40 protein-coding genes and 1 pseudogene (1 of these 41 running past the window's edge) are annotated in these 57,671 nt (G+C 41.7%); 34 read left to right on the forward strand and 7 right to left on the reverse strand.

Going from position 1 to position 57,671, the window contains the following annotated elements; translation table 11 throughout:
- Nucleotides 1-177: 177 nt before the first annotated feature.
- The 3 genes and pseudogenes from DFP75_RS00005 to DFP75_RS00015 all read left to right on the forward strand — a co-directional run bounded on the left by DFP75_RS00005 (nt 178) and on the right by DFP75_RS00015 (nt 17,782).
- Nucleotides 178-16,182 (forward strand): endonuclease toxin domain-containing protein, encoded by a 16,005-nt coding sequence (locus DFP75_RS00005; protein WP_220032601.1) that lies wholly within the window; start codon nt 178-180, stop codon nt 16,180-16,182.
- Between the two features lies 1 nt (nt 16,183).
- Nucleotides 16,184-16,681 (forward strand): contact-dependent growth inhibition system immunity protein, encoded by a 498-nt coding sequence (locus DFP75_RS00010; protein ID WP_110571469.1) that lies wholly within the window; start codon nt 16,184-16,186, stop codon nt 16,679-16,681.
- 130 nt (nt 16,682-16,811) lie between these two features.
- Nucleotides 16,812-17,782: pseudogene (locus tag DFP75_RS00015) on the forward strand (transposase).
- 698 nt (nt 17,783-18,480) lie between these two features.
- On the opposite strand, the gene DFP75_RS00020 reads toward DFP75_RS00015, so the two are convergent.
- Complete coding sequence (locus DFP75_RS00020) at nt 18,481-19,545, reverse strand: LacI family DNA-binding transcriptional regulator (RefSeq protein ID WP_181416983.1); 1,065 nt, start codon at nt 19,543-19,545, stop codon at nt 18,481-18,483.
- 214 nt (nt 19,546-19,759) lie between these two features.
- On the opposite strand from DFP75_RS00020, the gene DFP75_RS00025 reads away from it, so the two are divergent.
- The 4 genes from DFP75_RS00025 (at nt 19,760) to DFP75_RS00040 (ending at nt 25,755) form a co-directional block, all read left to right on the forward strand.
- Complete coding sequence (locus DFP75_RS00025; protein WP_110571471.1) at nt 19,760-20,935, forward strand: glycoside hydrolase family protein; 1,176 nt, start codon at nt 19,760-19,762, stop codon at nt 20,933-20,935.
- Between the two features lie 112 nt (nt 20,936-21,047).
- Nucleotides 21,048-22,034 (forward strand): TRAP transporter substrate-binding protein DctP, encoded by a 987-nt coding sequence (gene dctP / locus DFP75_RS00030; protein WP_110571472.1) that lies wholly within the window; start codon nt 21,048-21,050, stop codon nt 22,032-22,034.
- 52 nt (nt 22,035-22,086) lie between these two features.
- The gene (locus DFP75_RS00035) at nt 22,087-23,997 is read left to right on the forward strand and encodes a TRAP transporter large permease (protein WP_110571473.1); all 1,911 of its coding nucleotides are present in this window, start codon (nt 22,087-22,089) and stop codon (nt 23,995-23,997) included.
- 12 nt (nt 23,998-24,009) lie between these two features.
- The gene (locus DFP75_RS00040) at nt 24,010-25,755 is read left to right on the forward strand and encodes a DUF2264 domain-containing protein (RefSeq protein WP_110571474.1); all 1,746 of its coding nucleotides are present in this window, start codon (nt 24,010-24,012) and stop codon (nt 25,753-25,755) included.
- Nucleotides 25,756-25,836: 81 nt separating this feature from the next.
- Here DFP75_RS00040 and DFP75_RS00045 read toward each other — a convergent pair whose 3' ends face one another.
- Nucleotides 25,837-27,525 carry a carboxylesterase family protein gene (locus tag DFP75_RS00045; protein WP_181416984.1) on the reverse strand — a complete coding sequence of 563 codons (1,689 nt, stop codon included), beginning with the start codon at nt 27,523-27,525 and terminating at the stop codon, nt 25,837-25,839.
- A 309-nt stretch (nt 27,526-27,834) separates the two neighbouring features.
- Here DFP75_RS00045 and DFP75_RS00050 point away from each other — a divergent pair, with 309 nt between their 5' ends.
- A complete protein-coding gene (locus DFP75_RS00050) occupies nt 27,835-29,508 on the forward strand; it encodes a sensor domain-containing diguanylate cyclase (RefSeq protein ID WP_110571476.1) in 1,674 nt (557 codons plus the stop codon).
- Between the two features lie 39 nt (nt 29,509-29,547).
- On the opposite strand, the gene zntR is transcribed toward DFP75_RS00050, so the two are convergent.
- Nucleotides 29,548-29,982 carry a Zn(2+)-responsive transcriptional regulator gene (gene zntR, locus DFP75_RS00055; RefSeq protein ID WP_110571477.1) on the reverse strand — a complete coding sequence of 145 codons (435 nt, stop codon included), beginning with the start codon at nt 29,980-29,982 and terminating at the stop codon, nt 29,548-29,550.
- A gap of 189 nt (nt 29,983-30,171) precedes the next feature.
- On the opposite strand from zntR, the gene DFP75_RS00060 reads away from it, so the two are divergent.
- The gene (locus tag DFP75_RS00060) at nt 30,172-31,266 is read left to right on the forward strand and encodes an amidohydrolase family protein (protein ID WP_110571478.1); all 1,095 of its coding nucleotides are present in this window, start codon (nt 30,172-30,174) and stop codon (nt 31,264-31,266) included.
- Between the two features lie 111 nt (nt 31,267-31,377).
- The gene (trhA, locus tag DFP75_RS00065; RefSeq protein ID WP_110571479.1) at nt 31,378-32,028 is read left to right on the forward strand and encodes a PAQR family membrane homeostasis protein TrhA; all 651 of its coding nucleotides are present in this window, start codon (nt 31,378-31,380) and stop codon (nt 32,026-32,028) included.
- Between the two features lie 27 nt (nt 32,029-32,055).
- Here the strand turns inward: trhA and DFP75_RS00070 are convergent, their stop codons facing one another.
- Nucleotides 32,056-32,454, reverse strand: a complete 399-nt coding sequence (locus tag DFP75_RS00070; RefSeq protein WP_110571480.1) for a helix-turn-helix domain-containing protein — start codon at nt 32,452-32,454, stop codon at nt 32,056-32,058.
- 418 nt (nt 32,455-32,872) lie between these two features.
- Here DFP75_RS00070 and DFP75_RS00075 point away from each other — a divergent pair, with 418 nt between their 5' ends.
- The 4 genes from DFP75_RS00075 to DFP75_RS00090 all read left to right on the forward strand — a co-directional run bounded on the left by DFP75_RS00075 (nt 32,873) and on the right by DFP75_RS00090 (nt 36,256).
- Nucleotides 32,873-33,766: an EAL domain-containing protein gene (locus DFP75_RS00075; protein ID WP_175404898.1), complete on the forward strand. Its 894-nt coding sequence runs from the start codon at nt 32,873-32,875 to the stop codon at nt 33,764-33,766.
- A gap of 61 nt (nt 33,767-33,827) precedes the next feature.
- On the forward strand, nt 33,828-35,447 hold the full coding sequence (locus DFP75_RS00080) for a methyl-accepting chemotaxis protein (protein WP_110571482.1): 1,620 nt from the start codon (nt 33,828-33,830) through the stop codon (nt 35,445-35,447).
- Nucleotides 35,448-35,603: 156 nt separating this feature from the next.
- The gene (locus DFP75_RS00085) at nt 35,604-35,894 is read left to right on the forward strand and encodes a YkgJ family cysteine cluster protein (protein WP_110571483.1); all 291 of its coding nucleotides are present in this window, start codon (nt 35,604-35,606) and stop codon (nt 35,892-35,894) included.
- A gap of 23 nt (nt 35,895-35,917) precedes the next feature.
- A complete protein-coding gene (locus tag DFP75_RS00090) occupies nt 35,918-36,256 on the forward strand; it encodes a thioredoxin family protein (protein WP_110571484.1) in 339 nt (112 codons plus the stop codon).
- A gap of 26 nt (nt 36,257-36,282) precedes the next feature.
- Here the strand turns inward: DFP75_RS00090 and DFP75_RS00095 are convergent, their stop codons facing one another.
- Complete coding sequence (locus DFP75_RS00095; protein WP_110571485.1) at nt 36,283-36,549, reverse strand: hypothetical protein; 267 nt, start codon at nt 36,547-36,549, stop codon at nt 36,283-36,285.
- Nucleotides 36,550-36,668: 119 nt separating this feature from the next.
- On the opposite strand from DFP75_RS00095, the gene DFP75_RS00100 reads away from it, so the two are divergent.
- Nucleotides 36,669-37,604: an N-acetylmuramoyl-L-alanine amidase-like domain-containing protein gene (locus DFP75_RS00100; protein ID WP_110572752.1), complete on the forward strand. Its 936-nt coding sequence runs from the start codon at nt 36,669-36,671 to the stop codon at nt 37,602-37,604.
- A gap of 8 nt (nt 37,605-37,612) precedes the next feature.
- Here the strand turns inward: DFP75_RS00100 and DFP75_RS00105 are convergent, their stop codons facing one another.
- Nucleotides 37,613-38,020: a DUF2721 domain-containing protein gene (locus DFP75_RS00105; RefSeq protein ID WP_110571486.1), complete on the reverse strand. Its 408-nt coding sequence runs from the start codon at nt 38,018-38,020 to the stop codon at nt 37,613-37,615.
- A 192-nt stretch (nt 38,021-38,212) separates the two neighbouring features.
- Between DFP75_RS00105 and paeA the strand changes: the two genes are divergently transcribed.
- From paeA to DFP75_RS00180, 16 genes are all read left to right on the forward strand, one after another.
- Nucleotides 38,213-39,490: a polyamine export protein PaeA gene (gene paeA, locus DFP75_RS00110; RefSeq protein WP_110571487.1), complete on the forward strand. Its 1,278-nt coding sequence runs from the start codon at nt 38,213-38,215 to the stop codon at nt 39,488-39,490.
- A gap of 189 nt (nt 39,491-39,679) precedes the next feature.
- Nucleotides 39,680-39,820, forward strand: coding sequence for a hypothetical protein (locus tag DFP75_RS18350; protein ID WP_181416985.1), 141 nt, complete (start codon nt 39,680-39,682; stop codon nt 39,818-39,820).
- A 461-nt stretch (nt 39,821-40,281) separates the two neighbouring features.
- Nucleotides 40,282-40,587, forward strand: a complete 306-nt coding sequence (locus DFP75_RS00115) for a DUF883 family protein (protein WP_110571488.1) — start codon at nt 40,282-40,284, stop codon at nt 40,585-40,587.
- Between the two features lie 17 nt (nt 40,588-40,604).
- A complete protein-coding gene (locus DFP75_RS00120; protein ID WP_110571489.1) occupies nt 40,605-40,988 on the forward strand; it encodes a hypothetical protein in 384 nt (127 codons plus the stop codon).
- Between the two features lie 3 nt (nt 40,989-40,991).
- Complete coding sequence (locus tag DFP75_RS00125) at nt 40,992-41,354, forward strand: hypothetical protein (RefSeq protein WP_110571490.1); 363 nt, start codon at nt 40,992-40,994, stop codon at nt 41,352-41,354.
- A gap of 229 nt (nt 41,355-41,583) precedes the next feature.
- Nucleotides 41,584-43,167: an ABC-F family ATPase gene (locus DFP75_RS00130; protein ID WP_110571491.1), complete on the forward strand. Its 1,584-nt coding sequence runs from the start codon at nt 41,584-41,586 to the stop codon at nt 43,165-43,167.
- A gap of 105 nt (nt 43,168-43,272) precedes the next feature.
- Nucleotides 43,273-43,686: an MmcQ/YjbR family DNA-binding protein gene (locus DFP75_RS00135; RefSeq protein ID WP_245926893.1), complete on the forward strand. Its 414-nt coding sequence runs from the start codon at nt 43,273-43,275 to the stop codon at nt 43,684-43,686.
- A gap of 277 nt (nt 43,687-43,963) precedes the next feature.
- Nucleotides 43,964-45,865 (forward strand): PhoX family protein, encoded by a 1,902-nt coding sequence (locus DFP75_RS00140; RefSeq protein WP_110571493.1) that lies wholly within the window; start codon nt 43,964-43,966, stop codon nt 45,863-45,865.
- 247 nt (nt 45,866-46,112) lie between these two features.
- A complete protein-coding gene (locus DFP75_RS00145) occupies nt 46,113-48,533 on the forward strand; it encodes a bifunctional diguanylate cyclase/phosphodiesterase (protein WP_110571494.1) in 2,421 nt (806 codons plus the stop codon).
- 45 nt (nt 48,534-48,578) lie between these two features.
- Entirely contained in the window at nt 48,579-50,141 is a 1,563-nt protein-coding gene (locus DFP75_RS00150; RefSeq protein WP_110571495.1) for an FMN-binding glutamate synthase family protein, read from the forward strand.
- Nucleotides 50,142-50,272: 131 nt separating this feature from the next.
- Nucleotides 50,273-50,686: a VOC family protein gene (locus tag DFP75_RS00155; RefSeq protein WP_110571496.1), complete on the forward strand. Its 414-nt coding sequence runs from the start codon at nt 50,273-50,275 to the stop codon at nt 50,684-50,686.
- Complete coding sequence (locus DFP75_RS00160) at nt 50,683-51,618, forward strand: 2-hydroxyacid dehydrogenase (protein WP_110571497.1); 936 nt, start codon at nt 50,683-50,685, stop codon at nt 51,616-51,618. The genes DFP75_RS00155 and DFP75_RS00160 overlap by 4 nt, the downstream gene beginning before the upstream one ends.
- 51 nt (nt 51,619-51,669) lie before the next feature.
- A complete protein-coding gene (locus tag DFP75_RS00165; RefSeq protein ID WP_110571498.1) occupies nt 51,670-52,020 on the forward strand; it encodes a 5-carboxymethyl-2-hydroxymuconate Delta-isomerase in 351 nt (116 codons plus the stop codon).
- A 34-nt stretch (nt 52,021-52,054) separates the two neighbouring features.
- Nucleotides 52,055-53,041, forward strand: a complete 987-nt coding sequence (locus DFP75_RS00170; RefSeq protein WP_110571499.1) for a phospholipase A — start codon at nt 52,055-52,057, stop codon at nt 53,039-53,041.
- A 160-nt stretch (nt 53,042-53,201) separates the two neighbouring features.
- Entirely contained in the window at nt 53,202-53,717 is a 516-nt protein-coding gene (locus DFP75_RS00175) for a phosphatase PAP2 family protein (RefSeq protein WP_110572755.1), read from the forward strand.
- Nucleotides 53,714-54,817: an MJ1255/VC2487 family glycosyltransferase gene (locus DFP75_RS00180; protein WP_110571500.1), complete on the forward strand. Its 1,104-nt coding sequence runs from the start codon at nt 53,714-53,716 to the stop codon at nt 54,815-54,817. Before DFP75_RS00175 ends, DFP75_RS00180 begins: the two co-directional genes overlap by 4 nt.
- Before the next feature lie 38 nt (nt 54,818-54,855).
- Here DFP75_RS00180 and DFP75_RS00185 read toward each other — a convergent pair whose 3' ends face one another.
- Nucleotides 54,856-55,779: a dienelactone hydrolase family protein gene (locus DFP75_RS00185; RefSeq protein WP_110571501.1), complete on the reverse strand. Its 924-nt coding sequence runs from the start codon at nt 55,777-55,779 to the stop codon at nt 54,856-54,858.
- A gap of 227 nt (nt 55,780-56,006) precedes the next feature.
- Here DFP75_RS00185 and folM point away from each other — a divergent pair, with 227 nt between their 5' ends.
- The 3 genes from folM to DFP75_RS00200 form a co-directional block, all read left to right on the forward strand.
- Complete coding sequence (gene folM / locus DFP75_RS00190; protein ID WP_110571502.1) at nt 56,007-56,729, forward strand: dihydromonapterin reductase; 723 nt, start codon at nt 56,007-56,009, stop codon at nt 56,727-56,729.
- Between the two features lie 74 nt (nt 56,730-56,803).
- Nucleotides 56,804-57,487 (forward strand): GTP cyclohydrolase I FolE, encoded by a 684-nt coding sequence (gene folE, locus DFP75_RS00195; RefSeq protein ID WP_110571503.1) that lies wholly within the window; start codon nt 56,804-56,806, stop codon nt 57,485-57,487.
- Between the two features lie 126 nt (nt 57,488-57,613).
- A protein-coding gene (locus DFP75_RS00200; RefSeq protein WP_110571504.1) for a hypothetical protein crosses the window boundary here: on the forward strand, nt 57,614-57,671 show its 5' end (the start). 218 nt of this gene lie beyond the right edge of the window; only the first 58 of its 276 coding nucleotides appear in the window; the start codon lies at nt 57,614-57,616; its stop codon lies off the right edge, out of view.

Here is a 57,671-nt window from a genome sequence, read left to right on the forward strand (position 1 = left end):
ACAGTCAAAAGTCAGAACCTAAGCAACTCAGGCACTATCCTAGCCCAAGACAGCAGTTTATTAATTGAGACAAATAAAATTGAGAACCAAGGCACGCTTTCTGGTAAGGGTGTTGTCATTAACGCAACAGCTCTCGATAACCGTACTGAAAATGGCAAGATACTCTCATCCGGAGCCTTGGGCTTAACCATTGAAGGTGATATCAGCAATTCCGATGGTGCACTAATCCATGCCGATAAAGCACTGGTAATAGATGCAAAAGGCGATCTTAGTAACTCAAACTCGATTATCGAGACCTTAACTAGCGCTTGGGTAAACGTTCAGAATCTCTTTAATACTGGAACGGTGTTGGCCCAAGACGAGAGTTTGTCTGTTGAGGCTGTAACGGTTGATAATCAAGGCACGTTGTCTGGTAATGGTGTTGCTATTAAGGCGGCCGAACTGGATAACACAACCAGCACTGCACAAATCTTTTCATCCGATAAGCTTGATTTAATCATCGACGGTGATGTTACTAACACTGATGGAGCGCTAGTTCACGCCGATACTGATTTGACTATCGATGCTAAAGGCAATGTAACCAACAGTGCTACTATCGAAGCCGTTGAATCGACAACAGTCAAAAGTCAGAACCTAAGCAACTCAGGCACTATCCTAGCCCAAGACAGCAGTTTATTAATTGAGACAAATAAAATTGAGAACCAAGGCACATTATCGGGTAATGGCCTTGTTGTTAATGCTGCAGCCCTCGACAACCGTACTGAAAACGGAAAAATACTTTCATCCGATACATTAGACTTAACCATGGAAGGGGACATCACCAACACCGATGGTGCATTAATCCATGCCGATAAAGCGCTGACAATAAATGCTAAAGGTGATCTTAATAACTCAAACTCGATTATCGAGACCTTAACCACAGCTTGGGTGAAAGTTCAGAATCTCTTTAATACTGGAACGGTGTTGGCCCAAGACGAAGATCTGACTATTGAGGCTGTTACGGTTGAAAACCAAGGCACACTATCGGGTAATGGCCTTGTTATTAAAGCTGGCGAGCTTGATAACACAACCAGCACAGCAAAAATTGTTTCGTCTGACAAAGTTGATTTAACTATTGACGGTGATTTCAATAATACCGATAGCGCCTTGGTTCACGCTGGAAGCGACGTGAAATTGGACGCGAAAGGCAACCTAATCAACAGCGGTACGATTGAGGCCGTTGAGTCTGCCACGGTTAAAAGCCTAAACCTTACTAACTCTGATACCGTCTTAGCGCAAAATGGCGCGTTTGCCATTGAGACTAATCAAGTTGACAACCAAGGCACTCTTGCTGGTAATGGCATCACCATCAATGCAGCGTCACTGAACAACACATCAAGCACAGCGCAAATCTTTTCTTCTGATAATGTGGATTTAAACGTTGAAGGCGACATCAGTAATGCCGACGGCGCTTTGGTTCACGCTGATAAAGACTTAACTCTCGATGCCAAAGACGACCTAACCAACAGCGGAACCATCGAAGCGGTTGAATCTGCCAAGGCTAAAAGCGCAAACCTCACTAACTCCGGTACCGTCTTAGCGCAAAACAGTGCTTTATCTATCGATACAAATAAAGTTGATAACCAAGGTGTATTGGCGGCTAACGGCATTATGATTAATGCCGCGTCACTGGATAACGACACAACCACGGCGCAAATTTTTTCCTCTGACAAGGTCGATTTAAATGTTGAAGAGGATATCAGTAACACCGACGGTGCCTTGGTACACGCTGAAAAAGGCATTACACTGGATGCGCAAGGCAACGTGACCAACAGTGGTACATTAGAAGCCATCACCTCACTGCGGACTAAAGCGAAGAACGTCTTTAATACGGGCACCGTTTTGTCTCAAGACGGTGAACTGACCATTGATACTGCCGTCGTAGATAACCAAGGCGTACTTGCGGGTAACGGCATCACCATCAATGCCGCCGAACTGGATAACACAACAAGCACTGCGCAAATCTTCTCATCCGATAAGCTTGATTTAATCATCGACGGTGATTTTAATAATACCGATAGTGCCTTGGTTCACGCTGGCACAGACGTGAACTTGGATGCTAAAGGTAATTTAACCAACAGTGGAACCATCGAAGCGGTTGAATCTGCTACGGTTAAAAGCCTAGACCTCATTAACTCAGGTACCGTATTGACCCAAAACAGTGCTTTATCTATCGACACAAACAAAGTTGATAACCAAGGTGTTCTTGCTGGTAACGGCATCACCATCAATGCCGCCGAACTGGATAACACAACAAGCACTGCGCAAATCTTCTCATCCGATAAGCTTGATTTAATCATCGACGGTGATTTTAATAATGCCGATAGTGCACTGGTTCATGCTGGAACCGATGTGAGGTTGGATACTAAAGGCAATCTAACCAACAGCGGATCGATTGAAGCAGTTACTTCGGTATGGGCTAACGTTAAAAACCTATTCAATACGGGAACGCTATTAGCCCAAAACAGTGCTTTATCTATCGACACAAACAAAGTTGATAACCAAGGCGTACTTGCGGGTAAAGGCATCACCATCAATGCCAATGGATTATCCAACAGCACCGCCAACGCCAAAATCTTCTCGTCTGACAAGGTTGAATTAACCATCGACGGTGATTTTAATAATGCCGATAGTGCCTTGGTTCATGCTGGTACTGATGTGAATTTGGATGCTAAAGGTAATCTAACCAACAGTGGAACCATCGAAGCCGTTGAATCTGCCACGGTTAAAAGTCAAAATCTTACTAACTCTGGCACTGTCTTAGCGCAAAATAATGTTTTGTCGATTGGCACTAACAAGGTTGATAACCAAGGTGTATTGGCTGGCAATGGTATTACCATTAATGCCAATGGATTATTTAATAGAACTGATAACGCAAAAATCTTTTCTTCTGACAAGGTCGATTTAATCATCGACGGTGACATCAATAATACCGATGGTGCCTTGGTTCACGCTGGCACCGATGTGAGGTTGGATGCTAAAGGTAACTTAACCAACAGCGGCACGATTGAAGCAGTTACTTCGGTATGGGCTAAAGTTAAAAATCTATTTAATACTGGGACAGTGTTAGCTCAAAACAGTGCTTTATCTATCGACACAAACAAAGTCCATAACCAAGGTGTGTTGGCCGGTAACGGCATCACTATAAATGCAGCTTCACTAGATAATAAAACAACCAATGCCAAAATTTTCTCTTCTGACAAGGTTGATTTAACCATCGATGGTGACGTCAATAATATAGATGGCGCGCTGGTTCATGCGGGCACTGATGTAAACTTGGACGCCAAAGGAAATCTAACTAACAGCGGCACGATTGAAGCCGTCACTTCAGTATGGGCTAACGTTAAAAATTTATTAAATACTGGGACAGTGTTAGCTCAAAACAGTGCTTTATCTATCGACACAAATAAGGTTGAAAACCAAGGCGTATTAGCAGGCAATGGTATCACCATAAACGCTGCTTCACTGGATAACGACACAAACACGGCGCAAATTTTCTCTTCTGACAAGGTTGATTTAACCATCGATGGTGACGTCAATAATACTGATGGCGCCTTGGTTCACGCTGGCTCCGACGTGAACTTGGATGTTAAAGGCAATCTAACCAACAGCGGCTCGGTTGAAGCGGTTACTTCGACATGGGCTAAAGTTAAAAATCTATTTAATACGGGAACGGTATTAGCGCAAAATAGCGGCCTGACTATTGATACGAATAAGGTTGAAAACCAAGGTGTATTAGCTGGCAATGGCATCAACATAAATGCTGCTTCACTAGATAACAAAACAGCCAATGCTAAAATCTTCTCTTCTGATAAGGTTGATTTAACCATCGATGGTGACATCAATAATACCGATAGTGCCTTGGTTCACGCTGGCACCGACGTGAACTTGGTTGCGAAAGGAAACCTAACCAACAGCGGCACGATTGAAGCAGTTACTTCAGTACTGGCTAAAGTTAAAAACCTATTTAATACTGGAACGCTATTAGCTCAAGATGATGGTCTATCTATTGAAGCTGAGACCATCGATAACCAAGGTGCTCTTGCGGGTAACGGCATCACCATCAATACCAATGCATTATCCAATAGCGCTGATACTGCTAAAATCTTCTCGTCTGATAAAGTAAATTTAACCGTTCAAGGAAATATCACTAACACGGATGGCGCTTTGCTTCACGCTGATACTGATTTGATTCTTGATACCAAAGGCGATGTAACCAACAGTGGAACCATCGAAGCGGTTGAGTCTGCCACGGTTAAAAGTGAAAACTTCACTAACTCAGGTACTGTCTTAGGGCAAAATAGCACCTTAAAAGTTGATACTAGTCAGCTTGATAATCAAGGTGTGCTCGCTGGTAATGGTATTACCATTAATGCCAATGGATTATTTAATAGAACTGATAACGCAAAAATCTTTTCTTCTGACAAGGTCGATTTAATCATCGACGGTGACATCAATAATACCGATGGAGCCTTGGTTCACGCTGGCACCGACGTGAACTTGGACGCCAAAGGCGATGTAACCAACAGCGGAACCATCGAAGCCGTCACTTCAGTATGGGCTAACGTTAAAAATCTATTTAATACTGGGACAGTGTTAGCTCAAAACAGTGCTTTATCTATCGACACAAAAAAAGTTGAAAACCAAGGCATGCTTGCTGGTAACGGCATTACGATTAATGCGGCGAAACTTGATAATACATCAAACACGGCGCAAATTTTTTCCTCTGACAAGGTCGATTTAAATGTTGAAGGAGATATTAGTAACACCGACGGCGCTTTGCTTCACGCTGATACTGATTTGATTCTTGATACCAAAGGCGATGTAACCAACAGTGGAACCATCGAAGCGGTTGAGTCTGCCACGGTTAAAAGTGAAAACTTCACTAACTCAGGTACTGTCTTAGGGCAAAATAGCACCTTAAAAGTTGATACTAATCAGCTTGATAATCAAGGTGTGCTCGCTGGTAATGGTATTACCATTAATGCCAATGGATTATTTAATAGAACTGATAACGCAAAAATCTTTTCTTCTGACAAGGTCGATTTAATCATCGACGGTGACATCAATAATACCGATGGTGCCTTGGTTCACGCTGGCACCGACGTGAACTTGGTTGCGAAAGGAAACCTAACCAACAGCGGCACGATTGAAGCAGTTACTTCAGTACTGGCTAAAGTTAAAAACCTATTTAATACTGGAACGCTATTAGCTCAAGATGATGGTCTATCTATCGAAGCTGAGGCCATCGATAACCAAGGTGCTCTTGCGGGTAACGGCATCACCATCAATACCAATGCATTATCCAATAGCAGTGATACTGCTAAAATCTTCTCGTCCAGCAAAGTAGATCTCACTATCGGCGGTGACCTTAATAATACCGATGGTGCCTTGGTTTACGCTGGCACCGACGTGAACTTGGTTGCGAAAGGAAACCTAACCAACAGCGGCACGATTGAAGCAGTTACTTCAGTACTGGCTAAAGTTAAAAACCTATTTAATACTGGAACGCTATTAGCTCAAGATGATGGTCTATCTATCGAAGCTGAGGCCATCGATAACCAAGGTGCTCTTGCGGGTAACGGCATCACCATCAATGCCAACGAACTATCCAATAGCACAGACAGCGGGAAAATCTTCTCATTGGATGCCGTGACCCTAAACACAACGGGGGATGTGAGTAACACAGACAGTGCCTTGATCCATGCGGGTACTGATGCCACCATCACCGCCGCCGCTGACCTGATCAACTCGGGCACAATCGAAGCCGTTGAAATTGCCACAGTCAAAAGCCAAAACCTCACGAACTCAGGTACTGTTTTAGCACAAAATAACGCGTTATCTATCAACACAATTCAGGTTGATAACCAAGGCGTACTGGCTGGTAATGGCATCGACATTACAGCCAGCGAACTGACGAACGAATCGAACAACGCGAAAATCTTCTCGTCTGATAAAGTGGATTTAACCATCGATGGTGACATCAATAATACCGATGGTGCCTTGGTTCACGCTGGCACCGATGTGAAGTTGGATGTTAAAGGTAACTTAACCAATAGCGGAACCATTGAGGCGGTTGAGTCGGCTACGATTAAAGGTCAAAACCTCACTAACACAAGCACCGTTATGGCGCAAAATAGTGAACTGACTATTGATACAAACAAAGTTGAAAACCAAGGTGTTCTTGCGGGTAACGGCATCACCATTAATACTAATGAGTTATCTAGCAGTACAGCCAACGCCAAAATCTTCTCCTCAGATAATGTTGATTTAACCATCCAAGGGAATATGACTAATACCGATGGGGCCTTGGTTCACGCTGGCACCGACGTGAACTTAGACGCTGAAGGCAATGTAATCAACAGCGGCACAATTGAAGCTGTTGAATCAGCCACGGTTAAAAGTGAAAACTTCACTAACTCTGGGACAGTTTTAGCGCAAAATAGTGAACTTACTATTGATACGAACAAGGTTGATAACCAAGGCGTATTGGTTGGTAACGGCATCACCATCAATGCCAATGGATTATCTAACAGTACTGCCAGCGCGAAAATCTTCTCCTCAGATAACGTTGATTTAACCGTTGAAGGAAATATCACTAACACGGATGGCGCTTTGGTTAACGCTGGTACAGATGTCATTCTGGATGCTAAAGGCAGCGTAACCAACAGTGGAAGCATCGAAGCCGTTGAGTCTGCCACGGTTAAAAGTGAAAACTTCACTAACTCTGGGACAGTCTTAGCGCAAAATAGTACCTTAAAAGTTGATACTAATCAGCTTGATAACCAAGGTGTGCTTGCTGGTAATGGCATCACCATCAATGCCGCGTCACTAGATAACGACACAAACACGGCGAAAATTTTCTCGTCCGATAAAGTAGATTTAACCGTTGAAGGAGATATTACCAATACAGACGGTGCCTTGGTTCACGCTGGAACGGATGTGAACTTGGACGCTAAAGGCGATGTAACCAACAGTGGAACCATCGAAGCAGTTACTTCGGTATGGGCTAAAGTTAAAAACCTATTTAATACTGGAACGCTATTAGCCCAAAACAGTGCTTTATCTATCGACACAAACAAAGTTGATAACCAAGGCGTGTTGGCTGGTAACGGCATCACCATCAATGCCAATGAATTATCTAACAGTACTGACAGCGCAAAAATCTTCTCCTCAGATAACGTTGATTTAACTGTTGAAGGAAATATTACCAACACGGATGGTGCCTTGGTTCATGCAGCAACGGACGTAACGTTGGATGCTAAAGACAATGTAACCAACAGCGGCACGATTGAAGCCGTTGAATCTGCCACGGTTAAAAGCCTAGACCTCACTAACTCTGGTACTGTCTTAGCGCAAAATAGCGCACTAACCATTGAAACAAACAAGGTTGACAACCAAGGCGCTCTTGCTGGTAACGGCATTACCATCAATGCCAATGAATTATCTAACAGCACTGCCAGCGCGAAAATCTTCTCTTCTGATAAGGTTGATTTAACCATCGACGGTGACATCAATAATACCGATGGTGCCTTGGTTCACGCTGGCACAGACGTGAATCTGGACGTTAAGGAAGACCTGACCAACAGCGGAATTATTGAAGCTATAGCCTCGGCAGATATCAAGACCAATAACATTATTAATAAAGGGAAGCTGTTTACACAAGAATCAGGATTAACGCTTGATACTACTTATCTAGATAACCAAGGTACGATTCAGGGTAATGGCCTAAGTATTTCCGCAGATATAGTTGACAATAGCACAGCCCAAGGCAAGGTTTATTCGACCAATGCCCTAGACCTTGTCGTCGATGGTACAGTAACGAATAAAGACAATGCTCTAATTCATGGGGATAAAACGGTTAGTATCACCAGCACTCGTGGAAATTTAGTTAATACCAATGCCACGATAGAATCGGCCACTAATGCCACTCTTAATAGCCAAAACCTTACTAACAGTGGCACTATTTTAGCCCAAGATGACACCCTCACCATTCGAGCTCAACAGCTTGATAACCAAGGGCTTTTAGGTGGGCGGAATATCGACATAGAAGCTCTATTATTAAATAACAGAGGCAACACTAGTCAAATTTATGCTAACAATAATGTAAATTTAAAGACCACGGAAGGTGCGATCACGAATAATAGTGGCGCACTTATCCATGCTGGTAATGATCTTGTTCTAAATGCTATGGGTGATTTGATTAACAGCAACGCCACCTTAGAGTCTGCGACTAATGCAACTTTTACCAGCCGCAACTTGAGTAATTTTGTTAACAGTACTCTATTGGCACAAAATGGCACTTTAACTATTAATACAGATACTTTGGATAATGATGGTACTTTAATAGGTGAAAATATTAATGCAACTGCGGCAGTTGTTAATAACATAGAAAGCACCAGTAACATTTTCGCCACAGGTGATCTTATCCTCAAAGCAACCCGAGGCAATATCAACAACATTAATGGCGCGAACATACGTGCAAATGGAACTCTTACACTCAATGCCGATGCCGATATTATTAATACTGGATCTAGTATTGAATCTATGAATGCTATTAATTTATTAAGCCATAATTTGACTAACTCAGGTAATGCTTTAATACGATCCAATGATAATATTATTACAAATTGGAACGGAGATTTTGTAAATTATGATTCTAAGTTTGAAGCAAAAAAAGACATTACTACATCACAAAAAAACGGTAATTTAAAAAATACCAGTTTAGGACTTATTACAGCCCAAAACGGTACTTTTGGTTTGACATTAGGTAGTTTAATAAATCAAGGTAACATTGGTGCAAATCGTGTTGAACTCAATACTGATGGTGTTTCTAATATTGGTGATAACGGGTTAATAATTGCTAATGAGCATTTTGACATACGATCTACAACTGACATTGATAACTTTGATGGTGGGGTATTATTAAGCTTAGGGAGTGGATATCTTCAGGTGAATAATACTATCACCAATAGTTCAGCTGAAATTGAAGCTAGAGGTGGTGATCTTATTATTGATGCTAGGTCAATAGTTAACAAGAGGTCATCTGTTGAAGTTGGATTTAGCTCTGTCACTGAGAAATATGTAGAAGAAGGTGAGGTTAAGATAATAGACAAAGGTCAGAATGAACGTAGACCATTGATAACAAGTCAAAAAATAAAGACTATAACTAAAACAGTATCCACCCCTTATGTATTAAAAAATAGCTCAGAAGGCAGAATAATAACAGGAGGTTTTCTTGAATTTAAAGGGTATGTTAATAATATATACTCCCTTATTAGCTCTGGAGGAGGATTGGCTTATAACGATGGGATTAATAATGAATCATTAATAGAAAAAGAAAAGACTTTATTCAATGGCGTTGAACGAACAATAAGGATTGAACATGCTTTTAGGTTTGAAAGTAAAAGTGGAAAAAGCAACTTTAGGCAAGAGAGGAGAAGAGAAAGCACTAGACCTTTCTATAATGAAAACTCAAGTTCTATTATCTTGATGTCTTCAGTTATAAATAGTAGTGGGGATATTACCGGTAAAGGAGGTCGACTCAATAATTTTAATGAAAGTTCTAAAGTTGATAGAGCTAGCTTGTACGAAATTGATTATAATTCATTGGGGGAAGCTGATGGGTTTATAGATAAATGGGAGGGTGCTAATGAAATAGAGTTAAACACTTCTGCAAGTGATGCTTATTATTTTAATTTGATTCCTGCCCCAGTAGTGAAAATAACTGATAATATTGGTGTAAAAGCATCTATAGATACTATAGCGACGAATGATTCCGATGGAGTGCAAGTAGCGGTAACCGAAACCACTGCCAACACCAGCGTATCGGGTCAAACATTTGTTAACAAAGCCACTGGCACGACAAATGTAAAAGCCACTGATGGTATCCAAGTAGCGATAACAGAAACTTCCGGCAATACCAGCGTATCGGGTCAAACATTTGTTAACAAAGCCACTGGCACGACAAATGTAAAAACCACTGATGGTATCCAAGTCGGTGTAAAAGAAACTTCCGCCAATACCAGAGTATCCGGTCAAACGGTTGTGAATACGGCCACTGGCACGGCAAATGTAAAAGCCACTGACGCTATACAAGTAGCGGTAACCGAAACTTCCGCCGATACCAGCGTATCCGGTCAAACAGTTGTGAATACGGCCACTGGCACGGCAAATGTAAAAGCCACTGACGGTATTCAAGTGGGTGTAAAAGAAACTTCCGCCAATACCAGTGTATCCGATCAAGTGTTTGTGAATACGGCCACTGGCACGACAAATGTAAAAGCCACTGACGGTATTCAAGTGGCGGTAAAAGAAACTTCCGCCAATAGCAGCGTATCCGGTCAAGCGGTTGCGAATATCGCCACTGGCACGACAAACGTAAAAGCCACTGACGGTATCCAAGTGGGTGTAAAAGAAACCTCAGCCAATACCAGCGTATCCGGTCAAACAGTTGCAAATACGGCCACTGGCAAAACAAACGTAAAAGCCTCTGGTGTTGATGGCGTACAAGTAGCCGAAAAAGGCAGCGCGACGACTGTTGTCGGAAGTGGAACAACAATAAGAGCAGGTTCTAGTACGTCGCCGACCGTAAAAAACGATGCCTCAGCACCAGGTGCCAATGTCATTGATCTAGCCGTGGTTGCTGCACGCCGTGATGAAATTTTTGGTGATAACCTAGCGAACGATCTGGTTTCCAGTGCCTTGTTTAAAGAGTCTGATTCTCCAGAACAAAACTACCTAATTGAAACCAACCCCTTACTTACCAACTACAAAAGCTTTATTTCTTCTGACTACATGTTGAACAAAATGATTGGCGACGAGTCTGGTCGTACTGGTAAAACGACCTCGCGTTTAGGTGATGGTTATTTAGAACAAAAACTGGTAAGAGATCAGATCCTGTCCTATACCGGTTTTCAAACCTTGCCAAATGATGTGGACATAGAAGCGACCTACGCCACCTTGATGAACAATGCTGTAGAAGAATATCAAGACCTTGGCTTAAGTACAGGTATTGAGCTTAGTGATGAACAAATAGCTCAGCTGAAAAAACCGATTGTCTGGATGGTCACTGAAACCGTGCAAACAGCCTCAGGCCCACAACAAGCTCTGGTTCCCAAAGTGTATTTCTCCAATACCTCTGATATGACGTTAAGACCCGATGGTGCTTTAATCGCCGCGACTAACATAAATATTGACGCGCAAGAGGGCATTAACAACTCAGGTACTATGCTTGCCAAGGTCGACTTGTCGTTAAAAGGAAATTCAATCGACAACGCTGGCACGATCAAAGCCGGTGGTAATGCAGGCTTAACCGCCACGACCGACATTACCAACAGCGGCACCATGCAGGCTGGCGGCACATTGGGCTTAGTGGCTGGCGGCAATATCACCAGCGAAACGTCAACCAATGTTTTGACATACAACCGTGGAAGCTACAGCGCGACACAAACCCTAGTGGGCGATACGGCTACCTTGCAAGGTGCAAATATCAGCTTAACTGCAGGCAATGATATTACCCTGATAGGCAGTGAGGTTAGCGCTAGTGACAAGGTTTTTGCTAATGCAGGGAAGGATTTTACCTTAGCAAGTTTGGCTGTTACCAACAGCACGAAAGATGGTGCTCATTACAATCAATCCAGCACGACGAACCAAGTCACTAGCCTTTCTGGCAACAACATCCAGCTTAGCGCTGGTAATACTTTAACCAGCCAAGGGGCACAAATTAATGCCTCTGGGGATTTGGGTCTATCGGCGAGCAATATTAATTTATTCGCAGTGACCGACAGCAAGGATCAATACAGTTTTGTCGGTGGTGGCGGTAACTCTACTAAAAAACGCAGCCATAACGAAAGCCTCACTGGCTCCACACTCAGTGCCGGTGGTAGTCTTACTCTTGTTAGTCAGCAAGACATTTTTTCACAAGGCTCTGCTCTGAGTAGTGGTGAAGGTATGACTTTGGCCGCTGGCGGCGATATAACGTTAGCGGCCGCCGAGGCTTATAACTCCAGCTTCAAAGAAGTGAAGAAGAAAAAATCAGGCATGTTTGGTTCGAAACGATCCACCAAAACAACCACCTCTGAAAGCCTTACCAACCTAGGTACCAGCTTAACCTCTGGTGGTGATATCCAAATGGTATCGGGATCAGACATTCTCTTGTCAGGCACTAAAGCCTCTGCTGCAGGCAACATTGGTCTGCAAGCCGTGGGTGGTATCCAGCTCTTGTCGGCGGTGGATCAAACGTCCTCTCAATACCAAGAGCAGAAAAAAGGTTCTTTTAAAGTCAAAGCCAAAGATCAAGGCTCGATCAAACAAACCGCCGTGACCAGTGAGCTTGCAGGCGCTAACATCAGCCTAACCTCTGGCAGCAGCATCGCATTACAAGGCGCAACTCTCTCAGCGAACAACACTTTGTCCATGGGCGCGGCCACAGGCACACTACAAGCTGTCACAAAAGATACTGATGGTAACTATATTAACGACAAGGGCGAACAAGTCGGTAACGTCACTGTCGGTACGCAAGCCCTGCAAAGCAGTGAGTGGAGCAAATCGTCTTCTGGCTTCCGCGGCATATTTAAAGATCTTGCCAAAGGCTTAGCTGTGGTTGCAGCAGTGGGCACAGGCGGCTTAGTGCATGGTGACATCAAGGTAGGGGAAGCGGATGCGACTCGTACCGATAAACTGACACAACAAACCTCAACGCTTGCTGCGAATAATCTCGCTATTGAGGCACAAAACAACCTCGCATTAATCGGTGCGAAGGTGTCGGTTGCGGATACTGCGAGCCTGAGCGCCAACGACATCACCATCGATGCGGCCCATGAACAAACCGTCGTCACCACTTCCCACACAGACGAAACTGTGTCGGGCAAAGGCGCGACCTTACAAAAAGATCAAATCAGCCTCGCGAGTATCACCGAGACCGACCAAACCGAACGCACCACGACCACTGCCAACACCTGGCAAGGTAGCAACATCAGCGCGGGTAGCTTAAACCTTAGCGCCAATAACAACCTCGCCATCCTCGCCAGTGATATCAACGTTGACAGCAACGCGAATATCAAAGGCGAAAACATCCTCGTCGGTGGCCGTGACGCCACCACAGACACCACCCACGACAGCATCACTAAAACCAAAACCCTAGATATTGGCATACGTAACTCCTATGTGGACGTCGCCCTTGCCACAGAGGGACTAAAAGACGCCAAAGATTCAGTCAAAGAAGCAGAGCGTAACTACAACGACGCCAAGCAAAAAGTCGCCGACGGCAAGATACCCAAAGAAGACTTGGATCTTTATCAACAGAAACTGGACTCCGCCAAGAAGAGCGAAAAGCTGGCGAGCTTAGCCGTGGTCAATGCTGGTGTTACAGCCACACTGAGTTCTGCAACCGCAGGCTTCACGGCAACCGCAGGCACGAGTACACAGGTAACGAGCAACACGACGACCGCCACGCAAAGTAACTGGAGCGGTTCAACGATCAAGGTGGGCAATAATGCGTCGCTGAATGGTCAAAACAACCTCACTGTTGAAGGTTCCGCCATTTCGTCACAAGGCACACTGGAAGCCAATGCGAAGAACATTGACATCTTAGCGGGCAAAAATACCTATGCAGAAACCACAAGTAGCCAAACAAAAGGTGCGAGCGCCAGTGTGACCGCTAGCCTCGGTGTTGGTGTTTCAGGGTCCGTCGGCGTCAATGCCAGTGAAAGCAACAGTAACAGTCAAAGTACTCAATACAGCAACAGCAGCCTAAGTGCCGGCACCTTAGCGAGCAACAGTGACAACCTCAGCATCAAAGGCGGTAACTTGTCTGGTAATGAAGTGGTCATCAACACCAATAACTTGGACGTGATTAGTCAGCAAGCTACCTCAACCAGCCACAGTGAAAGCCAAGGTAAAGGCATTAACTTAGGAGGAAGCTCAAATAGCGACTCTGTGTCTGTGAGCTATATCCAATCACAAACGGACTCCGACTACGCCAGCGTTACCCAACAAAGCAGCATTACTGCGGGCGATAAAGGCTATCAGATCAATGTGGCAGGCAATACCAACCTTGTTGGCGGCTTGATCACCTCTACAGACAAGGCGGAAGCCTCCGGCAACAACGCCTTTAGCACTGGCACCTTGACCCAAACAGACCTAGCGAATCATGCCGTATACAGTGGTTCTAGCATGGGCGTTGACGTGGGCATTAGCTCCAATACGGATAGTAAAGGCAACAGTGGGTTGGGTTTTTCCAACTCGATGGGTCAGGGCTCGGCTGGCGACAGCCGACAAAGCACCACCCAAAGTGGCATCAACACCGCGAACCTAGCCATCACGGATGCCGATAAACAACAACAGCTCACCGGACAAAGTGTTAGCCAAACTCTTGCTGACGCCCACACCACAACCAGCACCGACACCGCAGAAGCTAACAGCGGCGTGCTGAAAAACACCTTCAACCAAGCTGAGGTTGAACAAGAGATCAACCAGCAGCGCGAAGTGACCCAAGCCTTTAGTAAAACGGTGCAAGAGGCTAAAGGCGCAATAACCAACTCGATCAACAAACAAAAAGACGCACTCAACGAGCAATTGGCAGACGGCAAGATTAGTCAAACCGAGTACGATCAACAAAACGACAAGCTGGACAACTATAGCTTATTGGCGAACACCATCAGCGCCGGACTCAGCGTCCCCACCGACAGCCTCGCAGGGCAAGTTGCGGCTGCTGCTTCGCCTGCCGTTGCTAACCAAATTGGCCAATACTTCAAAGGTCTTGCTGCTGACAATGAAAACGGTCAACTCAACGCAGGACAAGAAACCGCCCACGTCTTAGCGCACGGCATACTGGCCGCCGCCGTCGCCTCCGCAGGTGGCAATGACGCCACCACCGCAGGCATTGCCGCCGCCGGCTCCGAAGCCGCCGCTCCAGCTCTCGCCAAATGGTTGTACGACAAAGACAGCTCAGACGACCTAACCGCTGCGGAGAAACAAACCCTCACCTCAATCATGGGCGCCGCATCAACTACAGTGGGCGCCACCACAGGCAACGTCAACAACGCCATCGCCGCAGGACAAGCGGGACAGAATGCCGTGGAGAATAATTTCTTAGGTCCCCAATCTTTAGAGGCGTTGAAAAAAGCCAGAGAGAAGCTGACTGTAGGGAATGCGAATATAGTCGTCAAGCTAGATGGTGCGAACCAACGTAGTGATCAGCTATTAAAACAATACAATGAAAGCCCTGATAGCCTGTCTAAATCAGAGAAAGAAAAGCTTGGTCAATACCTCAATGACTATTACAACGAACTAGTGACTGAATATGGCGTAGAGATTGCTGAAAAGTTAACGCAAAACCTCTTTTCAGACAGCCCTACCGTATCGGACAGTGCTCTAGCTTATAATTTCCCTTATGCATTAGATTCGGCGACAAAAACGGCGGCTGCGGATAAAATTAGGGACGCAAATAACCCAAGCGTGTTGGATTATTTGACAGGTTTTAGAGACAAAGGAGAAAATGAGCAAACCTATCAAAAAGCCGTCGGTATACTACGTGTAAATGCCGTCAATGAAAGTAATGCAGAAGTTGGTGATACAATACTTCTGGTATCTGGAATAGGCGAAATCGCGGCAGCGACTAAAGCCGCACCAGCGTTTTTGAAAGGTTTTTTTGGAAGTTCGGACAAGGTTGTTAAAGGGCTTGGTGGTGTTACTGACACAACTGAAATAGGCATGAGATGGGGGAAAGGTATTCAGAATCAAGGTAAACCTTTTGAAGGTTATGTTCAGAAGAATTTGCCTAAGGGGACAATAGATTTAAATACAGTTAAAAACAACTTTAAAACCTTTGACCATTTTAATCCCATTGATGGCGCAGCGTACAGCACTAAAACATTGGATACCATAGGAAGTAAAACGTACCAGAACCCATCTAAGATTACTTACACTTTAAATAATTATGTAAAGGAGATGGCAAATTTTACAGAGGAAGGGGCAAAGAACGGGTTTAATTTAGTAAATTCCGAGATAAAATCTAAAACAATGCAGTTGGGTATCCCCTCCGAAACCAGTGCAGAGCAAATGACTGCTATTCAGAAGTCTATCGACTATGCAGCTAAGTTGCCAACCCCTATAAATATCATTGTAACTAAGGTGAAATAATATGGAAAATGATTATAAGTCTGCTAAGGTTTATTTTAATCAAGATATTTTTTATATCATAACTATATCCTCTGGGGGAATGAGTTTTTCTGATTTTGATGCCGAACGCTATTACCACGCTAAAGACGTGAGTAATGAAAAGTTGGGAGAAAGTATATTTAAAGCATTACGAGCAAGTCGAAAAATTACTCCAGAATCATTTTTAGAGTTATTTCATTCTGGAGTCATCCAAAAACGTGGCGAAGAAGAAACCCAGTATGCGATAAATAGATTTGGTTATAAAAATAAACGCCAACTTTGCCGTAAAATGGATGGATGTGGTGTTAGTTTGACTAGTAATAAAATAGAAATAACCCCAACTCATCATGATAGTCTAGAAGGATACAGCTCTGTTAAAGGGCAGTTTGAATCCATCTTTTTAAGTAAAGATGTGTCAAATGAAGAATTAGGTGCGGCAGTAAGAGAAGGTTTAAGCCGATGTACTAGTTCTGTTAAATAAAAGATAAAGGATTCCACAGGACATGCATCTCAAGAACCTAGTATTTACAAGGCCTCTAGCTTTTTCTTGACCATATTTTAATATGCTGTATATAATCACAGTATATTTTCTCAAGGAAGAGAGGTTGGATATGCCGAGGTCTAGGAAAGAACAAGTCAGTTTAGAAGATACTCCTTATTATCATTGTGTGGCTCGTTGTGTTCGACGGGCTTTTTTATGCGGTGATGATCCTGCCACAGGAAACAGCTATGAGCATCGCCGTGGCTGGATAGAGAAGAGGTTACTTTTTTAGCGTCTGTCTTTTCTATCGATATATGTGCTTATGCTGTGATGAGCAATCATCTTCATGTTGTTTTGCATGTGGATGCAGAGAAAGCGAAATCATGGTCAACACTAGAAGTATTGCAGCGTTGGCATCAACTCCATAAAGGTACTTTGTTTACTCAGCGATATTTAAGAGGAGAGACCTTACCTAATTACCTCGTAGAGCTCGTTGAAAAAGCTGCTGAAACCTATAGGGAGCGCTTGATGGACATCAGTTGGTTCATGAAAGAGCTAAACGAACCCATTGCACGAAGAGCGAACTACGAAGATAACTGCACAGGTCATTTCTGGGAAGGTCGTTTTAAGTCTCAAGCCTTATTAGACGAAGCCGCATTAATGGCTTGTATGGCCTATGTTGACTTAAATCCACTTCGAGCCAGCATGAGTAAAACCCCCGAAGACTCTGATTTTACCAGTGTGAAAAAGCGCGTTAATTCTGCAAAAAGAAAACATCAACCAAAAACCTTATATCCTTTTATTGGAAACCCAAGAAAAGACATGCCATCCGGTTTACCTTTCAAACTGAGAGATTACTTGGAACTGGTTGATATGACAGGTCGAATCATACGAGAAGACAAACGAGGCTCAATAAATGCGTCGTTACTTCCTATCTTGAAACGTCTCAATATTGCCTCTGAAAACTGGTTATGCATCGCAACAGAATTTGAGAAAAGAACAGGTAACTTAGTTGGACAAGAGCACTCCATAGATCATTATTGTGAAAGGCACCAACGACAAAGAAAACCTAAAAGGCAAAACCTTCAACTCATCGCTTAACTTGCCATAAAAACATTTTAAAACCCATTCATCAAAAAGCGTGATTTGCTTCAGTGTGCCTGAAAGTCAGCTTTTAAATGCCTTTCTGTAATGTTCTTCCTTCCAACACAATAAAATAGATATTTTGGTAACCGATGTGATCTGCTTTACTGACTTTTTATATCGTGTTTTTATTGTGTGTGTCCTGTTTAATACTGTTTCTGTTTAATACTGTTTAATAAAATTGCTTTTAAATGCCTTTCTGTAATGTTCTTCCTTCCAACACAATAAAATAGATATTTTGGTAACCGATGTGATCTGCTTTACTGACTTTTTATATCGTGTTTTTATTGTGTGTGTCCTGTTTAATACTGTTTAATAAAATTGCTTTTAAATGCCTTTCTGTAATGTTCTTCCTTCCAACACAATAAAATAGATATTTTGGTAACCGATGTGATCTGCTTTACTGACTTTTTATATCGTGTTTTTATTGTGTGTGTCCTGTTTAATATCCTGTTTAATATATTTAATAAGTCTATTTTTGCCAGTGATGAAGACATTAAAGCTTATGCTTATTGGCTTGGTGAATAAGCAGTTCATGAGTTTAATAGGTCGTCTATACAAAAGAGGCTAGTAAGAAAAAAAAACCAAAGCAACATTGGTATGCGCTTTGGCTGGATTTTAAACAAATAATCAATGCTTTTCGCCATTACTAGGTATTATTGCTTCTGTTTAGGGGGGATGATGCTTTCATTATGCAACACTTCAACTCCAACGCAGGATCTTATTACACCGCTGTAATCTCCGTTACTCAGTTGGACTATTTTTCTAACGGCTAGTCTGCACATTGCATCGTAATCAAATTTAATAGAGGTTAATTTCGGGCTGACCATCGAGGCAATTTTCAAACCATCAAAACCAATGATCGAAATGTCTTCAGGGACACGAATACCATTCTTAGTTAAAGCATCCATTAAGGTAACGGCCATCATGTCACATATACAAAAAACAGCTGTTGTATCAGCGAAATAGCCCTCAGAAATCATTCTATCAATAACGGTATGAAGTCCGAAATCTGATCCTGCTTTGCCCGATCTTATTGATTCTTCTAGCTTCAGTTCAGGAACGAACTTATTAGAGAATTGAACGATATCGATAATATTATCCTGACTAAAATCAATGTTAGACATTTCCATGCATCGACTGAAGCCATTAGATCGTTGGTAAATAGAATGCCTTATATTGGCTGTTATGATTTTGATTTTTGTATGGCCATGCTTAATAAGTTCTTTGGTGGCTAAGAATGCGCCATTTTCATAATCAGGCGAAATGCTATTTATCCGCATTTCGTCATCTTGTCCATTAATGATGAGTACAGGAATGGAGCAAGCTCGAAGCTTTTCTAAAATCGCTGGCGTGCCGACACCAACGATGATGATCGCTTCAGATTTCTTAATGATTCCGTCTAAAGATGCCGAACAGTCTTCGTTTAGGTAGTTAATGGCAAATAGTTCCGTTTCTAAGCCAATCATCGACATTTCTTTTTCTAAAGAGATGATGATTTCGTTATAAAAGCTATTTGGGGATTTGACTGCATCTAGACAAATAATAGTAATTTTTTTGAGTTTCACTTGTATCTTGATGTATGAGTCTTTGACATACCCTGTCGATTCAATGAATCCCATTACTAGTTGTTTTGTATGTGATTTTACGCTTTCAGGGTTGTTCAGCACTCTGGATACAGTCGCTTTTGAGACTCCTGCCAGCCTTGCTATTTCACTCATGTTTATCTTGTTATTACTCATCTTTAGCATCAATTTTTAAGGTTGTAGGAAAAATGAACACAAATCTTGAAACGTTACATTTTTTGTGAAATGATTCATTTCTATTGGCTCAAGACGTTCGTTATGTAGGTTCTTTTGTTCATAGTCTACAAAAAAGTACATAGGGTCAAATAGTTAATGGCGCTAAGAATTTATCTCACCTAAGGGCATAAAAATGTTTAAGGAATTATTGAAAGTTAAGGCTGATATTCTTTCGAGTATTGAGCGGAACTCAGTCATGATCGGCAATCGTAATCCAATGGTTGGAGCGGGACCTGAAGCTCATTATTGGCTTTACCCTGAGGATCATTTTTGGACAGACTCATTTTGGACCGGTGAACTTTGGCTGAGCTATATGCTGACAGGCGAAGATAAATATAAAAACATGGCAAGAATGCGCTATGCGCATTGCCAAAAAGTTTTAGATACGCCTCTTTGGATGGATCATGATTTGGGCTTTCGCTTCACCCTTACCGCAGTAGCAGATTATAAATTGACAGGAAATCAGGTTGCTCGAGAGCTTGGACTTCGTGCAGCAGATGCTTTGCTTCACCGCTTTAATTGGAATGGTAATTACCTAGTGGCATGGACAGCCGGCTCGAATGGTAAAGAGCACGCAGAAAAGATCCAAGGCAAAATAATCATTGATTGTATGCAAAATTTATCTCTTTTGTTCTGGGCCTACTCTGAAACCGCGAATCATAACTACCGTGATGCTGCAATTCTACAAGCGGAAACGTCAATGAAATACCTCATACGAGATGACTATTCCACTTACCATACTTATGATTTTGATACCAAAACGAATGAGCCAATAGGTGGAAATACTTTTCAAGGCTATGCCGATGAGTCTTGCTGGAGCAGAGGGCAAGCTTGGGCTGTACATGGGTTCGCTCAGTTAGCCATGATTACTGGTGATGCAAAATATGCAGATATTTCAGCGAAATTAGCTGACTGGGTAATGGATCATATTACAAGTGATTTAGTTCCATTATGGGATTACAGATTACCTGCGCATGAACCTCAATATAAAGATACCTCAGCGGGGTCTATTACGGCTTCTGGTATGTTGCTTTTAAGCGAATATTTCACGAGAAAAAATCAGGAAAAACAAGCCGCGAAGTATAAAGATTTCGGCGTGAGAATGCTTTTAGCATTACGTGAACAGTATGACTTAACTGCACAAAAAGATGCACAGGGATTGCTTTCAAATGCAGCTACTTTTGTTCGTTTGGCACATGAAGAAAATAAAGATTATTTAGCCAATGGCATGCTTCCTTACGGTGATTATTACTATTACGAGGGCGTACTACGTGCTATTGGATTTACTCATAGAGATTTTTTTTGGTAAATCGATCTTTTAATAAAAAGAGTACCTAATTTGAGAGTTTTAAAAAACTCTCAATAGATACATAAAGTATATTTTCAAGTAATTCGTATTAAAAAAACAAAAGAGGAATTTTATGAAAAAATTAACCGCTACTTTACTATTAAGCGCAGCTGTACTGACAGCATCGATTTCTGCACATGCAAAAACGTATCGATTAGCAACGAATACTGTTGAAAATGCTATCACTGGCTATTTGATTCAAGATTTCGTTGAGGGTGTGGCAGAGAAAACAGACAATAGAGTCAAAATTAGAGTGTCTTGGAATGGGGTGCTTGGTACACAAAGCCAGTATTTACAAGCTATGCAAATTGGCGTTATTGATATGGGTATGATAAATAGCGCAACGCTTGAAACTCTTGCTCCAGAAATAGGGGTTATTAACCTACCTTATATCTTCCGCAGCAAAGAAGAGTATGGTTTGGTTTTAAATAATCCAGATATTCAAGAAATGATTAATAGCTATGTTGCAGACAGTGGATTGCTTCAAATTGGCTATTTAAGTAATGGTTTTCGTAGTATATATGCCGCGAAACCAATGAAAAGCATTGACGATGTAAAAGGGCTTAAGCTAAGAACACTATCAAGTGACTCTTACATTAAAATGATAAATTTATTCGGTGCTGTACCTACACCACTTCCATTTGGTGAGGTATACCCATCACTTCAACAAAAAATTATCGATGGTGCAGAAGGTGGTCTTTCCGCTTTATGGGACCTTAAATTTGGTGAAGTTGCCAAATATGGTTTGAAAACTGAGCAAACTAGGCTGACTGACTTTATATTGGCTAGTAAGAAGTTTATGGATAAATTGTCTCCAGAAGATAGAGAGATTGTCTTGAGCGAGATGAAGCGAGTTTCTAGTAAATCAATTGAGACGATCGATGAAAATATTGAAGAAAGAACGAAAATAGCAGTAGAAAAAATGGGCGTTGAAATCCATGAAGTGGATAAGACACCATTTATTGAAGCTGTTAAGCCTATGTACGTTGACGCTATGAATGATGATAAAAAGAAAGCGTTTATTGAAAAAATATTTGAATTAGAAAATCGTGAAATGTAGTTGAAAATAGGGGGTGGTTGTCTACCCCCTTGATTTTTTAATTGAGGCATTTATGAATTATAATCAAAATAAAAATGGAATAAGCCAAATTCTATTGAAAGTAGAATCTTTCCTAGAAGTGCTATTGAAAGTTTTTCTTATGGCGCTTTTATCTGGAATGGTTTTTTTAATTGTATATCAAGTGTTTTGTCGATATTTTTTGAACTCTCCTAGCAGCGTGTCCGAGGAATTACTCAGATATTCAAATATTTGGCTTGGTATTCTTGGTGCTTCATTGTGCTTTCTAAAAGAAAAGCATTTGAACCTTCCAATATTTATAGACCATATTGGAGAAGGGAAAGCTATTTTTTTAGAGTCATTCATCACTGTGATTAATGTTTTTATAGGAGGCGTGATCTTATATGGAGGAATATTAGGTCTTAATAACGCAGCAAACACTCCTATTTTAAAAATCAACTTCGGTATTCTTCAGTCTGTAATGATAGTTAGTGGATCTATTATTACGGCATCACAATTTATAAAGATCATCAGGAAAGGATTAATTAATAAAAAAGCTTTTCTTTATTTCTTTTTCTGTTCTGTTTTTCTGTTGATTTTCGCATATTTATTTGGCCTTTTTAAAGGCAGTGATTCATTTGAATCTTTGATTTTTGAAAATCTGGAAAGTTCATCTTTTATAATATTGTTTTTTAGTTTTTTCTTCATGTTGTTCATAGGCGTTCCTATCGCGGTAGGATTGGCTATATCCGGCATTTTAACACTTAGTCTGCAAATGGACTTTAGCGATTTGTTGTCAATGTCTGGGCAAACTATTTTTAGATCTCTGGATAATTTCGGTTTTCTAGCGCTGCCTTTCTTTATTCTCGCTGGTAATATTATGAATCAAGGAGGAATTGCAAGGAAGTTAATTGATTTTGCTATGTTGCTTGGTAGAAAAATACCAGGGAGTTTGTGGCAAACCAACATTGTAGCGAATATGTTGTTTGGCTCTCTTTCTGGCTCTGCTATCGCTTCGGCTACGGCCATTGGGGGGATTATTTCCCCTATGGCAAAAGAGAAAAATTACAATATGCCTTTTACAACAGCTGTCAATGCTAGTTCCTCTATATGTGGCATGCTGATTCCACCAACAGGTGTATTTATTGTCTATTCCTTGATTACAGGTGGCGAGGCATCAATTGCATCATTGTTTTTAGCAGGTTATGTTCCTGGGATAATCCTAGGTTTATCCGTAATGATCGTCGCTTATCGATATGCTAAGAAAAATGGCTATGAAGTATCGGCAGAGCGTATCAACCTTAGTGAATCATTGGCTATTTGCTGGGGGGCTATTCCTAGCCTTACGCTCATTATAATTGTCATCGGTGGAATTATCGGCGGTGTTTTTACTGCGATCGAAGCATCTGGTATTGCTGTTCTTTACAGTCTTATTCTGTCTCTTTTTTATAGAAGTCTTAGTTTGAAAAAAATATTTTCTATACTACATGACTCTGTTTTAAGCTCGTCCGTTATCTTGTTTCTAATTGCCTGTTCTAGCTTGATGAGCTGGAGTATGACATTTGCTTATATTCCAGATGTTGTTGCTGACTTCCTATCAGGTATCAGTGAAAATAAATATGTTATTTTGCTTTTTATTAACATTACTCTTTTGCTTGTTGGCGTATTTATGGATATGTCGCCAGCATTACTGATTTTTACCCCTATATTGTACCCAATCGTTACGAGTTTAGGTGTAGACCCAATTCATTTTGGTGTGATTATGGTCTATAACTTGTCTATTGGTGTGGTAACACCCCCTGTTGGAACTGTTTTATTTGTCTCATGTAGTATTAGTGGAGAAAAGATAACAAAAGTTATTAAGCCTTTGTTGCCGATTTTCTTTTTCCAATTTATTGGGTTGCTTATCGTTACTTACTTCCCAGAGATTTCTTTATTTTTGCCAAAGTTTTTTGGTTTAATGTAGGTTATAAATAAAATGATTTTTTTTAATCCTTTTGATAATAATGCGCTTTCGACTAAGTCGGATTTCCAGAAATTAGTTAACGATATGTTTAAACCCCTTGTTCCTTACTTTAAAGCGCAAGGGGCGGCAATAGATTTTAATGAAGGTTCAGCTTCTTTTGATCAAAAAGCAAGTTCTTTAGAAGGTGTTGCTAGACCATTATGGGGAATCATTCCTTTAGTTCTTGGTGGAGGAGAGTTTCATTATTGGGAACTCTATAGAAACGCTTTAATAAATGGCACGAATCCCTCACATAGTGATTATTGGGGGAAAACGGCTTATTTTGATCAGCGTACTGTTGAGATGGCTGCCATCGGGTTATTACTGGCTACTTTGCCTGAACATGCTTTTTACCCACTCACAGATACAGAGAAAAGCAATCTTGTTCATTGGTTAGCTGATATTCAAAACCATGAATACCCTCAAAATAATTGGCTATTCTTTACCATTATGGTTCAAGAGGGCTTAAAGAAAGTGGGCTATGGGCATTTAGTGGATGATGACCTAGCCAATGACTACTTAAATAGATTAGATAGTTATTACTTATCCGAAGGCTGGTATTGCGATGGTACGACGAGAACCATTGATCATTATGCTGGCTTTGCTATGCATTATTATGGTCTATTGTATGCGAAAGTTATTAAAGGCGATAAAAAAGACTGGGCTGACAAGTTTGTAGAAAGATCTAAATTGTTCGCTAGATCTTTTCAGTTTTGGTTTGCTGAAGATGGCGCTGCTTTACAGCAGGGTCGATCATTGATTTACCGTTTCGCAGCTAGCTCTTTTTGGGGAGCGCTTGCTTTACTTGATGATAATGAAATGCCTTTGGGAGAGATCAAGGGAATATGGGCAAGACAAATTCGTTGGTGGAAGGATAAAAACATATTCACCAATGATGGTCGATTGACCAGAGGATACACCTATCAAAATCTTAGTATGTGTGAGGTTTATAATTCTCCAACGTCTCCTTATTGGGCGATGAAAGCTTTTATCCCGTTATTATTAAGTGATAATAGTGAGTTTTGGTTGGCAGAAGAGTTACCTTGTAAAATTCGTGATGGGATCTATCCAAATGTCGCTAATGAAACGCTTGTACAAAGATATAAAGGTGAAAGTGTTATACATTTTTCGGCCCCTATACATCCTTTCTTTCAAAAAGATAAATACAATAAATTCCTTTATTCAACAAATAGAGGGTTTGATGTCAGCTCATTGCTCTACTCTGAACAAGGTAGTTTTGGGGATAATATTTTAGCCATCAGTTTTGATGATGGAAGTAACTGGCAATACCGTCAAAAAATCATTGAAACAAAAATTGAAGGAAATGTATTGACGCAGGTATGGACATCAGGGCGACAAGAGGTAACTACAATCATAGAGCCTTTTGATGATGGCACATTTCGTAGAACTCATATCATTGACCTGAAACAAGACGCATGCGTGGTTGAAACAGGTTTTTCTTATCCCATATACAATGAAAAAATGGAGCTATTTGAAGATAAAGAAAAAGATCGAGCGGTTATTTTGCAAAGGAAAACGAGGGAAGGTAACGTGCTTGAGAATATTACTTGTTTAGCTCGGTTAGATGATTACATTCAAGAGAAAGGTGTTTCACTAAGAACGAATTCAAATACAACAGATCCAGTAACTGCCGTACCCTATACAAAGATCAAGCTTAACAAAGGACGTCATACGATTAGTGCTCTCTTTTACCTTTAAGCTTTAAAGATTCCTACTTGATTGGTAATTAAATTTACAGCAAAGTTTGGCCGAATCACGTGAGTGATTCGGCCAATGTGTTTATTGCTTAGGCCATAGGGAAGGGTTCTGAAACGTATTATCCAGAGCAGTACTAAACCAGCGTCCATTTAATACCTGATTGATCATTTGCATTTTTGCCTGTTCTGGAAGGTGGTTATCATTCTTCATTGCCTCAAGTAGCGCATTTTCATCGTATGACTTTGATGACATTTGGATGAGCGCTTTGTGTTTGTTGGCGTTCAGGATAAGTAACGATTGACCTTGTTGTTCATGTTTAGGTGACCAGGTTAACCAGTTGACTTGTTCTGGGTCATTTGGATTACCTGTACGGATAAAACGTTTTAAATAAGCTTGAAAATGTTTGGCTAGATCTCGGGTTCCAGCTTTCTGAAATGTCTCACCTAAAAGTCCTTGTTGCCAATTTTGATCTAGGAGTGGCATAAACACGCCATGAAATGATCCGATCAATTCCATTTGTGGGTTTTGTGCGACAAAAGGGTTGGTTCCGAAGGCAATTTCAGCGCCATAAATAGGTGACTGATAATGTTCAAACATCTGTTCTGCTGATTTTTGAACATTAAATAGGCTGTAAAGTTTGCTACCGTAGTTTGAGGTAAAACGGTATTGGTTCAGTAATGCTGGGTCTTTGCTCAATGCGCCAGAATGCCACGCTTTGACAAAGTAGGGATCACTTAACGCAAAGAAAGAGAATTCGGTTTGCCCAGATAGCATGATGACTGGGACGTTATTGTAAAGGGCAGTATCAAAGCCTTCTTTTGGTATTACGACGCCATCTCTATATAAATGTGGGAAGTGGCTCATTCGTATACCAGCGCCTTTCATCAGTGGTGCAAGGCGTTCGGTGGATTGCTTTTGTAGGTAGTTCAGAACATCGTCACCACCTTTTTCTAACCATTTCTTCGCAGCCATCAGATTTGGTTTAATCTTGTCCTCTACAATAAGTGGAGCAAACGCTTGGCGGAAAACTTCTTGGCTTGGTACGACGGGGGCTGTTGTCATGCCGCCACTGAAGACAATTGCTTGCTGGAATTGGTCTTTAAATAGGGGAGAGATTAACATCGCCATGACATCTCGTCCGCCCGCAGAAAAACCGGATACGGTAACCTGATCAGCGCGCCCTCCGAAATATTTGATGTTTTTTTGTATCCATTGCAGTGCGGCGTGTTGATCTAACAGTCCAAAATTACCTGAAGCTTGGATTGGGTCTTCGGTTTTGATGGCTTTGAGAGGGTTAAATCCTAATACTCCTAGACGATAATTTACTTGTACTATGATGGCGTCTAGTGATTTGGCCAGCGCTCTAGGGTCGAATTCATTAGCTTCGCCTGTTTGATTATTTCCCCCATGGATGTAAACCAAAACGGGTAAGTTGTCTTTACCGTTATCTGGTCTATAAATGTCTAGGTTTAGGCAATCTTCTTGGCCTTTAAATTGGTTTTGATGCCACTGAGAGCAGATAGCGCCTTTTTGTGTGGCTTGCAAAGTGCTTTGTATAGGCTCTACAGGTTGAGGCGATTGCCAGCGCAATGAGCCAATCGGTGCTTTTGCGTAAGGGACACCTAAAAAAGAATCAATGCCTTGGTTGTTATTTCCTTCTATCTTCGCTGTGTCTGATAAAACCACCACTGGGTTGGAATAAGCCGTTACGGTAAAAAGAATGGCTATTGCGTTTATAAGCCAGCGTTGTATTGAATGTATGGTTCGCATACTCATCTCTCCATTTATTTTTAGATTTTTGTCTGATGATATCCATTGCGTGTTTACTGACTTCCTCAGTAAGGGATTTTTCTCCTAGAATAAATGTAACAAGAGCCCAGTTAAAGATTCTTTTATGAGAATCCAAATTATCATCCACAGCCTATTGTGCTGGATTAATTGCAATGAAAGGTCTAGTAACGGTATTTGGTACCAACGATTTAATTTTTTGGGCTCAAATTGGAATATAAAGAGCAAGTCAAGGCATGCTATGATGCAAAATACGCAGTTAACTTTTAATTTTAATCAGGTTTACAGATCATGTTGAGAGGCTTTGATACTTTTCGGAAGCGAATTACTTTATTGTCAGGTGGTTTGCTTCTTTCTTTGAGCTTGGTACTCATTGCTTCTTTTTACCAGCTGACTTCAACTCGTCTTTCGCAGGCAAGTGGCGAGTCGTTAGTCAGTCTTAGTCAATCTGTTTCAAATATGCTAACCGCAAATTTGCTTGAGCGCGAACGCGAAATTTTTTTACTTAGTCAGCGATCTTCCTTATTTAAAAGCCAAAATTTAAATGAGCTACAAGAGGCGATAGATCAAATTAAAAGCTCTTATAAAAATTACGCTTGGATTGGTTTTGCCGACGCGAACGGAGTCGTGCTCGCGTCCGGTGATGGCATGCTTGCAGGTGCAGATGTTAGCCAACGACCTTGGTTTATTCATGGTAGTAAAGGTCCTTTTGTTAGTGATGTACATAAGGCGTTACTGCTTGAAAACTTACTGCCTAAGCCGAAAGACGGTACACCAATTCGTTTTGTTGATTTTTCGGCCCCTGTCATAGGGGAAAACGGAGAGTTAAAAGGGGTAGTTGTAACACATGCTGATTGGGTGTGGGTAAAAGAGGTTCTGGAGTCTTCCCTGACTGAAGCGTCTAAAAGAAGAGCAATCGATATTTTTATTATCGATAAAGATCATAATATTTTATATCCCGACAATTCTCTGAATGATATCAAAGTGCCTGAGGGGCTGCCTGGTAATAGCCAATTCAAATCAGTGACTTGGCAAGATGGTCAAAAATATCTGACCAGTTTAGTGTCAGTGACACCTCCCAAATCTACAAATCTAGGTTGGCAAATTGTCGTACGTCAGCCTTTGTCTATTGCGATGGCAACCGTTAATGAGGTGCATAAACTATTGCTGTTGTTTGGTGGGCTTGCCACCTTGTTTTGTATGTTTTTGGCATACCGATTTGCGAGCACTTTAAGTCGTCCACTAGAAAGGTTAGCGCTTACTGCTCAAAGTATTGAGCAAGGCAACCGTAACGCGACTTTCCAAGATGACAGTAAGTTGAGCGAGGTTGCCAGTCTGAGCTGTTCATTGGAAAAAATGATGTCTTCTTTGTTGGTGCGAGAGCAGTCATTAATGCAAATGAATGTCACACTCGAGACAAAAGTACGCACTCGAACGGCCGAGTTAGAAGCCAGTAATCGGTCTCTAGAGGTGATAATTCGGAAAGATCCATTAACCCACAGTTATAATCGTTTAGCGTTAGATGAAGCCCTGCTTGGTGAATATAACGTGGCGAAGCAAACACAGCAGACGTTCGCTGTGATCATGGCCGATGTCGATTATTTTAAAAAAGTAAACGATGTATATGGTCATACGGTTGGCGATACTGTGTTAAAAAATATGGCTGTGCTGTTTGCTAGTCTTGTCGGAGATAAAGGCATGGTTGCTCGATTTGGCGGAGAAGAGTTTACGGTTTTATTGCCAAAATTCAGTGTCGAGGAGGCTAGAGTTATTGCTGAGTCTCTTCGGGCCGCGCTTGAAAAAGAAGAGATGAGCGATGGCCTATTTGTTACAGCAAGCTTTGGTGTGGCTATTTACAAAGAAGATGATTCACTCTACGAACAGGTGCTTAACCGTGCTGATGCCGCGCTCTATGATGCTAAAGAGCAAGGGAGAAATAGGGTTGTTGTGAATAAGGCTTGCTAATTAATTGTTTTGATTAGGCCGCGTTTTGGTTACTTTGCCTTATTCACCATGATGTTCATGGCGAACATCGTCTATGTCTGATTCTAGCGCTTCGAGTATGGTGCAATGCTCGGCGCTTTCTTCTCCGCCACAGCAGGCATCTGATAAGCGTTTGAGTGAGGTTTGAAAGCGAGTGAGTTCCGCAAGTTTCCTTTCGACATCTGAAAGTTTGGTGTCGACAAGCACTTTTACATCAGCGCAGGCGTTGTCAGCTTTGTTTATTTCAATAGAAAGTAGCTCACGAATTTCGGCAAGAGTGAAGCCAACACCTTTCGCACGTAATATAAACTCTAAGGTTTCTTTGTCTTTTTCTGTATACAGCCGGTAGCCGGACTCTGATCGGCTTGAAGGGCTTAATAATCCATTTTTTTCATAGAAGCGTAATGTGTCATTATTGATGTCACAGGCTTTCGCTAACTCTCCGATTCGGTACATATTTTCTCTCCTACATATTATTGAGAGTATAAACCTTAGAGATAAGTCCTAGGTCAAATAGTTGAGGCTTTTTATTGCTATTTTGTGGTGGTGGCTTTTGTTATAGGGCTGATGTTTATGGTATTTTGCTTGATGTTTATTGCTGCTTTTTACTTTATACCTCAGTTGGTTTTATAGGGAATCTTGTTTATGCGTCGTTATTTGCCTTGGGCTATTCTAGCTCCTTTATTGATTGGTGGCTGTGCCTCGTCAGATAACACGCCAGCCTATCGTTCGTTAGATTCCTTCAAAGGGGATTCTGCTTGTTATGATCGTGAGGTGGAGCCTTACACTCCAGTTGTCGATACGCATTTACATTACCGACCATTTGATGGACGGGCGATTCCTTTTAACGAGGTAAATGACTATTTGTCTCGTACTACGGTTCGATTTGCCAATGTCTATGGGATTGGGCAAATGTTGCCAGCGAATTCTTCTTGTTCTAATTATTTGAAATGTCCAGGCACGCCTGTGGCACCGACGACGCGAAACGATTTTGTTAATGCCGCAAACATGGTGGAGTACAAGCCCGATGACCTTCATCTTACTCTGTCGATGACGTTCACGGATTTATCGAACCCAGAGCCAACTGTTGCGTTAATGGAGTTGTATGAAAAGGAATACCCTAGTTTGTTCCATTGGATGGGGGAGGTCAATTTAGTTAAGCAAGCTCAGTTTAATAATCGTCATAAAGCTGCCACACCAAAAGACATCACTAAGTGGGCGGGTTTTATGGCCGAGTTAAGAGCCAGAGATTACCCGATAACGATTCACTCCGATATCGGTAACAACGCAACGCCAACCTTATATTTGCCCTTAATGGAGAGGGCGTTGGCGCTGTATCCCGACAATAAAATTGTCTGGGCTCACATGGGTATTTCTTATGAACAAACCTCTTTGGATGCGGCAACGCACATTGCCATTTTATCGCGCTTGTTGGATCAATACCCGAATCTGATGATAGATATTTCGTGGCGTGTACTAGAGGATTACTATTTTAGTAAGTTTGGGAATCGGAGCAAATACGTTGCTTTTATGAATCGTTACTCTGATCGTATTTTGCCTGGATCTGATTTTGTCGCCTTCCGGAATAATAGTTTTAAGGTGTATCAGTCTGAACTAGAAGCGACTAGCCGAATTCTGCAATATATTGATGATGATGCCTTTCGAAACATCGCCTTGGGAGAAAATTATTTTCAGTTATTGAATCTAGATTTTCAGGCTCCAATGGTTTGTCAGAGTTAGTGTGTAGGTTTTTGTTGTTGGTTTTTCATTGTTTATTCATTCTCTTTCGTTGTTAATTTTATCGACTTGTACCATGCTGGTGTAAGTCAAATTAATGATAGGTAGGGAAGTATGGAAAAGCTGGCGTCTAATCGTCATCAATCGATTGGAGAAGAAGTAGCGAATAGCATTAGCCATGGTCTAGGTTTGATTGCTGCCATTGTTGGTACTCCGTTTCTTATTTTGAGCGCAATGCGCTATGCCGATGTGAGCTATGTTGTTGGGGTCAGTATTTTTTCAGCAACGATGATCATACTGTATTTAGCCTCGACTCTTTATCATGCAATGCCTAAAGGCAAACTGAAATATGTGTTTCGAGTGATCGATCACTCAGCAGTGTATTTATTGATTGCTGGAACCTATACACCTTTTATGTTGGGAGTGTTGGAAGGTGCTTGGGGCTGGTCATTACTGGTTTCTGTTTGGGGGCTTGCAACGATTGGCGTTGGACTTAAGGCATTTGGTAAAGTCTCTCACCCTGCTGTTTCAACCATTCTTTATGTCGTATTGGGATGGCTGATTCTGATTGCAATTAAGCCACTTGTCACTTTAATGGCACCGACCGGGTTGCTTCTGTTGGTCTTGGGCGGCGTGCTTTACACCCTTGGCGTAGTGTTCTTTATACTGGATTCACGATTGCGTTATGGGCATTTGGTTTGGCATTTATTCGTACTTGGCGGTACGGTTTGTCATTATTTTTCAATCTATTTTTATGGTGCTTAGCGAGATTTTTGACAAAAATCGAATGCGCTATTGACCTGTTTTTGTTTGCCATTTGTGCAATGTTTTTAATTGCTCGAGCAACAAGGATTTGTTGTTTGGTGTTAGTTCGTTAAATAAGCTTAATACCATTTTCGCTTCATGAGTGAAGTGAAAATCGGCAGGGTTCCCCTCATGCTTTTCTTTATCATCTTCTTGTCTTAAAAAGTCGACTATGTCTTCAGGAGAATGCTCGCTGGCAGCGTATAAGATAGATGGTTTGGTATCTAAAGCCATAGCCAGTTTTTGTAAGACTTTTTGCGAGGGTTGTCTTTGACCTTTTTCAATTCGTGAGACATTGCTGGTGGCCATGTCAGCTTCCAGTGCGACTTGTTCCTGAGTCATCTTGCGATGAATACGCAAAAATTTTATAGCTTGGCCAATATTCATGGCAAGATTATCCGTCTAATTTTGCCTATATGGCAAAACCTGACAGGCAATTTGCTTGACACTATTTGCCATATAGGCAATATTGACAACATTTTGTGTCTAAAAGACAAAATTTTGATTGCGTTATGTACGAATCGAGACATGCAGTTGAAGGTTTTTTTGTGAAAAATGATGGTTCAAATATTGAGTGTGATCAGCATCATGCACAAGAAGCGAATGGTGACTTTATTGTATTGAACAGTAAAGGTGTGATTGTTTTTGTAACAAAGAGGCAGAATTAGCTCGTGTCAATTTAAAAGCATGGTCAATTTTACCTTTTAATCGGTTTCGGTTAGATGACAAAAATCAACTGTTTGAGCTGAGTAAGCTTAAAAAGTCCGTCATGAAGGAGGCTAGGCTTTTATTTATGGAAAATGGAGTGAATACACATAAAGTGAAAATGTGGGTTAATGCTTTTTGGCTATTAGGGAAGCACTATTACAGTCTGTTTTTTCAAAAACGTTTTGTGGAGCCAGAGTGGCTTGCTGCATTGTCGTCTGCTAAAAAAGCTCAGGCTTTAAAGGCAGATTTAAATGGCGATTTGCTCGACCTACATTATCAGCCTCAGATAAATATTTTAGATGATAGTCTTCATGGCGTGGAAGCGTTGGCCAGGTGGACAAGCAAAGCGTTTGGCAGGGTTGCTCCTGACGACTTTATTGCTTTGGCAGAAGAAAATGGGTTAATTGCAGATTTGGATCTATGGGTTCTCAATCGTGCTTGTCAGCAATTGGCGCTATGGCGAAAGCAGGGCATTAAAATTCCTACTGTTGCCGTTAATTTTTCACCGCTTACCTTTACTTACGCCCACTTAGAACAAAAGGTACAAGCTATTCTAGAGGAAAATAGCTTATTGCCTTCGGATTTGGTTATAGAAGTGACTGAGAATAAGTCCATTAACACATCATGCAGTTTAGCTAATACTATTGCACGAATTCATGCGATGGGTGTGGCTATTTCTTTAGATGATTTTGGCACAGGGTATTCGAATCTTAAACGCTTACTGAAATTTCCCGTGTCACAGTTGAAATTAGACAGAGTGTTTGTGGATGGCTTATCCAATGAGTGTTATAGCGAAATGTCTCAGGAACTTAGCAAGGTCGTGTTATCTCTTTGCAAAACGATGCGTGCAACAGCTATTGCCGAAGGGGTCGAAACACAGCAGCAGTTATCCCATTTAACCTCAATGGGTTATGGGGTTGTACAAGGGTATATTTTTTCTCCTCCTCTACCACAATTGGAATTTGAGCATTGGTGCTTTAAAAGGAATTAAGTGTGTTAGGGAAATATAAGCGTTAATCAGATTTACAACATAGTATCTAAAGGAAGTACACATGCTACGTAATATCAATATTAGGTCTCGATTATTAATGGCGTTTACTGTCATTATATTTTTGCTTGTTTGCCTCGGTGGCGTGAGTATGTCAGCGATGAAAAGTATTCGAGCCAATTCAGAGATGATTGAAACGAATATTGTACCCGCTATTGCAAGCTTGGGTGACGTCAACAGTAATTTAATGCGAGTGAGGATATTTACATTAAGGCTGTTAAACGGGACTAGCCAAGAAGCAAAGAAAGCCACAGTCGCGGACCTAGAAAAAATTATAAAAGACGTTGAGCAATATCTATCAGAGTATGAAGCCACTATATATTTAGAAAGCGAGCGGCGCTTATTCGAAGAGTTTAAAAAGTCGCAAGCCAGTTATTTTAACGTCCAAAAAGAAGTGGTTTCTGCCTCACTACAAGGAAATACAGACGCTCTATCAGTGTTAGTTCCTAAGATGAATGACGCTGCAGATAACATGGTTGTGGTGTTGAGAAACATAGTGGCAGCAAACCAGGAAGGTGCTGAGATCGCCAGTGCAGATTCACGGGAAATGTATAATGAAAGCTTCATTCTCATTATTATTATCGCTGTTATTGCAGCTGCAGCGGCTTCAGTTATAGCTGTGGTCCTTTCTCGAAGCATTAATAAACCTTTGCAGGACGCTGTTGCCTCCGCAGAAGTGATTGCTAGCGGTGACTTGACTCAAACTATCCACGTTGATGGCGATGATGAATTAACTCGTTTAACCACTGCTTTGAAAGCCATGCAAGGGAACTTACGAACAGCGATTGTTCATATTGCAGATTCATCCGGGCAACTTGCATCGGCCGCCGAAGAGCTAAATACGGTCACAGAAAACTCGTCAAATATCCTCATGCAGCAGAATGAGGAAATTCAGCAAGCCGCGGCTGCGATTACTCAAATGAGTACGGCAATAGACGAAGTGGCTCAAACGGCACAGCAAACGTCTGAAGGTTCAGTCGAATCGGCATCATTGGCGGAAGAAGGCAAGGCGCGAGTAAGCGAAACGACCGCTGTTATTCTTGATATGAATAAAGAAATGACAGCCAGCACTGGCGTTATTAATCAATTGGCAGAACAAGTCGCATCGATTAGCCAAATCTTGGATGTTATTCGCGCTGTAGCAGAGCAAACGAATTTATTGGCGCTAAACGCTGCCATTGAAGCGGCAAGAGCGGGTGAAGCTGGAAGAGGGTTTGCGGTTGTGGCTGATGAGGTAAGAAGCCTTGCTCATCGTACTCAAGAGTCGACAGGTGAAATTGAAACCATGGTTCGTCAAGTCCAGATTTCGGCAAACGATGCTGTTTCGTCAATGGAAAACACTAGCCACAAAACGAACCAAGCTCAAACCGTTGCTGCTGAAGCATCTCAAGCGCTAGAAAAAATAACGGCACGCATTCTTGCTATTAGTGACAGCAATCACGTGATTGCAAGTGCTGCGGAAGAGCAATCTACCGTATCGAAAGAAATCGATAGCAACATTTCTACGATTAGCGATTTAGCAACGCAAACGGTAGTTGGTGCCAATGAAACAAGTTCAAGTGCCGCTGAATTAACGCGTTTAGCTGTCGAGCTGAATGAACTGGTTGTTAAATTCAAAGTATAAATAATCATTTTTACTGGTCTAGCCTGCGAAGTGTGGTGGCTGTGTCTGCTTTTAGGCTAGATCGGTAGTATACTGTTTCCTTTCTATGATCAAAAAGATCTGTTTTTGATTCTCTGTCTGCCTTCGACACTTTCTTTTAGGTAACTTATTGCTTTTATGACCATCGACCTAAAGAACATTACTGAGCATGATATTACGTGTGCAAACTGCCAAGCTTGTTGCTGCCGAATGGAAGTGATGATAATTAGTGATACTGGTGTGCCAGATAAGCATGTTTCAGTGGACGAATGGGGTGGAGAAACCATGTTGAGATTAGACGATGGCTGGTGTTCTGCCGTTGATAGAGAGACCTATCTTTGTACCATTTATGAAAACCGCCCTTGGATCTGCAGAGAGTTTGAAATGGGTTCTGAGGAGTGCGTCGAAGTGTTTAACGTGGTTGATTAATAGTGTTTGAAGGAGGGAGTGTTATGCAAGCCAGTGTGATGGGATTTAATCCAGATTATTCAAAAGAGGCTCCAGCATTTGAAGACCTTCAGGCGCTTGATGGATCTGCTGTTTTGGAGTTCGGCACACCTTGGTGTGGACATTGCCAAGCGTCTAGGACTGCCGTCGAAAGCGTTCTGAAGGCAAGGCCAGACTTGTTTCACATTAAAATTTTTGATGGTAAAGGTAAGCGCCTTGGTCGCCAATTTGGTGTAAAGCTTTGGCCAACGCTTATTTTATTAAAAGACGGTCAAGAAGTAGACCGAATAGTTCGCTTTACTTCACCTGATGAGGTCATGGCGTTGCTTGCTCGGCAGTGTTAATTCATTGTTGATCATTTTAAAAATGTTCAAACAGTGATGTCTATCAACCGACCAACCGTTTTATCTGAAGCCTCGATTACGTTTGCATTGGCTTGAGCTTCTAGCACGCTACTTTTGGCTTCAATTAGGCCATCTTGGACCTGTGAGCCATAAAGGTCAGGCTGTTGCGCTGCTTTGGGGTCAAGTGTCGGTAATGAGGCACTTGCCACTTTTTGGCTTGCTTGATCTAGCTTGTCTTGGCTGCGCTGTAAGCCTTGTTGACCATAAATAAATGACGAACTATTGATTTCCATAAGCGGCCTCAATTTCAATTAATAGGTAAATACTAGCACAATAATATGATTGTTTTTTATACAATGGTTGTTTTTTTATGTATCAGGTTAAAAATTTTATCATGTGGGCTAAAGCGAGTATGAAGTGCATTATCCGAAAAGCGCTAACGGCGTTGTCGATTACTTTTATGTGTTCGTCTGCGATGGCCATGAATCAGCTGGATTCAGCAAACAGAGCGGTCTTTTATAAAACGATTGATGATTTTTCTGCTACCGCAGCCTCCAATGCCGATAAAATTGACGCTTTAAGTGCGACCTTACTTGGAACTGAATACCTTGGTGGTAGCGTTGGAGAAGGCGATCAGGGCAAGTATGACAAGGACCCTTTGAGTCGTTTCGACGTGTTTGATTGTACTACCTACGTTGAAACCATATTGGCAGGCGCTATTTCGTCGACGTCTGAGGAATTCCAGTCAAACTTACACCGTATTCGCTATCGAGATGCAAAAGTGGATTTTGTTTCTCGTAATCATTTTCCGAGTGTTGATTGGATTCGCAACAATCAAGATAAGTTAATGGACATCACGCCAGATGTTGGTGATGGCAAAGCGCGGGTTGCGAAGGCAATGATAGATAAGTCTGCATGGTATCAGGCACTTACTGGATATGTACTAAAATGCGACCCTGAATCGTCTCGCCAGTGTCTAAACTTGCTAAAACAGTTGCATGAAGAAGGCCGTATTTATAAAACTGAGCCTGCTTATATTCCATATGTGCCATTAACGGCGCTATTTATTGGTAACGAGAATGATGTTAACCAGGCGCTTTTAGACCGTATTCCTTCTGGAAGTGTAATCAGTATGGTTCGTCCAAATTGGAATATAAAGCAATACATTGGTACGAATATGAATGTCTCGCACCAAGGTCTAGCTATTCGAAAAAACGGTACCTTATTGCTGCGACATGCTAGCTTGACGAACAAAAAAGTAATGGATGAAAACTTTGCAGAGTACTTTTCAAAGTACTCTGAGACCTCTTCTTTGAAAGGTTTTAATGTCCAAGTATTACGGCGTTAACAGCGTAACTATTTTTTGCGATTACGTTGCTTAAAGTTCGTGCTGAAATGTTGCAGATGCAACTCTAATGCATCGCATGAGATGGTGATTTCGCGCACGGATAAGTACAGAGAGTACATTAAGCAAACCAAACTAGCGCCAAAAATGTAACTGCCCATTTGTTGATACTCAAGGTAGATTGCCATCATGGATAACACACATAGGAAAAAGCTAATTACCCCAGCTTCTTGCATGCGTCGTATCAAGTATATGCGTTTACGTAAATTGGTAATCTGTTCTGTAATGTTGGCATCTTCGAGTTTAGGGTCAAAATTACGAATAATCGATGCTAGTGTGACAAAGCGATTCGTATAAGCCAAAAGCAATAATGAAACGGCGGGAAACAACATCGCCGGAGTCGTTAGGGTAATAATCATGCTGGATCCTGTTGATCATGAAATAAAGACAGTGTTTTACGCTGTTTGGTTGTTTCATATTACGCCTTGAGTGTGTTTTTTTGAATACTATTCCTCCCTTCTGAAAGTATAAAAAATAAGCATTGTATCGTAGCAACTTCCTTCTATAATGCGGCCTATTGACGTTCTGTCTTTCGGTATAAAGAGAAAAAAATGAGTGATGTATTTAGTATAGGTTTGCTAATAATTGCTGGGGCCTTGTTTGCTATGGCTGAGATTGGCGTGGCAGCAGCTAGAAAAATAAAACTTCGAGTTTTAGCGGATGAAGGCAATGTGAAGGCGCAATCTGTGCTGACTTTGCAGCAAAAGCCAGGTGCTTTTTTTGCTATGATTCAAATCGCGCTGAATGCCATTGCTATCCTGGGCGGTATCGTTGGTGAACAGACCTTAACACCTTACATAAAGCAATTTGTTAGTTTGCTTTATGTTGGGCCTTTATTGGAGCAAGTTAGCTTTGTCATTTCCTTTTTGTGTTTGACGTCACTTTTTATCTTGTTTGCTGATCTTTTGCCTAAGCGTGTGGCCATGATTATGCCGGAAGCGGTTGCCGTTAGAATGGTGACTCCTATGCTTTGGGTGACCTTTATCTTAACGCCTGTGGTTTTCGTGTTTAACGGCTTCACCAATTTGGTTCTGCGTCTTTTTAATATGCCTATCGAACGCCAAGAGGTGGTGACCACAGAAGACATTGTTGCCATGATGGATGCGGGCGCTGAAGATGGCAGTTTACAGAGTCAAGAATATCAGTTAATTGGCAGTGTATTTGAATTAGAAACGCGTAATATTGCCAGTACCATGACGCCACGAGATCAGATTATTTATTTTGATATAGATGACAGTAGTGAAGAAATCAGCCAGAAAATCATTGACCATCCGCATAACGACTTTTTGGTTTGCAATGGCAGCTTAGATAAAATCGAAGGCATTATTGAATCGAAAGAAATATTACGCTTGGTATTAAAAGGCGAACCTGCGCAAATTAAGCCAGAAAAAGTCGATAAGGAAGTGTTTTATCTACCAGAAACTTTAACGCTTTCTGAAGCACTTAATGCTTTTCGTGTTGCACCTCAAGCTTTTGCTGTCATCGTAAATGAATACGCAACGATTGTTGGGATAGTGACGGTGAAGGACTTATTGGGTGGCTTTATGGGCGGCTTACTAACTCCTCACGATGAAGAGCAAATAGTACAGCGCGATCCGAATTCTTGGTTGATTGAAGGGTTAACGCCGATTAATGACGTGATGCGCAGTTTGAATATAGAAGAGTTTCCTGACCGAACTCAGTATGAAACACTCGGTGGCTTTATCACTTACAGCTTAAAACGCTTGCCCAAGCGTACAGATTTTTTTGTCTATGAAGGCTACAAGTTTGAAGTATTGGATTTGGAAGGTGTGAGAGTCGAGCAGCTGTTAGTGACCAAACTAAAGTAATATCCATATTGTGCCGCTTTTAGTGTATAAATAGGTTTTTTATGGTTCATATAAGAACCATACGTCAAGAAGCTAAAGAATAGTTCGAGCAATGGGGAAAGGGAGTTTCTTTAGGTGTTGCTGACGGTTACTTTAGTTTTTCAATGCTAGGATGATGTTTCCAAAATCATGAAAGATGAGGAAGCAGAAATGTCACATTTAATTAAAAAACTAATGAATGTATCAGTATTTAGTCGACGTGCTAAAGAGCCTGTTGATATTGATACAGAAGGCTATTCGGATATGGATGATTGGAAAGGTTGGGACGCTTGGGTAGATGTTAAACAATAAAGTGCTCCAGTTTAAAATTTGACAAGCTATCTGTGAATAGGAGTCTATATGAATCTATTCTAAAAGGGCAAAAAGCATACTGTTTGGTTGTATGTCTTTTGCCCTTTTTTGTTATCAAACGGTTTGAAAAGAGGGAGTTGGCTAAACGCTATCGGTTTAATCTGTTGGTATTATGTCGAGTTTTGAATAGTTTAAAGATTAACAATAAAAAAAGGAAAAAATGCGTGTTGTGGTGTGTCTCTTTGACCATTATAGATTAAGCGCGTAAGGTAAATAGGGAAAGGTAAGTTGATTTTTAATTTAAAGCTTTTGACTTTTGCGTAAATATTTAGCTTTAGATAATCTAGAAATGATATGGAAGCCTTTCTAATGTACACGCTAAACTATATTCGTTTAGCTGAGTTTTTTGTCGCTACATTGGCGTTGAAAAGTTAATTTCAATTCTACAAGGAGAATAAAGAATGGCTACAACAACCAAGAGCACGACCCAATCAAAAGCACACGAGAAAGTAGACAGTGCCGCAGAGGCTGCACATAAAGGTGTAGATAGTGCTGCAGAAATGAAGGAGCAGAGCCAAGAACGCATTGAAGAAGTTGCTCACCAGATCAGTGAACAAGCACACAAAATTGCAGACACAGCCAAGAGCCAATCTGAAAAGGTTACATCGGCAGTGGGTGAATACGCTAAAGAACACCCAGTTAAAACAATCGGCATTGCGTTTCTAGCAGGCGCTTTAGCTGCGAGTCTTCTAAGTAAGCGTAAATAAAATTAGGAATAGTATTGATGGAAACACCGCAGCACTCTGAGGCTGAATCTCAGCAAGAAAAATCGGATTTTGATGAGGTTATTGATACTCATAAAAGTTGGCTGAAGAGTGTATTAGGGCTAGGAGCGTTAGAAGCTAAGTTATGGGTAACGTCTAGTGCCCAGCTCCTTGCCTTAATGTGTGGCGTGATTTTCTTGCTGCTCACTACTTGGTTATTAATTATTGCCAGTATTGCAGCTGTTGCATGGAGCTATGGTTTTTCTTTGGTCGGGATTTTGTTAACGGCAACATTTGTGACTTTTCTAAGTTCTATTGTTTTGCTGTATTTGGTGAAGAAAACCTTGAAAAGCATGGATTTCACTCGTACTTTCGATGCCATTATTCCAACAGACGATGAGTAATATATGTTTGGTTTAAAGCGAATGCGTCAACAGCGAGAACGTCTATATTTTCGCACACAAATTTTAGAAAAACGTGCAAAGGCGTCTCGTGACAAAGCGGTTGATAATTTACTTGATACAGCAACCAGTCCAACAGGCTTACTGGCTAGCTTTGCCTTAGGGGCAAGTACTCAGCTTGATATTACAAGAAAGGCCCGAAAAAACTTACTTAATGGCGCAAGTCGAGATGTGGCCAGCTTTTTGGTGGCTCAGGTTGCGGCTTACATGAATAATGAGCCAACTAAGAATGAGGCAGAAATGCCAGTAGATGAAGACGATAAGGCGCCTTCTGAAGCAGCCATCCCTCCCGAAAATACGAATGTATAACTCAGTCTTGTGAGATTTTTAGAGTAATTTCGCACCGAGAATGAGCATTATGGGTTCGTTAAATAATCAATAGCCTTTATTAGACCGACTTGTTCAAAAAAACGGCACTTAATCCTCGACTTTGGGGCCTTAAGTCTCTATATTCGCCCATCTTTGTGTTTGTCTTCTGACCCTGCTTTTGTGGTCTGTATAAACGTTTTTCTTTTCTTTTTGTTTAGGGCTTTATCCTTTGATCTCCACGGCTAATATCACCATGCAATTTGGCGCAACGCCATTGTTCGAAAACATCTCTGCAAAATTCGGTAACGGTAATCGCTATGGCTTAATAGGCGCGAATGGATGTGGCAAGTCTACTTTCATGAAAATCCTCAGTGGGGCGTTGACGCCAACGTCTGGTAACGTGTCTATTACGCCTGGTGAAAAAGTCGGTACCTTAAGTCAGGATCAGTTTGCTTTTGAAGAATACACGGTTGTCGATGCGGTTATTATGGGCGATGTGGCGCTATGGAAGGTTAAGCAAGAGCGAGATGCGATTTATGCTAAACCAGAAATGAGCGAAGAAGACGGCATGCGTGCTGGTGAGCTAGAAGCTGAATTTGCTGAAATGGATGGTTACAGTGCAGAAAGTCGTGCAGGCGACATTTTATTGGAAGCGGGCATCGCAGAAGAATTGCATTTTGGCTTAATGAGTCAAGTTGCACCGGGTTGGAAACTTCGTGTTTTGCTAGCACAGGCATTGTTTGCTAATCCTGATATTTTGTTGCTAGACGAACCAACTAACAACTTGGATATCCATACCATTAACTGGTTAGCAGGTGTGTTAAATCAACGTAAATGCACCATGATTATCATCTCCCATGACCGTCACTTTTTAAACTCTGTGTGTACTCACATGGCGGATATCGACTTTGGTGAGTTGCGTATTTACCCAGGTAACTACGAATATTTCATGGAAGCCTCGTCTTTGATTCGTGAACAATTATTAACTGAAAATGCGAAGAAGAGTGCTGAAATGGACGATCTTCAAGCCTTTGTTAATCGCTTCTCGGCCAATGCTTCTAAGGCAAAGCAAGCCAGCTCACGGGCGAAAAAGTTAGAAAAAATCGAATTGGCGGAAGTAAAACAGTCGAGCCGTATGACGCCTTCTTTGACCTTCAAGCAAGACAAGAAGCTTCATCGTCATGCGTTGATCTTAGAAGATTTGGGGCATGGCTTTGATGAATTGCTGTTTACCGGCGGCAATATGATTCTAGAGGCGGGCTCTCGGTTAGCGATTATTGGTGAAAACGGTGCAGGTAAAACCACATTCTTACGTTGCTTGATGAAAGAGCTAGAAGCCAAGCAGGGTGAAGTGAAATGGGCTGAAAACGCGGTAATTGGTTACTGTCCACAAGACAGCACCGAAGACTTCGATTGCGATTTGACATTATTTGATTGGATGTCGAAATGGCGTACTGCGAAACATGATGATCTTAAAGTTAGAGCTATGTTGGGGCGCTTGCTCTTTACGGCAGATGACTTCAATAAAAAAGTACGCGTTTGTTCGGGTGGTGAGAAAAACCGCTTGTTATTTGGTAAGTTGATGATGATGGACCTAAACGTTTTAGTGATGGATGAGCCGACTAACCACATGGATATGGAAGCAATTGAAGCGTTAAACAACGCCTTGTTAGATTTTGATGGCACCTTGATCTTTGTTAGTCACGATAGGGCGTTTGTCTCCTCTTTGGCAAATCGAGTGATTGAAATCAAGGGACAAAAGGTTATTGATTTCCAAGGAACTTATGACGAGTATTTGGCTCATCAAGGCTAATCTTAGATAGATTTCACCTCTGTTTAAAGCCACTTACTGAATGTCAGTAAGTGGCTTTTTTGTTTTATACTGATGACTGTTTTGACGCATGATAAGGACGCTATTTTGGATTCAACATCACTTAAACAATATCTGCTTTCTAAACCTGAGGCAGAAGAATATTACCCATTCGATGATTATACGGCCGTGTTCAAAGTACAGGGAAAGATGTTTGCATTGTTAATAAAGAAACAGGGTGCGCCACTCTTAAACCTGAAATGCCTTCCAGATCATGCTATTGAGTTGCGTGATATTTTTACTGATGTCATTCCTGCTTATCACATGAATAAACGACATTGGAATTCGATTGTTCTGTCTGGTGAATTGCCTATGGGCGAAATTCAAAGGCAAATCGATCACTCCTACAGTTTGGTGGTTAAGAGGTTAAAAAAGTCTATACGAGAAGGCTTAGAAGTTCGACACGGAAAGTCGAATTTGTACTCCGAAATAATGGCTGAAAACAACCACAAGCAACATTGATCTATTATATAAATGCGACTGCTGGCTTTAGGCTTATCCATACTATTTTTTAAAGCGTATATTTTTTCTACGGGTTGAGTGATAACCATCCTTTCCTATGTAATCCTGCCTATAAATCATAATTTCTCAACACTGTCATTTTCATGTCATCTTTTCTCGGTAAGTTACTTTTCAGTTTCCTTGCCAGAGGAAGAGTGACATGAGCAATACCAAAAAAGAGTATGCCTAGGTATCAATCTCGCCAATGGCTATTTTTAATCATTAATAGGGCAGTGTTATGAGCATTAAAAACGATAGAAAGCTAGGATTTGATGAGTTAGATGAATTGGTGCGTCCCGCTCCTGAAGTGGTCGAATTTGAAGAAGTTGCGCATAAAATGGTGTCACGTCGTGGCTTTTTAAGTGGTGGTGCAGCAGTCGGTGCCGGAGCTTTCGTCATGGGCTCAACAACATTAGCAGCAAGTAAAGCACTTGCCGCAGGAAGCACAGAATCACGCCTTGCATTTACCAAGGTGGCAGCTAATACATTAGATACTGTGACTGTCCCTGAAGGTTATAAATGGGAGGTTTTGGCCTCTTGGGGTGATCCTTTATTCACTAATGCTCCTGCTTTTAACGCCGCTACTGGTGGTACTGGCGCTTCACAAGAATTGGCTTTTGGCGATCATAACGATGGCATGGCGTTCTTTTCCAAAGATGGCAGACAAATTATGGCCATCAACAATGAATACACAAATGGCGATACCCTGCATGCTAATCGTGCTGATGGCATGCCTGCTAATGCTGATGATGTGCGTAAAAACAAAGCGGCTCACGGCGTGTCTATTATTGAAGTAGCAGAGCGCGGCGGAAAATGGGGGATTGTTCAGGATTCTCCTTACAATCGTCGAATCACGGCGGATACGGAAATGGATATCACAGGGCCTGCTCGTGGTCATAAATGGCTACAAACCTCAGAAGATCCTAAAGGACTGGTTGCCAAAGGAACTTGGAATAATTGTGGTAATGGACAAACGCCTTGGGGCACCTATTTGACGTGCGAAGAGAACTTTAATGGTTACTTCAGCGCAAGTGACAAGAACTACAAAATGCCCGAAGCGTTTAAGCGTTACGGCGTGAGTACGGAAGGTCGTTATAACTGGGCGATGGCGGACGATCGCTTTGATCTTGTCAAAGAGCCTAATGAGCCAAATCGTTTCGGTTACATTGTTGAAATCGATCCATTAGATCCGACTTCTCGCCCGAAAAAACGTACTGCTTTAGGTCGCTTTAAACATGAAAATGCCGAATTAACTATTGCTGCGAACGGTCACGTTGTTGTTTATCTTGGCGATGATGAGCGTGGCGAATTTCTGTATCGTTTTATCTCCAAGCATAAATACTTGGCTGGTGGTAACAATCGCGACCTACTGGAAGAAGGCACTCTTTACGTTGCCAAATTCCATGATAATAACCGCGGCGAGTGGTTAGCGTTAACGCCTAAGACAACGGGAATGACGGAGGCTGAAATTGCCATTCATACCCGCATGGCGGCTTCTAAAGTGGGCGCGACTACGATGGACCGTCCAGAGTGGGTGGCGTCTCACCCGCATAAAACAGAAGTGTATTGCTCATTGACGAACAACAAAAACCGTGGAGTTAAGCCAAATGCAGGTGGAGATGCTACGCCAGCTGGTGGTCCAAACCCGCGAGTTAAAAACAACTTTGGTCAAATCGTGCGTTGGATGCCAATGGACGCAGATCATACTCACAAGGAATTTAAGTGGGATTTGTTTGTATTAGCTGGTAACCCAGCGGTTTATGACGATGCGAATGCGGGTTCTCAAAACATTAATCAAGACAATATGTTTAACTCGCCAGATGGTCTGAAGTTTGATTCTAAAGGCTTATTGTGGATTCAAACAGACGGCAATTACTCAAACGAAAATGGTTTCAAAGGACAAGGTAATAACCAGATGTTGGTTGGGGATCCTGAGACTGGCGAAATTCGTCGATTCCTAGTGGGTCCAAAAGAATCTGAGATTACTGGCTTGGCTTGGAACGCGGCTAAGACCACTATGTTTATTAGTATTCAGCATCCGGGTGAAGGTGGGAATTCACATTGGCCTGATGGAGGACTTTCAGTTCCTCGTTCTAGTGTCATTGCTATATCGCGCGAAGACGGTGCCGTGCTCGGCTAAGATCTTGTGTTGCAAATAGTTTTTAGCACTTTAAAGCCAGTATAGTTAATATGCTGGCTTTTTTTATGCCTTTTTTAGGGGGGATAAAATGAGCAAATTATGATTTAAGTCATGGCTCCTATAAGAGTTTTTTATAGATTCTTGTGTCATTGCTCATAACATGTCAATCTTATAAAAGAGCAAGTTAAGAATCAGTTGTTAGGTGCGGTAGCGTAGGATAAACACCAAAGAATATAAGCGAGTGAGAATGGGTGTTGTTTTTTCAAAATCTTTATTCGTTAAGCAAACGTTTTTAACGTTAGTACTCGCTATTGTTCTAAGTTTGGTTAGCAGTGCCTTTCAATTTTTTGATGGAATTAGTGAGCAAAAGGCCCAAATAAATCAACATTTCGAAGAATTACTCGCCGTTGTCGAAAAACCCTTGTCTGAAGCGGTTTTTCGTTTAGATGTTGCGTTTGCACAACAACAGGTGAATGGTTTACTTGTTAGCCCTAGTATTTCCCATTTGGAAGTAAGAGACGAGTCTGGACGTCTTTTTGTTGAAGCCACAGCCGCCAAGCGCGATTTTTACTTGCCAGAGTTTTTTACTAACTACTTTTTGGTTGATTTAGAAACTTATGAGCGAGAATTACACTTAGAAAGGCCTGCTTTTTATGCGGGGAACTTATATCTCTGGCCAGAAAAGCGTTATTTATTGGATGCGATTTTCAAAGAACAAGTTTCTGTTTTAATCTATAACTTATTTAAAGATGTGTTATTAGCCTGCCTGCTTTCCTTAGTGTTTTATTTTTTGGTTACTTATCCACTAATGCGCTTAACAGAGTCTTTATCAAGTGCTGGCTACAATGAAGACATTCCTCTGCCAAAATCCTTTCATCGATACCATAAGTCGGATGAGTTAGGTAATTTATATACTACTTTTGCACACCTATGGAAAAAGCTCCATAAGGCCTTGAGCGATTTAGAGCGTAGCGATAGTCATAGTAAGGCGACGATTGAACACGCTGCTGACGGTATTTTGTTATTAGACGAGAGCAATAAGATTACTCTGGTCAATTCAACAGCAGAAAATATGCTGAAAATGAGTGAAGATGAGCTTAAATCAAGTCCGCTGAAGGCTTTGCATACCTCCTCGTCATGGCCAGACTTTCTTGAAGTTCTAATGAATTTAAACCTTGGCTCCCCTCAAACGGTAGAGGCTGTATATCAAATTCAAGGTGTTGAATTGCCGGTGGAGATACGCTTGGCGAAATACCGAATTCAAAGTCGAGTCGAAACAATACTCTTGGTACGTGATGTCTCTGAACGAAAGGAAGCTGAGGCTCATATTCATCGCTTAGCGTATTATGATTCGGTAACCAACTTGCCAAATCGTCAATATTTATCAGATAAGCTTCTGGATGTGTTGAAGAACTTGCGAGCGACAAAAGCAAGCAGTCATGCAGCGGTTGTTTTTATGGATCTTGATAGGTTCAAAATCATTAATGATTCCTTGGGTCACAATGTCGGTGATCAATTACTTTGTTCCGTGGCGTCGCAACTCGAATCTGTCGTTAAAGATAATATTGTATTTGCCCGCATGGGCGGGGATGAGTTCGCTTTTTTATTGTCGCACCTTGGTGATGATAAGAGACGGGTAGAAAAAGTAATAGAGACTTTTATTAGAAGGGTGATTTACGCATGCCAGCAGGTTAAGAAAGCAGGTCATCATGAAGTTCATATAACGGCAAGTTTAGGCGCGACAATCTTTAATGGTGATGAAACATCAGCCGAGGCAATTTTTAAGCAGGCTGATACAGCGTTATATCGCGCCAAGGAATCAGGGAGAAACACTTTTGCTCTTTATAGAACAGAAATGCAGGCCATATCTGATATGCGTCTTGAAATGGAAAAAGCCCTTCATCACGCTACCGAAGCTAAGTTGTTTGAACTGTATTACCAACCCCAGACGAATGACAAGAACCAGTTAATTGGGGCGGAAGCGCTGATCAGATGGAAAGATGAGCACAAAGGGTTCATTTCTCCTGCGGTGTTTATACCGATTGCTGAAGAAATAGGTTTGATTGTTGAAATTGGTCAGTGGGTTTTAGATGAGTCTTTGTCCCAAGTGGCAACTTGGTTAAAAGAGGGGAAATGGGATCCATCTTGGCGGATGTCTATAAACGTTAGCCCAATTCAGTTTCAACAGGCAGGCTTTTTACCCATGCTGAAAGAGCAGTTAGAAAAGCATGAAGTACCTTCAAGTTGTGTTGATTTGGAAATTACCGAAAATATGCTCTTTAATGACCTCAACTCTTCTTTAGAAAAAATGCACGCTATAAAGCGCTTGGGGGTTCATCTTTCTATTGATGATTTTGGTACAGGTTACTCTTCTTTAAAATACCTAAAATCTTTGCCTATCGACCGTCTAAAAATAGACCAATCCTTTATCAGAGATTTATTGACTGATAAAAGTGATGAAGCAATTGTGCTTGCGGTGATTGCAATGGCGAAAGCGCTCAATATTAATGTGTTGGCAGAAGGGGTGGAGACCTTAGTGCATTTTGATCGATTACATGAAATGGGTTGCTTCTATTATCAAGGGTATTATTTTGGTCACCCTGTTCCTCCAAAAGAGTTTATTGCTCAGTTTGTCCATGATTTGCCCACACAGAGTCCTTCTTCATAGCGTAATATGACTGCGTATACGACTGATTTATATTAAGGGCTTGCTATGGACTTCTTGTCTTCGTTAGCAACGGTGACCATTCATTGGGGTGCATTGTTGTTTGTGTTTTTGCTGTTTGTGGCTGCGGTCTCTGTGGTGGTGATGTATTGGGTTGATACCCATCAAACGTCTCATACCATTAGACGGAACTATCCTGTTATTGGCCGCTTTCGTTATATCTTTGAGCATATGGGAGAGTTTTTCCGACAATACTTTTTTGCTATGGATCGGGAAGAGCGCCCCTTCGACAGGGCAGAACGCTCTTGGGCATATCGTGCAGCAAAAAATGTCGATAGCACTATTGCTTTTGGCTCGACTCGTTCTCTTGAAACCCCTGGTGATATTTTCTTTTTGAATTGTGCTTTTCCAACTTTGGAGGAAGACGCTGCACAGCCAAAAGAGATTTGTATTGGTGAATACACTGCCAAAAAGCCTTATAGAACTCGCTCCGTGGTCAATATTTCAGGGATGAGTTTTGGTGCCTTGTCGAAACCTGCGGTACAGGCTCTATCAAGAGGAGCACGTAAAGCAGGTATTTGGATGAACACAGGCGAGGGTGGGTTGTCCCCTTATCACCTTGAAGGTGGTTGCGATATTGTTTTTCAAATTGGAACGGCAAAATATGGTGTGCGCAATAATGAAGGGCATCTGGACGATACCAAGCTGGCGAGTTTAGCTGAGCATCAAAATGTGCGAATGTTTGAAATTAAAATGAGTCAAGGGGCTAAGCCAGGCAAGGGTGGTATGTTGCCAGGAGCAAAAGTCACGGAAGAGATTGCGCATACTCGTGGTATTCCAGTGGGTGAGGATTCCATCAGTCCAAATGGTCATGTCGATATAAAATCCATCGATGACTTATTAAATATGGTTCATCATGTACGCCAAGTTACTTCTAAACCCGTTGGTTTTAAAATGGTGGTTGGGGATTTGACGTTTTTTGAAACCTTATGCGAGTTAATCCATAAAAAAGGCATCGAGTATTGTCCTGACTTTATCACTATTGACAGTTCTGATGGTGGCACAGGAGCCGCTCCACAACCTTTGATGGACTATGTGGGGATGCATTTGCGTGAGAGTTTACCGACTGTTGTGAATATTGTGACTTCGTATGGTTTGCGTCGTTATATTAAAATTATAGCTTCTGGTAAGTTGATCGTTCCTGGTAAAGCGGCATGGGCTTTAAGTGCTGGTGCTGATTTTGTTGTAACGGCGCGAGGTTTTCTGTTTTCACTTGGTTGTATTCAAGCATTACAATGTAATAAAAACACTTGTCCAACCGGTATAACGACTCATAATCCCGATTTACAACAGGGCTTAGTCGCGGCTGAAAAGTCTGAGAGAGTGGCAAATTACGCAGCCGAACTATTTCATGGTATCGGTATGATCGCCCATTCTTGTGGCGTAAAAGAACCAAGAGAATTAAACCGTTCCCATGTTCGAATTATCGAGAACCAAAGCCGTTCACAGCTATTTTCACATGCTAACCCGCTACCTAATGTTCGCCCTGAATACATTAATATGACAGCGTTGAAAGAAGAGGCTATTTCGAAAGAAGAGCGCTTACAATAAGTTGTTGTGCCGGTCTATGTCCTGTATTTTTTAATTTAATGACAAGTATATGAGGTCTCTTTTGGGCCTCATGTTTACTTTTTCCCTTCGTGCTGTATGTTTTAGTCTCAATTTTTTGTTAGGGGCATAGTATGTCTGCTTTGTTTCATTACGCTTTTCATGTTACTTCTTTGGAAGAAACTCGCGACTTTTATACGCAGGTTCTAGGTTGTACAGAAGGGCGAAGTACCGAGACTTGGATCGATTTTGACTTTTATGGACACCAACTGTCACTGCATCTTGGTGAACCAAGCCCAACGACCAATACAGGGCGTGTAGGAGAACATTTTGTTCCTATGCCGCATTTTGGTTTGATTCTACCGTTGGAGGAATGGCAAAAGGTCGCCAAACGATTAACGGAAGCAAATGTCGCATTTGATCTCGCTCCGAGTGTCCGATTTGAAGGCATGCCTGGGGAGCAATGGACACTCTTTTTTAAAGACCCAAGTGGTAATGCTATTGAGCTAAAAGGTTTTAAGGATATGGCTCAGGTGTACGCCAAATGATTCCTTTTATTAGTCGAAGTGCTTTATCAGAGCAAGCCGTTTGGGTTGAGGAATTGTCTAAAGCCATGCCTCATGAAGAGATTGCTTTGCTGTCTGAATTAACCGCAGAGCAAAAGCAAGACTGTGATGTTGCGATTGTTGCCAATCCTGATCCTCAAGATTTGCTAGAGCTCCCTTCTTTACGCTGGGTACACAGTGTATGGGCTGGTGTTGAACGTATGGTGCAGAAGCTATCTTCCCCTAGGTTTTCTATCGTTAGGTTAGTTGATCCAAATTTGGCAGCGACCATGTCAGAGGCGGTATTAGCGTGGACATTATTTTTGCACCGAGATATGCCAACTTACGCACAGCAGCAAAGCAAAAAGCAATGGATAGGGCAGCCGATGGTTTTCCCCCAAGATAGACGAATTGGCGTGTTGGGATTAGGTGAGTTAGGCAAATTGAGCGCGCAGCGATTAGCGAATAACGGTTTTTCGGTTTCGGGTTGGAGTCGTAATCAAAAGCAGGTTGATGGTGTTTCGTGTTTGCATGGCGAAAGTGGGTTGATTTCATTATTGAGTCAAAGTGATATCATTGTTTGTCTGCTGCCTTTAACTGCACAAACAAAGGGGCTATTGAATCGCGAGAGATTGGCGCATTTACCTGTTGGGGCAAGTATTATTAATTTTGCTCGGGGGCCGATTATCGATGATGACGCGTTATTGGAAAGGCTAGACTGCAACGCATTGTCTCACGCGGTATTGGATGTTTTTATGCAAGAACCATTGCCGCAAGAGCATCGTTATTGGGAGCATCCTTCAGTCAGCGTATTGCCACATATTTCAGCCCCAACGAGTCCTTCCAGTGCAAGTAGCATTGTTGCCAAAAATATCAATCACTATCGATTGACTGCTGAAATACCTTTAGCGGTAGACCCTGTTTTAGGGTACTGATTTAGAAAACCAACTTTTAATTATCAAATCTATCTAAAAATGGAGTTTGCTATGCCGCATTGTATTGTTGAGTACAGCCAAAATTTAGAGCAAGAAGTGCCGCCTGCTGACCTTTTAGAAGCAGTGAAAGACGCATGCATTGCCTCAACACTTTTCTCTGTTGAAGATATAAAGTTGCGCAGCTGCCCGTATAAAAACTTTTTGACCGGTGGTCAGGAAGATGCTTTTGTCCATGTGACATTGAAGGTGTTATCAGGGCGAACGGTAGAGCAAAGAAAGCAACTTTCTCATTTGGTTCTAGAAGCACTAACACAATTTCCACTAAAGAATGTTAGTTTCTCTGTGGAAGTGAGTGAAATGGAAACAGATACCTATGTAAAAAGGGTCGTTCTATCTCAATAACAATGACATATAGGTCGCTTGTAAGGATATATTGATGAAAGCCATTGTATGCTCAATGATGCTTATTCCTAGTTTGCTTTGGGCTGAGACTAATACGGAAAATCTTTCTAAAGAATCAACGCTAGAGCAAGGTGTTAGTCATTCCCAAGAAGAGGTGTCTGAGCCTTATTCGCCAGAAGAACCAGAAGTGCCTGAATCTATTACCCAGCGAGCAAGAGAAGCCAACGGGTTGTTTAAACAGAGAGAAAGCAGAGAAACGGCGACATCCAGCAACCCTTTTGTATTGACTCCCCATAAACCGAATTATTTTTTGCCAATTGCCTACACTTCTAATCCGAATGATCGTGCATTTTTGGGTGATCAAGCGGATTCTGAAAAGTTAGACAGCGTAGAATTCAAGTTTCAGTTGAGTGTGAAATTTCCGGTCGCTTATGACATTGTTGGGCGTGACACCAGTTTGTGGTTTGCTTATTCACAACAGGCATACTGGCAAGCTTACAACAGCGGTATTTCCGCGCCATTTCGTGATACCAATCATGAGCCGGAAGCTTTTATTGTAACCAAGCCCAAAAATGGCTTTTTAGGCATTAAACCTAATTATATCTCCTATGGCTTTAATCATCAGTCGAATGGTCAATCGGGTGACTTGTCTCGTTCTTGGAATCGGTTTTACGTGGACTTCATGTTTGAGAAAGGCGATACCGCTTTTTCTTTCAAGCCTTGGTACCGCATTCCTGAAAGTGCAGAATTAGATGATAACCCTAACATTGAAAACTATTACGGCTATGGCGAATTTAATGTAATTCATGTTATTGATGATTACACGATCGATGTGATGTTAAGAAATAACCTAAAGTCATCGGATAATCGAGGTGCGATTCAAGTTGGTTTTACCTTCCCATTGTGGGGAAAAACGCGCGGATATGTACAATATTTTAATGGATATGGACAATCTTTATTGGATTACAACCATCAGACACAGTCTTTGGGAATAGGGATTATGCTTACCAATTGGTTATAAAGTGATATCCGTCATACCCATATTAATAAGAGTCAAAAGTGCGAGTAGGATGGTCTGATCGCTTAATCTAGCTGTCACTAAGTTGTCACAAGAATGCCATGGAATGGACATTTTATTGGTTTATGTTGAAAACAAGACAAAAACCAGTGAGGTGATAAGTATGAACCTGCTTCAGAATATCCACGCCGTTGACGTACTAACTTTTTCTTGGTGTATGGCCCGCAAACATAGGGCGGTGTTAACTCGCTTAGGGCGTGCTATTTCATTTTCTGCCGATGGCCCATTTTATGCCGTGGCGGCGCTTTTATTCTGGTTTACTGGCTACAAGGAGCTGGTACTGGTAATGGGTGTGGGCTTTTTGCTTGAGCGCATTGTTTACCTTGTAATGAAAAAAGGTTTTAAGCGCAATCGTCCTGCCGATGCACTGGATAACTTTAGTAGTTTCATTATCCCCTCCGACCAATTTTCTTTTCCTTCTGGGCACACATCTGGCGCATTTTTCATCGCATATTGTGTGTCAGAATGGTTCCCGAGTATGAATCTTATGCTGTATTTCTGGGCTGCAAATGTCGGCTTATCACGCATCTTTCTTGGTGTGCATTTTCCAACGGATACAGTAATCGGCGCCTTGTTAGGTAGCACCTGTGCCGCTGTGGCTATAGGGATGTTGGTATGAAAATTTTGTATGGCGTTCAGGGAACCGGCAACGGTCATATTACTCGTGCGCGGGCAATGGCGGCAGAAATGCACTTAGCGGGTATTGACGTTGATTTTGTATTTTCAGGCCGACCACCTGAAGACTATTTTGATATGGCAGTGTTCGGTAATTACAGAACATTTCGGGGATTAAGTTTTGTTGCCCGAGATGGTCAGTTGGATCTCTATTCAACGTGTAAAAGAGCAAAGTTTGCTAGATTGTATCGTGACATCCGCTCGTTAGATACGCGCGGCTACGATCTGGTGATTACGGATTTTGAGCCAATAGTTGCATGGGCATCAAGGCGACAAGGTGTTCCCTGTATTGGGTTCGGTCACCAGTATGCGTTCAAATATGACATACCTCGCTATAAGAAAAATCGTGTGGCTCAATGGGTGATGGCGAACTTTGCACCAACAACAACCCAGTTAGGCGCCCATTGGCATCATTTTGGCTATCCTATTTTACCACCACTTATTCACGCTCAAGAGATAAACAATAGGCCAGATTCTGGCTCTGTCTTGGTTTACCTTCCCTTTGAAAACAGTGAAGCGGTGCTGGAGTGGTTAGAAGGTGTGCCTAATTACCGCTTTCGATTGCATTGTAAAGATATTGACCCTGGTGTTTATGGCAATGTGGAAGTCTTTCCATTTGGCCGAGACTTGTTTCAAAAGAATCTTAGTGAATGTGAGTCGGTATTGTGTAATGCAGGTTTTGAATTGAATTCAGAGGCGTTACAACTTGGGCGTCGTATTTTGGCCAAGCCTTTAAAAGGTCAAATTGAGCAGCATTCGAATGCAATCGCCTTAGAATCATTAGGCGTGGCAAAAACGAGTGATGTGTTGAATTCGCATATTATCCAAGAATGGCTCGAAACGAGTCGAGTGGTTCAGATATCGTATCCTAATGTGGCTCGCGCCGTGGTGGATTGGTTGCAGTCTGGAAATGATGTGAGTTTGTCTGACTTATGTGAGTCTTTGTGGCGACAAACCCCTAATGTTCGTGGCATTGATTTTTCGTTACCAGTGAACAAGAGTGCCGCAATAGCCAAGCCTCGAGTGAAAAATGCTACAGCCTAATGTTAGGCTGTAGCATTGTTTTTACGGATATCTAGTGTTTAGCTGTTAAGCGTCTGCTGGAAAAATTCCACAGTACGATTCCACGCCAGTTCGGCATTTTTCTCATCGTAACGTGCGGTTGAGTCATTATGAAAACCGTGGTTGGTTTTAGGGTAAATGTAGGCGGTGTAGTCCACGTTATTCGCTTTTAGTGCTTTTTCGTAATCAGGCCAAGTATCGTTAACGCGCTTGTCTAATTCAGCGAAATGCAACTGCAGTGGTGATTTTATCTTATCTATTTGGGATTTGGCTGGCGTTCCATAAAAAGGCGCACCCGCATGAATGGTATCCGGCATAGCCGCCGCTAACGTATTCGTTAAATAACCACCATAGCAGAAGCCCACCATACCGACTTTACCTGTGCTAAATGAATGGTTTTTGAGTAGGCTGGCTGCGTCCATGAAATCCCCTTCAATTTTATTACCATCTAGGGTTTTCTGCATGGCTCGGCCTTCATCGTCATTACCAGGATAGCCACCTAACGGAAACAATGCGTCTGGTGCAAACGCAATAAAACCTACTTTTGCTAAACGGCGCGCGACATCTTCAATATAAGGGTTAAGACCACGATTTTCATGAGCCACTAGGACAGCTGCTGCTTTGTTGTCTGCATTTACATTTTTGGGCACTACTAAATATCCACGAGCTCGACCATGGCCATTTGGCGAATCATACTCAACATAGCTTGCGACTATGTCTGGATCGTTAAATGACACTTGTTCTGCTAATGCATAGTTTGGTGTGAGTGCCCCTGCAACGACAGAGAGTGTTAAGCCAGTAACACTTAGTGTGCCCAGTCTTGATAGAAATGTTCGGCGATCAATATCACCATGTGCGTATTCGTCATACCAGTCAAATGCCTCTTGCGGAATGCTATCGGTTGATAGTGGTTTCGTTGTTGATTTCTCTGTCAATAAAGTCATTACAATTCCCTTCCTTTTAGCTGATAAAAGTGAGTAACGCATACTTTAGAACTGGGTTCTTAAAAGTGGTTCAATAGATACGCAGATAAAACGTGCTTAGATGATAATAAGATGATCTTTTTTTTGATTGAGTACGTATTGAGATTAGCAGAAAGAAAATATTAGACTAAATCAGGCAATATTATTTGATGCGGTCAACACAGCAAACTTTGTAGGAATGGACGCGAATGATACGTAAAATGCCGATTATTATTACCGGTGGGGGACAACGTTTAGGTCTTGCTTGTGCTAAGGCATTGGTGGCTAAAGGCTACAACGTCATTATCACTTACCGGAAAGCACGAAAAGACATTGCGGTTTTAGAAGAACAAGGTATTACTTGTATACAGGCTGACTTTTCAACTTCTGCAGGGGTTGATTCGTTTACGTCTAATATATTGGAACGGTATTCGGCGCTTGGGGGCATTATCCACAATGCGTCAGAGTGGGAGTCTGAAGAAGGCTGCTCGAATACGGCAATATTAATGGAAAATATGTGGCAAGTGCATGTATTTGCACCTTATCGTATAAATCTCGCCTTTGAAGCATTATTATGTGCGGGCGCTGAGCAAGATGGGCAAGCAGATATTATCCACATGACCGATTATGTGGCTGAAAAAGGCAGTGATAAGCACATTGCTTATGCGGCAAGCAAAGCAGGCTTAGCGAATTTGACCAGCTCATTTGCCAAGCGATTTGCACCACACATTAAAGTGAATAGCATTGCCCCATCATTGCTGATGTTTAACAGCGGTGATGATGACGATTATCGTAGCAAAGCATTGCGTAAATCTTTGCTTCGCAAAGAGCCAGGTGAGCAAGAAGGTGTGCTAGCCGTACAGTACATATTAGACAGTCTTTATATGACAGGTCGAACCTTGTCACTAGACGGAGGACGACATTTGGTTTAATCGCCAAATTAAGACTTCTTTATTTTGAACGCCTTCATGTCATGAGACAGGGTTATGAAACGTAGGACAAAGAGATGGAAGCTAATCTAGCTAAGCAAACCAATTTAAATCGCCTTGAGTTGTCTAGTGAGGCAACCAAAGTGCGTGATGCCCTAATCAAAAGTGGTTTAGAAACCCCTATGATTGATAACGGCCTAACAAGCGAAGAAAAATATCAGCGAATTAAAAGCGCATTTGAAGATGTGGTATCGACTCTTGGGTTGGATCTGACCGACGATAGTTTGGCTGAAACGCCTCATCGTATTGCTAAAATGTACGTAAAAGAGATTTTCTCAGGTTTGGATTATGCCCAGTTTCCAAAAATCACTGTGATTGAAAATAAAATGAAAGTGGATGAGATGGTAAAAGTGAGTGACATCAGCTTTACCAGCACTTGTGAGCATCATTTTGTTACGATCGATGGTTTGGCGAAAGTAGCGTATTTGCCTAAGAACAAGATCATTGGTTTGTCTAAGATAAACCGTATCGTTCGTTTTTTTGCGCAACGTCCACAAGTTCAAGAGCGTTTAACACAGCAAATTTTGGTGACATTACAAGCCCTGCTTGAAACAGACAATGTAGCGGTCAGCATCAATGCTGTGCATTATTGTGTGAAAGCGCGTGGCGTAATGGACGCAAGTTCATCTACTCAAACGACAGCATTAGGCGGTTTGTTTAAACGCAGCGATAAAACACGCGGTGAGTTTCTAGCTCGATAAATGACAAACCAGTGTTGTGTCTATAATGTAAAAAGAGCCATTTAAGAATGGCTCTTTTTTTATGGCTTGCACTAGCGCTAGAATGCTTATTTTAGTTGGTAGTATGAATGATATAGAGAGGCGGATATGACCGATAAAAAAAATGTGTGGTTTCCCGCAAAAGACAATGGTTGGGGCTGGGGGA

It is taken from the genome of Marinomonas alcarazii (assembly GCF_003208215.1).
Lineage (GTDB): Bacteria > Pseudomonadota > Gammaproteobacteria > Pseudomonadales > Marinomonadaceae > Marinomonas > Marinomonas alcarazii.

Excerpts from the sequence above, each read along its gene's own strand:
- DFP75_RS00080 (WP_110571482.1), top strand. The coding sequence starts at position 33,828 with ATGCTACGTAATATCAATATTAGGTCTCGATTATTAATGGCGTTTACT.
- DFP75_RS00100 (WP_110572752.1), top strand. The coding sequence starts at position 36,669 with ATGAAGTGCATTATCCGAAAAGCGCTAACGGCGTTGTCGATTACTTTT.
- DFP75_RS00185 (WP_110571501.1), bottom strand. The coding sequence starts at position 55,779 with ATGACTTTATTGACAGAGAAATCAACAACGAAACCACTATCAACCGAT.
- DFP75_RS00045 (WP_181416984.1), bottom strand. The coding sequence starts at position 27,525 with ATGCGAACCATACATTCAATACAACGCTGGCTTATAAACGCAATAGCC.
- paeA (WP_110571487.1), top strand. The coding sequence starts at position 38,213 with ATGAGTGATGTATTTAGTATAGGTTTGCTAATAATTGCTGGGGCCTTG.
- DFP75_RS00175 (WP_110572755.1), top strand. The coding sequence starts at position 53,202 with ATGAACCTGCTTCAGAATATCCACGCCGTTGACGTACTAACTTTTTCT.
- DFP75_RS00070 (WP_110571480.1), bottom strand. The coding sequence starts at position 32,454 with ATGAATATTGGCCAAGCTATAAAATTTTTGCGTATTCATCGCAAGATG.
- DFP75_RS00105 (WP_110571486.1), bottom strand. The coding sequence starts at position 38,020 with ATGATTATTACCCTAACGACTCCGGCGATGTTGTTTCCCGCCGTTTCA.
- DFP75_RS00155 (WP_110571496.1), top strand. The coding sequence starts at position 50,273 with ATGTCTGCTTTGTTTCATTACGCTTTTCATGTTACTTCTTTGGAAGAA.
- DFP75_RS00165 (WP_110571498.1), top strand. The coding sequence starts at position 51,670 with ATGCCGCATTGTATTGTTGAGTACAGCCAAAATTTAGAGCAAGAAGTG.
- DFP75_RS00085 (WP_110571483.1), top strand. The coding sequence starts at position 35,604 with ATGACCATCGACCTAAAGAACATTACTGAGCATGATATTACGTGTGCA.
- trhA (WP_110571479.1), top strand. The coding sequence starts at position 31,378 with ATGGAAAAGCTGGCGTCTAATCGTCATCAATCGATTGGAGAAGAAGTA.
- DFP75_RS00145 (WP_110571494.1), top strand. The coding sequence starts at position 46,113 with ATGGGTGTTGTTTTTTCAAAATCTTTATTCGTTAAGCAAACGTTTTTA.
- DFP75_RS00035 (WP_110571473.1), top strand. The coding sequence starts at position 22,087 with ATGAATTATAATCAAAATAAAAATGGAATAAGCCAAATTCTATTGAAA.
- DFP75_RS18350 (WP_181416985.1), top strand. The coding sequence starts at position 39,680 with ATGTCACATTTAATTAAAAAACTAATGAATGTATCAGTATTTAGTCGA.
- dctP (WP_110571472.1), top strand. The coding sequence starts at position 21,048 with ATGAAAAAATTAACCGCTACTTTACTATTAAGCGCAGCTGTACTGACA.
- DFP75_RS00050 (WP_110571476.1), top strand. The coding sequence starts at position 27,835 with ATGTTGAGAGGCTTTGATACTTTTCGGAAGCGAATTACTTTATTGTCA.
- DFP75_RS00170 (WP_110571499.1), top strand. The coding sequence starts at position 52,055 with ATGAAAGCCATTGTATGCTCAATGATGCTTATTCCTAGTTTGCTTTGG.
- DFP75_RS00115 (WP_110571488.1), top strand. The coding sequence starts at position 40,282 with ATGGCTACAACAACCAAGAGCACGACCCAATCAAAAGCACACGAGAAA.
- DFP75_RS00180 (WP_110571500.1), top strand. The coding sequence starts at position 53,714 with ATGAAAATTTTGTATGGCGTTCAGGGAACCGGCAACGGTCATATTACT.
- DFP75_RS00090 (WP_110571484.1), top strand. The coding sequence starts at position 35,918 with ATGCAAGCCAGTGTGATGGGATTTAATCCAGATTATTCAAAAGAGGCT.
- folM (WP_110571502.1), top strand. The coding sequence starts at position 56,007 with ATGATACGTAAAATGCCGATTATTATTACCGGTGGGGGACAACGTTTA.
- DFP75_RS00140 (WP_110571493.1), top strand. The coding sequence starts at position 43,964 with ATGAGCATTAAAAACGATAGAAAGCTAGGATTTGATGAGTTAGATGAA.
- DFP75_RS00020 (WP_181416983.1), bottom strand. The coding sequence starts at position 19,545 with ATGAGTGAAATAGCAAGGCTGGCAGGAGTCTCAAAAGCGACTGTATCC.
- DFP75_RS00160 (WP_110571497.1), top strand. The coding sequence starts at position 50,683 with ATGATTCCTTTTATTAGTCGAAGTGCTTTATCAGAGCAAGCCGTTTGG.
- DFP75_RS00125 (WP_110571490.1), top strand. The coding sequence starts at position 40,992 with ATGTTTGGTTTAAAGCGAATGCGTCAACAGCGAGAACGTCTATATTTT.
- DFP75_RS00120 (WP_110571489.1), top strand. The coding sequence starts at position 40,605 with ATGGAAACACCGCAGCACTCTGAGGCTGAATCTCAGCAAGAAAAATCG.
- zntR (WP_110571477.1), bottom strand. The coding sequence starts at position 29,982 with ATGTACCGAATCGGAGAGTTAGCGAAAGCCTGTGACATCAATAATGAC.
- DFP75_RS00040 (WP_110571474.1), top strand. The coding sequence starts at position 24,010 with ATGATTTTTTTTAATCCTTTTGATAATAATGCGCTTTCGACTAAGTCG.
- DFP75_RS00060 (WP_110571478.1), top strand. The coding sequence starts at position 30,172 with ATGCGTCGTTATTTGCCTTGGGCTATTCTAGCTCCTTTATTGATTGGT.
- DFP75_RS00150 (WP_110571495.1), top strand. The coding sequence starts at position 48,579 with ATGGACTTCTTGTCTTCGTTAGCAACGGTGACCATTCATTGGGGTGCA.
- DFP75_RS00025 (WP_110571471.1), top strand. The coding sequence starts at position 19,760 with ATGTTTAAGGAATTATTGAAAGTTAAGGCTGATATTCTTTCGAGTATT.
- folE (WP_110571503.1), top strand. The coding sequence starts at position 56,804 with ATGGAAGCTAATCTAGCTAAGCAAACCAATTTAAATCGCCTTGAGTTG.
- DFP75_RS00010 (WP_110571469.1), top strand. The coding sequence starts at position 16,184 with ATGGAAAATGATTATAAGTCTGCTAAGGTTTATTTTAATCAAGATATT.
- DFP75_RS00095 (WP_110571485.1), bottom strand. The coding sequence starts at position 36,549 with ATGGAAATCAATAGTTCGTCATTTATTTATGGTCAACAAGGCTTACAG.